General features: G+C 60.2%; 52 protein-coding genes (2 of these 52 running past the window's edge). 27 read left to right on the top strand and 25 right to left on the bottom strand.

Annotation, left to right across the window (positions count from 1 at the left end; translation table 11 throughout):
- Window positions 1-1,873, top strand: the 3' portion of a protein-coding gene (locus HX875_RS22115) for an ATP-binding cassette domain-containing protein (RefSeq protein ID WP_177045661.1). Its footprint begins 47 nt before the window's first position; only the last 1,873 of its 1,920 coding nucleotides appear in the window; its start codon lies beyond the left edge, outside the window; its stop codon occupies window positions 1,871-1,873.
- Between the two features lie 197 nt (window positions 1,874-2,070).
- Here the strand turns inward: HX875_RS22115 and HX875_RS22110 are convergent, their stop codons facing one another.
- Window positions 2,071-2,508, bottom strand: coding sequence for a universal stress protein (locus HX875_RS22110; protein WP_003218985.1), 438 nt, complete (start codon window positions 2,506-2,508; stop codon window positions 2,071-2,073).
- Window positions 2,509-2,613: 105 nt separating this feature from the next.
- On the opposite strand from HX875_RS22110, the gene HX875_RS22105 reads away from it, so the two are divergent.
- The 7 genes from HX875_RS22105 to HX875_RS22075 all read left to right on the top strand — a co-directional run bounded on the left by HX875_RS22105 (window position 2,614) and on the right by HX875_RS22075 (window position 11,026).
- A complete protein-coding gene (locus HX875_RS22105; RefSeq protein ID WP_177045657.1) occupies window positions 2,614-3,051 on the top strand; it encodes a hypothetical protein in 438 nt (145 codons plus the stop codon).
- A gap of 452 nt (window positions 3,052-3,503) precedes the next feature.
- The gene (gene fadB / locus HX875_RS22100; RefSeq protein WP_063032264.1) at window positions 3,504-5,651 is read left to right on the top strand and encodes a fatty acid oxidation complex subunit alpha FadB; all 2,148 of its coding nucleotides are present in this window, start codon (window positions 3,504-3,506) and stop codon (window positions 5,649-5,651) included.
- A gap of 29 nt (window positions 5,652-5,680) precedes the next feature.
- On the top strand, window positions 5,681-6,856 hold the full coding sequence (gene fadA / locus HX875_RS22095; RefSeq protein WP_076017236.1) for an acetyl-CoA C-acyltransferase FadA: 1,176 nt from the start codon (window positions 5,681-5,683) through the stop codon (window positions 6,854-6,856).
- A 97-nt stretch (window positions 6,857-6,953) separates the two neighbouring features.
- Window positions 6,954-7,190: a DUF1653 domain-containing protein gene (locus HX875_RS22090; RefSeq protein WP_088424511.1), complete on the top strand. Its 237-nt coding sequence runs from the start codon at window positions 6,954-6,956 to the stop codon at window positions 7,188-7,190.
- A 114-nt stretch (window positions 7,191-7,304) separates the two neighbouring features.
- Window positions 7,305-9,926 (top strand): type I DNA topoisomerase, encoded by a 2,622-nt coding sequence (gene topA / locus HX875_RS22085; RefSeq protein WP_177045655.1) that lies wholly within the window; start codon window positions 7,305-7,307, stop codon window positions 9,924-9,926.
- A 147-nt stretch (window positions 9,927-10,073) separates the two neighbouring features.
- A complete protein-coding gene (locus tag HX875_RS22080; RefSeq protein ID WP_088424509.1) occupies window positions 10,074-10,595 on the top strand; it encodes a DUF6586 family protein in 522 nt (173 codons plus the stop codon).
- A 197-nt stretch (window positions 10,596-10,792) separates the two neighbouring features.
- Window positions 10,793-11,026, top strand: coding sequence for a hypothetical protein (locus tag HX875_RS22075; protein WP_003218969.1), 234 nt, complete (start codon window positions 10,793-10,795; stop codon window positions 11,024-11,026).
- Window positions 11,027-11,138: 112 nt separating this feature from the next.
- Here the strand turns inward: HX875_RS22075 and sulA are convergent, their stop codons facing one another.
- Together sulA and lexA are read right to left on the bottom strand one after the other, a co-directional pair.
- Window positions 11,139-11,612: an SOS-induced cell division inhibitor SulA gene (gene sulA, locus HX875_RS22070; RefSeq protein ID WP_177045653.1), complete on the bottom strand. Its 474-nt coding sequence runs from the start codon at window positions 11,610-11,612 to the stop codon at window positions 11,139-11,141.
- Window positions 11,613-11,622: 10 nt separating this feature from the next.
- On the bottom strand, window positions 11,623-12,231 hold the full coding sequence (gene lexA, locus HX875_RS22065; protein WP_003172575.1) for a transcriptional repressor LexA: 609 nt from the start codon (window positions 12,229-12,231) through the stop codon (window positions 11,623-11,625).
- Window positions 12,232-12,493: 262 nt separating this feature from the next.
- Here lexA and HX875_RS22060 point away from each other — a divergent pair, with 262 nt between their 5' ends.
- Window positions 12,494-13,201, top strand: coding sequence for a TetR/AcrR family transcriptional regulator (locus HX875_RS22060; RefSeq protein ID WP_177045651.1), 708 nt, complete (start codon window positions 12,494-12,496; stop codon window positions 13,199-13,201).
- A 169-nt stretch (window positions 13,202-13,370) separates the two neighbouring features.
- Window positions 13,371-14,381, top strand: coding sequence for a beta-N-acetylhexosaminidase (gene nagZ / locus HX875_RS22055; protein ID WP_177045649.1), 1,011 nt, complete (start codon window positions 13,371-13,373; stop codon window positions 14,379-14,381).
- A gap of 93 nt (window positions 14,382-14,474) precedes the next feature.
- Here nagZ and HX875_RS22050 read toward each other — a convergent pair whose 3' ends face one another.
- The 3 genes from HX875_RS22050 to mfd are packed head-to-tail and all read right to left on the bottom strand — an operon-like array spanning window position 14,475 to window position 21,205.
- Window positions 14,475-17,165 (bottom strand): DEAD/DEAH box helicase, encoded by a 2,691-nt coding sequence (locus HX875_RS22050; RefSeq protein WP_177045648.1) that lies wholly within the window; start codon window positions 17,163-17,165, stop codon window positions 14,475-14,477.
- Between the two features lie 9 nt (window positions 17,166-17,174).
- On the bottom strand, window positions 17,175-17,744 hold the full coding sequence (locus tag HX875_RS22045; protein WP_177045647.1) for a CsiV family protein: 570 nt from the start codon (window positions 17,742-17,744) through the stop codon (window positions 17,175-17,177).
- A gap of 11 nt (window positions 17,745-17,755) precedes the next feature.
- The gene (gene mfd, locus HX875_RS22040; protein WP_177045646.1) at window positions 17,756-21,205 is read right to left on the bottom strand and encodes a transcription-repair coupling factor; all 3,450 of its coding nucleotides are present in this window, start codon (window positions 21,203-21,205) and stop codon (window positions 17,756-17,758) included.
- Between the two features lie 339 nt (window positions 21,206-21,544).
- Here mfd and HX875_RS22035 point away from each other — a divergent pair, with 339 nt between their 5' ends.
- Window positions 21,545-23,008, top strand: a complete 1,464-nt coding sequence (locus HX875_RS22035) for a glyceraldehyde-3-phosphate dehydrogenase (protein WP_177045645.1) — start codon at window positions 21,545-21,547, stop codon at window positions 23,006-23,008.
- A 162-nt stretch (window positions 23,009-23,170) separates the two neighbouring features.
- On the opposite strand, the gene HX875_RS22030 is transcribed toward HX875_RS22035, so the two are convergent.
- Entirely contained in the window at window positions 23,171-24,469 is a 1,299-nt protein-coding gene (locus HX875_RS22030; RefSeq protein ID WP_177045644.1) for an MFS transporter, read from the bottom strand.
- Window positions 24,470-24,641: 172 nt separating this feature from the next.
- On the bottom strand, window positions 24,642-25,184 hold the full coding sequence (locus tag HX875_RS22025; protein ID WP_177045643.1) for a chalcone isomerase family protein: 543 nt from the start codon (window positions 25,182-25,184) through the stop codon (window positions 24,642-24,644).
- A gap of 157 nt (window positions 25,185-25,341) precedes the next feature.
- Between HX875_RS22025 and HX875_RS22020 the strand changes: the two genes are divergently transcribed.
- Both HX875_RS22020 and sthA read left to right on the top strand, forming a co-directional pair.
- Window positions 25,342-26,259 carry an FAD:protein FMN transferase gene (locus HX875_RS22020; RefSeq protein ID WP_371321494.1) on the top strand — a complete coding sequence of 306 codons (918 nt, stop codon included), beginning with the start codon at window positions 25,342-25,344 and terminating at the stop codon, window positions 26,257-26,259.
- 189 nt (window positions 26,260-26,448) lie between these two features.
- The gene (sthA, locus tag HX875_RS22015) at window positions 26,449-27,843 is read left to right on the top strand and encodes a Si-specific NAD(P)(+) transhydrogenase (RefSeq protein ID WP_177045641.1); all 1,395 of its coding nucleotides are present in this window, start codon (window positions 26,449-26,451) and stop codon (window positions 27,841-27,843) included.
- A gap of 42 nt (window positions 27,844-27,885) precedes the next feature.
- Here the strand turns inward: sthA and HX875_RS22010 are convergent, their stop codons facing one another.
- Window positions 27,886-28,608, bottom strand: coding sequence for a glycerophosphodiester phosphodiesterase (locus HX875_RS22010; RefSeq protein WP_177045639.1), 723 nt, complete (start codon window positions 28,606-28,608; stop codon window positions 27,886-27,888).
- 66 nt (window positions 28,609-28,674) lie between these two features.
- Entirely contained in the window at window positions 28,675-29,259 is a 585-nt protein-coding gene (locus HX875_RS22005; RefSeq protein WP_177045637.1) for a PilZ domain-containing protein, read from the bottom strand.
- 94 nt (window positions 29,260-29,353) lie between these two features.
- Between HX875_RS22005 and HX875_RS22000 the strand changes: the two genes are divergently transcribed.
- From HX875_RS22000 to HX875_RS21990, 3 genes are read left to right on the top strand one after another with little or no spacing between them, the layout of a single operon-like run.
- Window positions 29,354-30,604 carry a lipoprotein-releasing ABC transporter permease subunit gene (locus tag HX875_RS22000; RefSeq protein ID WP_177045636.1) on the top strand — a complete coding sequence of 417 codons (1,251 nt, stop codon included), beginning with the start codon at window positions 29,354-29,356 and terminating at the stop codon, window positions 30,602-30,604.
- Window positions 30,605-30,611: 7 nt separating this feature from the next.
- Window positions 30,612-31,295 carry a lipoprotein-releasing ABC transporter ATP-binding protein LolD gene (lolD, locus tag HX875_RS21995; RefSeq protein WP_017477213.1) on the top strand — a complete coding sequence of 228 codons (684 nt, stop codon included), beginning with the start codon at window positions 30,612-30,614 and terminating at the stop codon, window positions 31,293-31,295.
- Between the two features lie 58 nt (window positions 31,296-31,353).
- Window positions 31,354-32,598, top strand: coding sequence for a lipoprotein-releasing ABC transporter permease subunit (locus HX875_RS21990; RefSeq protein WP_010176339.1), 1,245 nt, complete (start codon window positions 31,354-31,356; stop codon window positions 32,596-32,598).
- A 115-nt stretch (window positions 32,599-32,713) separates the two neighbouring features.
- Here the strand turns inward: HX875_RS21990 and HX875_RS21985 are convergent, their stop codons facing one another.
- Both HX875_RS21985 and HX875_RS21980 read right to left on the bottom strand, forming a co-directional pair.
- The gene (locus HX875_RS21985; RefSeq protein ID WP_177045635.1) at window positions 32,714-34,066 is read right to left on the bottom strand and encodes a heavy metal sensor histidine kinase; all 1,353 of its coding nucleotides are present in this window, start codon (window positions 34,064-34,066) and stop codon (window positions 32,714-32,716) included.
- Entirely contained in the window at window positions 34,066-34,746 is a 681-nt protein-coding gene (locus HX875_RS21980; protein ID WP_177045634.1) for a heavy metal response regulator transcription factor, read from the bottom strand. The genes HX875_RS21985 and HX875_RS21980 overlap by 1 nt, the downstream gene beginning before the upstream one ends.
- Before the next feature lie 156 nt (window positions 34,747-34,902).
- On the opposite strand from HX875_RS21980, the gene copI reads away from it, so the two are divergent.
- Complete coding sequence (copI, locus tag HX875_RS21975) at window positions 34,903-35,427, top strand: copper-resistant cuproprotein CopI (protein ID WP_177045633.1); 525 nt, start codon at window positions 34,903-34,905, stop codon at window positions 35,425-35,427.
- A gap of 57 nt (window positions 35,428-35,484) precedes the next feature.
- Window positions 35,485-36,315, top strand: a complete 831-nt coding sequence (gene queF, locus HX875_RS21970) for an NADPH-dependent 7-cyano-7-deazaguanine reductase QueF (RefSeq protein ID WP_177045632.1) — start codon at window positions 35,485-35,487, stop codon at window positions 36,313-36,315.
- 52 nt (window positions 36,316-36,367) lie between these two features.
- Here queF and HX875_RS21965 read toward each other — a convergent pair whose 3' ends face one another.
- Window positions 36,368-36,634 (bottom strand): DUF4404 family protein, encoded by a 267-nt coding sequence (locus tag HX875_RS21965; protein WP_003218929.1) that lies wholly within the window; start codon window positions 36,632-36,634, stop codon window positions 36,368-36,370.
- Window positions 36,635-36,744: 110 nt separating this feature from the next.
- On the bottom strand, window positions 36,745-37,356 hold the full coding sequence (locus HX875_RS21960; RefSeq protein ID WP_177045631.1) for an HAD family phosphatase: 612 nt from the start codon (window positions 37,354-37,356) through the stop codon (window positions 36,745-36,747).
- A gap of 196 nt (window positions 37,357-37,552) precedes the next feature.
- Here HX875_RS21960 and HX875_RS21955 point away from each other — a divergent pair, with 196 nt between their 5' ends.
- The 3 genes from HX875_RS21955 (at window position 37,553) to rssC (ending at window position 40,252) form a co-directional block, all read left to right on the top strand.
- Window positions 37,553-38,242, top strand: coding sequence for an MlaA family lipoprotein (locus tag HX875_RS21955; protein ID WP_029616133.1), 690 nt, complete (start codon window positions 37,553-37,555; stop codon window positions 38,240-38,242).
- Window positions 38,243-38,588: 346 nt separating this feature from the next.
- Entirely contained in the window at window positions 38,589-39,770 is a 1,182-nt protein-coding gene (gene rssB / locus HX875_RS21950; RefSeq protein ID WP_177045630.1) for a two-component system response regulator RssB, read from the top strand.
- Window positions 39,770-40,252, top strand: a complete 483-nt coding sequence (gene rssC / locus HX875_RS21945; RefSeq protein ID WP_003218919.1) for an anti-sigma factor antagonist RssC — start codon at window positions 39,770-39,772, stop codon at window positions 40,250-40,252. Before rssB ends, rssC begins: the two co-directional genes overlap by 1 nt.
- An 87-nt stretch (window positions 40,253-40,339) precedes the next feature.
- Here the strand turns inward: rssC and tal are convergent, their stop codons facing one another.
- The 3 genes from tal to HX875_RS21930 all read right to left on the bottom strand — a co-directional run bounded on the left by tal (window position 40,340) and on the right by HX875_RS21930 (window position 42,831).
- Window positions 40,340-41,266, bottom strand: coding sequence for a transaldolase (gene tal, locus HX875_RS21940; protein WP_177045629.1), 927 nt, complete (start codon window positions 41,264-41,266; stop codon window positions 40,340-40,342).
- 328 nt (window positions 41,267-41,594) lie between these two features.
- Window positions 41,595-42,590, bottom strand: a complete 996-nt coding sequence (gene dusA / locus HX875_RS21935) for a tRNA dihydrouridine(20/20a) synthase DusA (RefSeq protein ID WP_177045628.1) — start codon at window positions 42,588-42,590, stop codon at window positions 41,595-41,597.
- A gap of 103 nt (window positions 42,591-42,693) precedes the next feature.
- Window positions 42,694-42,831: a hypothetical protein gene (locus HX875_RS21930; protein WP_176438721.1), complete on the bottom strand. Its 138-nt coding sequence runs from the start codon at window positions 42,829-42,831 to the stop codon at window positions 42,694-42,696.
- A gap of 244 nt (window positions 42,832-43,075) precedes the next feature.
- On the opposite strand from HX875_RS21930, the gene HX875_RS21925 reads away from it, so the two are divergent.
- A complete protein-coding gene (locus tag HX875_RS21925) occupies window positions 43,076-43,297 on the top strand; it encodes a hypothetical protein (protein WP_177045627.1) in 222 nt (73 codons plus the stop codon).
- 101 nt (window positions 43,298-43,398) lie between these two features.
- Here HX875_RS21925 and HX875_RS21920 read toward each other — a convergent pair whose 3' ends face one another.
- The gene (locus tag HX875_RS21920; RefSeq protein WP_177045626.1) at window positions 43,399-44,586 is read right to left on the bottom strand and encodes an MFS transporter; all 1,188 of its coding nucleotides are present in this window, start codon (window positions 44,584-44,586) and stop codon (window positions 43,399-43,401) included.
- A gap of 493 nt (window positions 44,587-45,079) precedes the next feature.
- Here HX875_RS21920 and mqo point away from each other — a divergent pair, with 493 nt between their 5' ends.
- Window positions 45,080-46,726, top strand: coding sequence for a malate dehydrogenase (quinone) (gene mqo, locus HX875_RS21915; protein ID WP_177045625.1), 1,647 nt, complete (start codon window positions 45,080-45,082; stop codon window positions 46,724-46,726).
- Between the two features lie 89 nt (window positions 46,727-46,815).
- Here mqo and HX875_RS21910 read toward each other — a convergent pair whose 3' ends face one another.
- On the bottom strand, window positions 46,816-49,743 hold the full coding sequence (locus tag HX875_RS21910) for an HD domain-containing phosphohydrolase (RefSeq protein ID WP_177045624.1): 2,928 nt from the start codon (window positions 49,741-49,743) through the stop codon (window positions 46,816-46,818).
- Window positions 49,744-49,856: 113 nt separating this feature from the next.
- Window positions 49,857-50,528, bottom strand: coding sequence for an NADPH-dependent F420 reductase (locus HX875_RS21905; protein ID WP_177045622.1), 672 nt, complete (start codon window positions 50,526-50,528; stop codon window positions 49,857-49,859).
- Window positions 50,529-50,625: 97 nt separating this feature from the next.
- On the opposite strand from HX875_RS21905, the gene HX875_RS21900 reads away from it, so the two are divergent.
- Window positions 50,626-51,522 carry a LysR family transcriptional regulator gene (locus HX875_RS21900; protein ID WP_177045620.1) on the top strand — a complete coding sequence of 299 codons (897 nt, stop codon included), beginning with the start codon at window positions 50,626-50,628 and terminating at the stop codon, window positions 51,520-51,522.
- Here HX875_RS21900 and HX875_RS21895 read toward each other — a convergent pair.
- Complete coding sequence (locus HX875_RS21895; protein WP_177045618.1) at window positions 51,519-52,367, bottom strand: LysR family transcriptional regulator; 849 nt, start codon at window positions 52,365-52,367, stop codon at window positions 51,519-51,521. The two genes, HX875_RS21900 and HX875_RS21895, sit on opposite strands and share 4 nt — an antisense overlap.
- Window positions 52,368-52,464: 97 nt before the next feature.
- Between HX875_RS21895 and HX875_RS21890 the strand changes: the two genes are divergently transcribed.
- Complete coding sequence (locus HX875_RS21890) at window positions 52,465-53,364, top strand: DMT family transporter (protein WP_177045616.1); 900 nt, start codon at window positions 52,465-52,467, stop codon at window positions 53,362-53,364.
- Between the two features lie 158 nt (window positions 53,365-53,522).
- Window positions 53,523-53,852 carry a YXWGXW repeat-containing protein gene (locus HX875_RS21885; protein WP_063032202.1) on the top strand — a complete coding sequence of 110 codons (330 nt, stop codon included), beginning with the start codon at window positions 53,523-53,525 and terminating at the stop codon, window positions 53,850-53,852.
- Between the two features lie 15 nt (window positions 53,853-53,867).
- On the opposite strand, the gene HX875_RS21880 is transcribed toward HX875_RS21885, so the two are convergent.
- The 3 genes from HX875_RS21880 to HX875_RS21870 form a co-directional block, all read right to left on the bottom strand.
- Entirely contained in the window at window positions 53,868-54,242 is a 375-nt protein-coding gene (locus HX875_RS21880) for a hypothetical protein (RefSeq protein ID WP_177045614.1), read from the bottom strand.
- Window positions 54,243-54,316: 74 nt separating this feature from the next.
- A complete protein-coding gene (locus tag HX875_RS21875; RefSeq protein ID WP_177045612.1) occupies window positions 54,317-54,712 on the bottom strand; it encodes a PIN domain-containing protein in 396 nt (131 codons plus the stop codon).
- A complete protein-coding gene (locus tag HX875_RS21870; RefSeq protein WP_177045611.1) occupies window positions 54,709-55,023 on the bottom strand; it encodes an AbrB/MazE/SpoVT family DNA-binding domain-containing protein in 315 nt (104 codons plus the stop codon). Before HX875_RS21870 ends, HX875_RS21875 begins: the two co-directional genes overlap by 4 nt.
- Before the next feature lie 98 nt (window positions 55,024-55,121).
- Between HX875_RS21870 and HX875_RS21865 the strand changes: the two genes are divergently transcribed.
- Complete coding sequence (locus HX875_RS21865; protein WP_177045608.1) at window positions 55,122-55,514, top strand: RidA family protein; 393 nt, start codon at window positions 55,122-55,124, stop codon at window positions 55,512-55,514.
- Between the two features lies 1 nt (window position 55,515).
- On the opposite strand, the gene ppnN is transcribed toward HX875_RS21865, so the two are convergent.
- On the bottom strand, window positions 55,516-56,414 hold the 3' portion of the coding sequence (ppnN, locus tag HX875_RS21860) for a nucleotide 5'-monophosphate nucleosidase PpnN (RefSeq protein ID WP_017477293.1). 475 nt of this gene lie beyond the right edge of the window; the window shows 899 of its 1,374 coding nt (coding positions 476-1,374); its start codon lies off the right edge, out of view; it ends in the stop codon at window positions 55,516-55,518.

Raw genomic sequence — 56,414 nt, 5'->3', positions numbered from 1 at the left:
GCCGTTGTTGGACAAGGTGTCCTGGCAGATCGCCCGTGGTGAGCGGGTGTGCATCATCGGCCGCAACGGCACCGGCAAGTCCAGCATGATGAAGCTGGTTAAAGGCGACCAGAAGTCCGATGAAGGCTCTGTGTGGCGCGCCCCGGGCCTCAAGATCGGCGAATTGCCGCAAGAATTGCCGGTGGCCGACGGACGGACAGTGTTCGACGTGGTTGCCGAAGGCCTCGACGGCGTAGGCGCACTGCTTGCCGAATACCATCACCTGGCGCAGAACTGCGTCACCGAAGCCGACCTGGACAAGCTGATGCACGTCCAGCAAGACCTCGAAGCCCGTGACGGCTGGCGCTTGCAGCAACTGGTCGACAGCACCCTGAGCCGCCTGCAGTTGCCGGCCGACAAGACCCTCGCCGAATTGTCCGGCGGCTGGCGTCGCCGCGTCCTGCTGGCCCAGGCCCTGGTGTCCGAGCCGGACCTGCTGCTGCTCGACGAACCGACCAACCACCTGGACATCGGTGCAATCGCCTGGCTGGAAGAAGCCCTCAAGGATTTCCAGGGCGCCGTGCTGTTCATCACGCACGACCGTTCCTTCTTGCAGAACCTGGCAACCCGCATCCTCGAACTGGACCGCGGTGGCCTGATCGACTGGAACGGCGACTACGCGAGCTTCCTGGTGCACAAGGAAGCCGCGCTGTCCGCCGAGGAAACCGCCAACGCCCTGTTCGATAAAAAGCTGGCCCAGGAAGAAGTCTGGATCCGCCAGGGCATCAAGGCCCGCCGCACCCGTAACGAAGGCCGCGTACGCGCCCTGAAAGCCCTGCGCGTTGAGCGCGGCGAGCGTCGCGAACGCACCGGCAAGGCCAATATCCAGCTGGATACCGCCGACAAGTCGGGCAAGCAAGTGATGGTGCTGGAAAACGTCAGCTTCCATCACCCGGACGGCCCGTTCCTGATCAAGGACTTCTCCATGGTCCTGCAGCGCGGCGACCGTATCGGCCTGCTCGGTGCCAACGGTACCGGCAAGACCACCTTGCTCAAGCTGATGCTCAACGGCCTGCAACCCACCAGCGGTAAAGTGGAAGAGGGCACGCGCATCGACGTGGCCTACTTCGACCAGTTGCGCCACCAGTTGGACCTGGAAAAAACCGTGATCGACAACGTCGCCGAAGGTCGCGACTTTATCGACATCGACGGCCAGAGCCGCCACGTGCTGAGCTACCTGGGCGACTTCCTGTTCAGCCCGCAGCGTGCACGTACGCCGGTTAAAGCCTTGTCTGGTGGTGAGCGTGCGCGCCTGCTGCTGGCCAAGCTGTTCAGCAAACCGGCCAACCTGCTGGTGCTCGACGAACCGACCAACGACCTCGACGTTGAAACGCTGGAGCTGCTGGAAGAGGTCTTGCTGACCTTCAACGGCACTGTACTGATGGTCAGCCACGACCGGGCATTCCTCGACAACGTGGTCACCAGCACCCTGGTCTTCGAAGGTGAAGGCAAGGTTCGCGAATACGTCGGTGGTTACCAGGACTGGCTGCGCCAGGGCGGCTCGCCGCGCCTGCTGGGCGTGACCGAGAGCAAATCCGGCAAGGCTGACCTGACCTCGGCCGTGGTTGCCCCGGTGGCTGCCGAGCCAGCTCCAGCCCAGGAAGCGCCTGTTGCGAAGAAGAAGCTCAGCTACAAGCTTCAGCGTGAGCTGGAAGCACTGCCGGGTGATATCGACGCCAAGGAACAGCAGATCGCTGCCGTGGAAGCTGAAATGGCTGACGCGGGTTTCTATATGCGTCCTGCTGCAGAAACCGCCAAGGTGATTGCCTCCCTTGAACAGTTGAACAGCGAGCTGGAAGCACTGGTTGAACGCTGGGCCGAGCTGGATGCCTGAGTGATTCAAGCGCAATAAAAAACCGGCGCTCATTTATATGAGCACCGGTTTTTTTATATGAAATACAGTTCAAATGTGGGAGCGGGCTTGCTCGCGAATGCGGTGGATCAGTCAATATTTACGTTAACTGACCCACCGCATTCGCGAGCAAGCCCGCTCCCACACAAGCCCGCTCCCACATTAGATCGCCTTTGGTCTTACGAGCTCTTTACCAGTTTCACTGCCAGCACATCGCAAGGTGCGCCGTGCAGCACGTCATTGGCTGTAGATCCCAGCAGCAAGGCCAGGCCGTGGCGGCCATGGCTGCCGACCACGATCAGGTCGCAACCTTGCTCCTTGGCCAGGTGGTGGATTTCCTGGCGCGGCTGGCCGTAGGTCAGGTGGCTCTGGTCTTTTTTCAGGGCGGGATACTTGTTGATCAGGCGATCAAGGCGTTCCTTGGCCTGGTCGAACTGCTGCTGTTGCAGCTGGGACAGGTCCATCGGCACGTCGCCGCCAAAGGCCATGGCCATCGGCTCGACGATATGCACCAGGGACAGTTTCACCGAGTCACCTGCAAGGCCTACGGCCCGCTTGATCACGGGGTCGCATTCTTCGGTCAGGTCCACGGCGACCAGAATATGTTCGTAGGGCATGAGGAGTTCCTCCAAAGGAAAGCGATAAGTTCAGTATGGCTGGTTTCAAGCGGATGGGGTTGCGTCAGGTCAAATCCGCTCATCAAGAAATTCGGGAGTACACATATGACGGTCTGGATAGTGGTGTCAATCCTTGCGCTGGTTTTAAGCCCCCTGGCGTGGTTGCGTCCGTCGCGCCATTCGAGCGGGCGCATGGCCCTGCGCATGGAGGCGCGACGCATCGGTTTGGCCATGCAACTGACGCCCCAGGACTGGCCGCACTGGCTTAAGCACGAGCCGCCGAGCCCGTGTGCGCAATATCACCGGCCACGGCGCGGCACCAAACTGGTCACCTGGAGTTATTGGCAGTTGGAACCGGGGGTTTGGGTCAATCAGTGGCAGGAAAGCTGCGTTGATGAAAAGTTGTTGCCACATTTTGCGACGCTGCCGGCAAACGTCTACAAAGTCGAAGCCGACAAGCAAATGATCACCCTGTACTGGGGCGAAAAGGGCGAGTTGAGCGTGTTGCAGGACATTGATGCGGTGCTCAAGGCGCTGGCCTGAGTTTTCTGCGGGCATTAAAAAGCCCGAAAGCATCATCGGGCTGGAGTTGGCCAGGCAGGCCGGTAATTCGTTAAACGTGCCGCTAGCCTAGCCGCATATTCGGTTCTGTACAGCCCTTTAAATCAAATTTCTTATTATTGATTTCGTGAATGATTAAACATTGGCGAGGCGATGCCGGCTGCCCCGGGTTCTGAAATGACTGAAAAGTCGCGTTTTTGCGGCCCTTTCGAGCGATTGACAATTCTTCGGATTTGGCTGAAGGTGACGTACCCAAATCAAACGGGCGTATGAATTGAGCGTTTGTCTTTCAGACCGTTCGTACAGAATCCCGACTATCGCGTTGGCGGGTGTGCCTGGCAAATTGGCGTTAGCATCGACGGTAACGTCAGTGCCTACGCTGAATCCTGCGTCCGACGTGTACTGTTCAGCTTCCATATCGTGGAGATCAGTTGATGATTTACGAAGGTAAAGCCATCACGGTTAAGGCTCTTGAAAGTGGCATCGTCGAATTGAAATTCGACCTCAAGGGTGAGTCCGTCAACAAGTTCAACCGTCTAACCCTGAATGAATTGCGTCAGGCCGTAGACACCATCAAAGCAGATGCATCGGTCAAGGGCGTGATCGTCTCCAGCGGCAAGGACGTGTTCATCGTCGGCGCTGACATCACCGAATTCGTCGACAACTTCAAGCTGCCCGATGCCGAGCTTGTGGCTGGCAACCTCGAAGCCAACAAGATTTTCAGCGATTTCGAAGACCTCAACGTGCCGACCGTTGCCGCGATCAATGGCATCGCCCTGGGCGGCGGTCTGGAAATGTGCCTGGCCGCCGACTTCCGCGTGATGTCGGCCACCGCGAAAATCGGCCTGCCGGAAGTCAAGCTGGGCATCTACCCAGGCTTCGGCGGTACCGTGCGCCTGCCGCGCATCATCGGTGCCGACAACGCCATCGAGTGGATTGCCGCCGGCAAGGAAAATCGTGCTGAAGACGCGCTGAAAGTCGGCGCCGTGGATGCCGTGGTTGCTCCCGACAAGCTGGCAGAAGCCGCACTGAACCTGATCAAGGGCGCCATCAGCGGTGAATTTGACTACAAGGCCAAGCGTCAGCCAAAACTCGAAAAACTCAAGCTCAACGCCATCGAACAAATGATGTCGTTCGAAACCGCCAAAGGTTTCGTGGCAGGCCAGGCCGGCCCGAACTACCCGGCGCCGGTTGAAGCGATCAAGACCATCCAGAAAGCCGCGAACTTCGGCCGCGACAAGGCCCTGGAAATCGAAGCTGCCGGCTTCGTCAAACTGGCCAAGACCTCTGCCGCGCAGAGCTTGATCGGTCTGTTCCTGAACGATCAGGAACTGAAGAAAAAGGCCAAGGCCTACGACGAAATCGCCCGCGACGTGAAACAGGCTGCCGTACTCGGCGCCGGTATCATGGGCGGCGGTATTGCCTATCAGTCGGCGTCCAAAGGCACGCCGATCCTGATGAAGGACATCAACGAGCACGGCATCGAGCAGGGTCTGGCAGAAGCCGCGAAACTGCTGGTGGGCCGCGTTGATAAAGGCCGCATGACTGCAGCGAAAATGGCTGAAGTGCTTAACGGCATTCGTCCTACGCTGTCCTACGGCGATTTCGGCCACGTCGACCTGGTGGTCGAAGCGGTTGTCGAGAACCCGAAGGTCAAGCAGGCGGTACTGGCTGAAGTTGAAGCCCAGGTTAAGGAAGACACTATCCTGGCTTCCAACACCTCGACCATTTCCATCACCTTGCTGGCCAAGGCCCTCAAGCGTCCGGAAAACTTCGTCGGCATGCACTTCTTCAACCCGGTGCACATGATGCCGCTGGTGGAAGTGATCCGTGGCGAGAAGTCCAGCGAGCTGGCTGTTGCCACCACCGTTGCCTACGCCAAGAAAATGGGCAAGAACCCGATCGTGGTCAACGACTGCCCGGGCTTCCTGGTCAACCGCGTACTGTTCCCGTACTTCGGCGGTTTCGCCAAGCTGGTCAGTGCTGGTGTGGACTTCGTGCGCATCGACAAGGTCATGGAAAAATTCGGCTGGCCAATGGGCCCGGCGTACCTGATGGACGTGGTCGGCATCGACACCGGTCACCACGGTCGCGACGTAATGGCTGAAGGCTTCCCGGATCGCATGAAAGACGACCGCCGCTCGGCGATCGACGCACTGTACGAGGCCAAGCGCCTAGGCCAGAAGAACGGCAAGGGCTTCTACGCCTACGAGACCGACAAGAAAGGCAAGCAGAAGAAAGTGGCCGATCCTTCGGTTCACGAAGTACTCGCGCCGGTCATCTACGAACAGCGTGAAGTGTCCGACGAGGACATCGTCAACTGGATGATGATCGCCCTGTGCCTGGAAACCGTGCGCTGCCTGGAAGACGGCATCGTTGAAACCGCAGCCGAGGCCGACATGGGCCTGGTCTACGGTATCGGTTTCCCTCCATTCCGTGGTGGTGCGCTGCGTTACATCGATTCCATCGGTGTGGCCGAGTTCGTTGCCCTGGCTGATCAATACGCTGATCTGGGCCCGCTGTACCACCCGACTGCGAAGCTGCGTGAGATGGCCAAGAACGGCCAGAGCTTCTTCGGTTAAGCGCCCCAGACACTTGAGCGAGAATATTTATGAGCTTGAATCCAAGAGACGTCGTGATTGTCGATTTCGGTCGTACTCCGATGGGCCGCTCCAAGGGCGGCATGCACCGCAACACCCGCGCTGAAGACATGTCGGCGCACCTGATCAGCAAATTGCTGGAGCGCAACGTCAAGGTCGACCCTAACGAAGTCGAAGACGTGATCTGGGGCTGCGTCAACCAGACCCTGGAGCAGGGCTGGAACATCGCCCGCATGGCTTCCTTGATGACGCAGATCCCGCACACCGCTGCCGGCCAGACCGTCAGCCGCCTGTGTGGCTCGTCCATGAGCGCACTGCACACTGCCGCACAAGCGATCATGACCGGCAACGGTGATGTGTTCGTGGTCGGCGGCGTGGAGCACATGGGCCACGTCAGCATGATGCACGGTGTGGATCCGAACCCGCACATGTCCCTGTACGCGGCGAAAGCCTCGGGCATGATGGGCCTGACCGCAGAAATGCTCGGCAAAATGCACGGCATCACCCGCGAAGCCCAGGACGCATTCGGCCTGCGCTCCCACCAGCTCGCCCACAAGGCGACGCTGGAAGGCAAGTTCAAGGATGAAATCATCCCGATGAACGGCTACGACGAGAACGGTTTCCTGAAACTGTTCGACTACGACGAAACCATTCGTCCGGACACCACCCTGGAAAGCCTGGCGGCCCTCAAGCCTGCCTTCAATCCAAAGGGCGGCACCGTGACAGCGGGTACTTCGTCGCAGATCACCGACGGTGCTTCGTGCATGATCGTGATGTCGGCCCAGCGTGCCCAGGACCTGGGCATCCAGCCGATGGCGGTGATTCGTTCGATGGCGGTCGCAGGTGTGGACCCGGCGATCATGGGCTATGGTCCAGTACCGGCCACACAAAAAGCATTGAAGCGCGCAGGCCTGAGCATCTCCGACATCGACTTCTTCGAGCTCAACGAAGCTTTCGCCGCACAGGCCCTGCCAGTGCTGAAAGATTTGAAAGTGCTCGACAAGATGAACGAGAAGGTTAACCTGCACGGCGGCGCGATTGCCTTGGGTCACCCGTTCGGGTGTTCCGGTGCACGTATCTCCGGCACGTTGCTTAACGTGATGAAGCAAAATGGCGGCAACCTGGGTGTTGCAACCATGTGCATTGGTCTCGGCCAAGGCATCTCCACCGTCTTCGAACGTATCTAAACGTTTCGTTGACGGAAGCCGGGGCCCAGTGCCCCGGTTTTTGTTTTTTGGAATTTTTTATATTTTTTTTTAACAAATTTTGTAAGAGGGCCAGAGCATGAAAGTCGAACCAGGGCTCTACCAGCATTATAAAGGTCCGAAGTACCGCGTTTTTAATGTGGCGCGGCATTCCGAGACCGAAGAGGAAGTGGTGTTTTACCAAGCACTGTATGGCGATTACGGCTTTTGGGTACGTCCCTTGAGCATGTTCCTGGAGACCGTCGAAGTTGACGGCGAACAGGTCCCGCGCTTTGCTTTGATCCAGGTCGAACCCAGCCTTTTTTCCGCGCAATAAAGGCAGGCCGCGCAGAATGCTGCGCTTGACCTCACCTTGTTGCCACTATATATAGCGTTGCCGCGTCAGGCGCCAACCGCCTTTCACTTCTCGAATTCAGGAATTTTCCGATCCATGGGCAAATCGCTGGTCATTGTGGAATCCCCGGCTAAGGCCAAGACCATCAACAAGTACTTGGGTAACGAGTACGTGGTGAAGTCGAGTATCGGCCATATCCGAGACCTGCCCACCAGCGGTTCGGCTAGCGCCAGCAAGGAGCCTGCCGCCAAGCGCGGCAAGGCGGCTGCGGGCGAAGGTCCGGTGCTCACGCCTAAAGAGAAAGCGCGCAAGCAGCTGGTCTCGCGCATGGGTGTCGATCCCGATCATGGCTGGAAAGCCAAGTACGAGATCCTCCCGGGCAAGGAAAAGGTCATCGAAGAGCTGCGCCGGCTCGCCAAAGATGCTGACACCATCTATCTCGCAACCGACTTGGACCGCGAAGGGGAGGCTATTGCCTGGCACCTGCGGGAAGCCATCGGTGGTGACGACAGCCGCTACAAGCGCGTGGTGTTCAACGAAATTACCAAGAAGGCGATTCAGGAAGCCTTCTCCAAGCCGGGCGAACTGGACATTGACCGCGTCAATGCCCAGCAGGCCCGTCGCTTCCTCGACCGCGTCGTGGGCTACATGGTCTCGCCGCTGCTGTGGGCGAAGATCGCCCGTGGCCTGTCCGCCGGCCGTGTGCAGTCGGTTGCGGTAAAGCTGGTCGTGGAACGTGAGCGCGAGATTCGTGCGTTCAACCCCGAAGAATACTGGGAAGTGCACGCTGACCTGGGCACTGCCAAGGGCAACAACGTGCGCTTTGAAGTGGCCCGCGAGAAAGGCGAGGCCTTCAAGCCGCTCAACGAAGCCCAGGCCATGGCTGCGCTGGAGAAGCTCAAGGCTTCCAGCTACAGCATCGTCAAGCGTGAAGACAAGCCCACCAGCAGCAAGCCGTCGGCGCCGTTCATCACTTCCACCCTGCAACAGGCCGCGAGCAACCGCCTGGGCTTCGGGGTGAAGAAGACCATGATGATGGCCCAGCGTCTGTATGAAGCGGGCTACATCACGTATATGCGTACCGACTCCACCAACCTGTCGCAAGACGCGGTGGCGATGGCGCGCACTTATATTGAAAGCGAGTTCGGCAAGAAGTACCTGCCGGAGAAGCCGAACGTCTATAGCAGCAAGGAAGGCGCACAAGAGGCTCACGAAGCGATTCGTCCCTCCGACGCCAACACCGAGCCAAGCAAGCTGAGCGGCATGGAGCGCGACGCTGAGCGCCTCTACGAGCTGATCTGGCGCCAGTTCCTGGCTTGCCAGATGCTGCCGGCGCAATACCTGTCTACCACCGTCAGCGTGGGTGCCGGTGACTTTGAGCTGCGCGCCAAGGGCCGTATCCTCAAGTTCGACGGTTACACCCGCGTGATGCCGCAAATCGCCAAGCCGGGCGACGACGACGTGCTGCCGGACATGGCCCAGGGCGATGTGTTGAAGCTGATCAAGCTCGACCCGTCCCAGCACTTCACCAAGCCGCCGGCGCGTTATTCGGAAGCCAGCCTGGTAAAAGAGATGGAAAAACGTGGCATCGGTCGTCCTTCGACCTATGCGGCGATCATTTCCACCATCCAGGACCGCGGCTACGTGGCGCTGCACAACCGTCGCTTCTACTCGGAGAAGATGGGCGACATCGTCACCGAGCGCCTGTCCGAGAGCTTCTCCAACCTGATGGACTACGGCTTCACCGCCGGCATGGAAGAGAACCTCGATGACGTGGCCCAGGGCGAACGCGACTGGAAAAACGTGCTCGACGAGTTCTACGGCGACTTCAAGAAGAAACTTGAAGTAGCTGAAAGCGCCGAGAACGGCATGCGCGCCAACCAGCCGGTGATGACGGACATTCCGTGCCTCACTTGCGGCCGCCCGATGCAGATTCGTACAGCATCCACCGGCGTATTCCTCGGTTGCTCGGGTTACAGCCTGCCGCCGAAAGAGCGCTGCAAGGCCACCGTCAACCTGGTGCCGGGCGATGAAATCGCTGCCGATGACGAGGGTGAATCCGAGTCGCTGGTACTGCGTGGCAAGCACCGTTGCCCGATCTGCAGCACGGCGATGGATGCCTACCTGCTCGACGAGAAGCACAAGCTGCACATCTGCGGTAACAACCCGGATTGCAACGGCTACGAGATCGAAGAGGGCACTTACCGCATCAAGGGCTACGAAGGTCCGAGCCTGGAATGCGACAAGTGCGGCAGCGAGATGCAGCTCAAGACCGGCCGTTTCGGCAAGTTCTTCGGTTGCACCAACCCGACCTGCAAGAACACCCGCAAACTGCTGAAAAGCGGTGATGCGGCGCCGCCGAAGATGGACCCGGTGAAGATGCCGGAGCTCAAGTGCGAGAAGGTCAACGACACCTACATCCTGCGTGACGGCGCGTCGGGGCTGTTCCTGGCTGCCAGCCAGTTCCCGAAAAACCGCGAGACTCGTGCCCCGCTGGTGATGGAGATCGTGCCCCATAAAGACGAGATCGATCCGAAATACCACTTCCTCTGCGAAGCGCCGAAGAAGGACCCGGACGGTCGCCCGGCCGTGATCCGCTACAGCCGCAAGACCAAGGAGCAGTACGTGCAAACCGAGGTTGAAGGCAAGCCTACCGGCTGGAAAGCGTTCTACGACGGTGGCAAGTGGAAGGTCGAGGACAAGCGCCAGGGCGCATGACCCAGGCTGTAGGAGCGAGCTTGCTCGCGAAGGTCGTTAACGATAACGCGGGCATTCTGGCTAAACGCGTTATCCTTTAGGTCTTCGCGAGCAAGCTCGCTCCTACACAGCCAGCATCACGCCTTATTCGTTGTGGAGACTGCCTTCATGGCCAACGAACTCTATACCCGCACCAACCAGAAAATTTACTTCGCGGGTTTGTCCCTGGAAGCCCTTGGCCGTGCCGAGGAAGGAAAGGAGATGAACGCTATCGCGCTGGTACAGGCCGGGCGTGAAGCCGCGCTGTTCCACCTGTATGGCGCCTTGCTTGGCTTGTGCCATGAGATCGCCGGGTTCTATCGTTTGCCTCAGGCCGGTTCGCCGCGTGCCGAGATGATCATCAACCGGGATGTGCTGGAATCCATGGCCATCCCGGAGTTGGCCGAGTTGGTCGAGATGGCGCAGAGCCCGGACAGTTGGCTGGCGCGGTTGCTGGTAGCCCACGCCGAAATGTTTCAGCCGCCACGGGTGAAACACACGCCCAAGGGTGATGTGACGCAGCCGCTGATCGTGGCCGTGAGCCTGGATGAAGAAGGCCCTGAGCCGTTGAGCCGGGAAGAGCTGGAAAGCTGGCGGCAGGAGCTGAAGAAGCTGGCCATTCGGTTTCGGGATGGGTTGAACGAGTGCTGAGGGCTATTTAAGTCTCTCACTGGCAGCTAGCGCTTTTGTGGCGAGGGAGCTTGCTCCCGCTGGGCTGCGAAGCGGCCCCAAGGCTTTTCCGGTCTGGCAATGTCAGCTGTCGGAGGGCTGCTGCACCGCCCAACGTGGGCAAGCCCGCTCGTCACAACACTGATATAATGCCGGCCTTTCGTGGAGAACAGACTTTTATGCCAACGTCCTTTCTGGAAATTGTTGAACTGCCCGACGGCCGAATCGAGCTGCGCCGGGCTGAGGACGAGGGTTCTCTGGTTATTTTGGATTTTTCCGAGGACGCAAAAGCGTTCCTGCAAGGCCAGCACGTGGAAGTGGCAAAAGCCATGTTGAGCGTAGGTGTGCAGATGGCGGGGCGCCTGGCTGAAGGCGAGCCGGAGAAGGAAGACGGCCCACGGATTCTTCACTGAGTCCGTCTGTCGGCTTTTTTGTAAGCTTCAATTATGCAGATCGGCTTCTCAATCCTGAAGAAGCCTCGTGTCATGGCGGACCCTGGCAACAGCCAGTCGCCCGCACATCGTTTTATCCCAACCGAATGTTCAAACTCTGTGCATCGCCTGTGCGTGCGGCGCTGATCAGTTGCTGCCTGGCCGCTGTACTCAGCGGGTTCAGCCAGCTGACCACCGTATGGCTACGGCCCAGGCGCAAGGCTTCACAGGTCAACTGCTGGGCGCTCTGAGTGCCGCGGGGTTGCAGCAACAGGATGCGTTCGCGATTAAGGCCGGCGTCCCGCAGCCAGGCCTGGGTCAGGCTGGATGGTGGGGCGATCAGCGTCAGCCAGCGTGCGTCCTGCTCCTCGCTCAACTCGCGCAGAATCGGCGCCAGCAGGCTCAGGCAGCTCCCGGCAGCCCCGCGCAACGACAGTTCACTGAACGCTTCGGGTTCGGCGCTCCAGGGCGCTTCGACCGTTTCCTTGAGGATGGGCGCAAGGGGCTGGGCCATGAAGGCCTCAAACAGCGAAAGCTGGGTGTGTTGTGGGGTCTGTAGGAACTGCATGATGCCTCCGTTAGCGGCGAATAACGCCGACGCTCAAGCCTTCAATCACCAGGTCCTGATCCTTCAGGTTCACTTCAATCGGCGCGAACTCAGGGTTCTCAGCCAGTAGCCAGACCTTGCTGCCTTCGCGCTTGAAGCGTTTGACCGTCACTTCATCACCTATACGGGCGACGACGATCTGGCCGTTGCGGGCTTCACGTGTGGTGTGGACGGCCAGCAGGTCGCCGTCGAAAATGCCTACGTCCTTCATACTCATGCCATGGACCCGTAGCAGATAGTCGGCACGAGGATGGAAGAAGGTCGGGTTGATATTGCAGGATTCCTCGACGTGCTGTTGCGCCAGGATCGGCGCACCGGCTGCGACCCGGCCGATGATCGGCAGTGTCGACTCGTCGGCCTTGGCTTCGAAGCCAGGGATACGAATGCCGCGCGAAGCACCCGGGGTCATCTCGATCGCGCCTTTGCGGGCGAGGGCCTTGAGGTGTTCTTCAGCGGCGTTGGGCGACTTGAATCCCAGTTCCAGCGCAATTTCCGCCCGGGTCGGCGGGTAGCCGTTGTCATCGAGGCAGCGCTTGATAAAAGCCAGAATCTCAGCTTGGCGTGGCGTCAGTTTTAGCATGTTGATCGCTCTGTCTTTTTATACAGTGACTGGGATTATATACAGTGGACTGCGCTTGGCAATCACCGTTTTCAGTCACTCCGCTGGACGGTCATTTATCACCTGTCCTACAGGCTGGAGATAGCGCTGCCTACAGACCTCAGCGAATGTGATTAAATGGCCATGAATTAACTGACCGACCGGCCGCAAACCGACCTGCAGGCTTGACAAGACATAGCTTGAAACGTATGTTTCAAACAAGTGTTTGTCAGGCGGAGTAGCCATGGCCCAGTCGGAAACCGTTGAACGCATTCTCGATGCTGCCGAGCAGTTGTTCGCGGAAAAAGGATTTGCTGAAACTTCATTGCGGCTGATTACCAGCAAGGCCGGGGTCAACCTGGCGGCAGTGAATTATCATTTCGGCTCCAAGAAAGCGCTGATCCAGGCCGTGTTCTCACGGTTCCTGGGGCCTTTCTGCATCAGCCTCGACCGTGAGCTGGAGCGCCGCCAGGCCAAGCCTGAAAACAAGCCGAGCCTGGAAGACCTGCTGGAAATCCTCGTCGAGCAAGCGCTGGTAGTCCAGCCTCGCAGTGGCAATGACCTGTCGATCTTCATGCGCCTGTTGGGCCTGGCGTTCAGCCAAAGCCAGGGTCACCTGCGGCGCTACCTGGAAGACATGTACGGCAAGGTGTTCCGCCGCTATATGTTGCTGGTCAACGAAGCCGCACCGCGTATTCCGCCGATCGAACTGTTCTGGCGCGTGCACTTCATGCTCGGCGCCGCGGCGTTCAGCATGTCCGGGATCAAGGCCCTGCGTGCGATTGCCGAGACCGACTTTGGCGTCAATACATCCATCGAGCAGGTCATGCGCCTGATGGTGCCGTTTCTTGCCGCCGGCATGCGTGCCGAAAGCGGCGTCACCGACCAGGCCATGGCGGCCGCCCAGTTGCGCCCCCGCAGCAAGTCGGTGCCGGCCCCGGCCAAGGTTTGACCCTCCCGGGTGTGCGCGGCCGCTTGCATCCGCTAAGCTAGCCGCCCATGCCGATTTCAGCTATTTACCCACAGCCCGTTGCGCTCGCTGAGCGTCCATCTCCAGGTTCAATCCTGGCGATGCGATCTCGCGAGGGCGCCGGGCTGCGTGCGTTATTTAAGGAAGCTTTATGACCCAAGCCCTGCAAGGCTCTTTGATGGTGGACGTCGCCGGTACCTGGCTGACGGCTGAAGATCGTCACTTGTTGCGCCAGCCCGAGGTAGGTGGCCTGATCATTTTTGCGCGCAATATCGAGCATCCGCGCCAGGTGCGTGAGTTGAGCGCCGCGATTCGTGCGGTGCGCCCGGACCTGCTGCTGGCGGTCGACCAGGAAGGCGGCCGGGTGCAGCGCTTGCGCCAGGGGTTTGTGCGGCTGCCGGCGATGCGTGCCTTGGCCGACAACCCCAATGCGGAACAACTGGCCGAGCAGTGTGGCTGGATCATGGCCACCGAAGTGCTGGCGGTCGGGCTGGACCTGAGCTTCGCCCCGGTACTGGACCTTGATTACCAGCGCAGCGCCGTCGTGGGCACTCGCGCGTTCGAAGGCGATCCCGAACGTGCCGCTTTGCTCGCTGGTGCCTTTATCCGTGGCATGAACAGCGCGGGCATGGCGGCCACCGGCAAGCACTTCCCTGGTCACGGCTGGGCTGAGGCCGATTCCCACGTCGCGATTCCCAATGATGAACGCAGCCTGGAACAGATTCGTGCCAATGACCTGGTGCCTTTCGCACGATTGAGCAAGCAGTTGGCGGCCGTTATGCCCGCCCACGTGATTTATCCACAGGTCGATGCGCAACCCGCCGGCTTCTCTCGGCGCTGGCTGCAGGACATCCTGCGCGGTGAGTTGCAGTTCGACGGGGTGATTTTCAGTGATGACCTGTCGATGGCCGGCGCCCATGTGGTCGGTGATGCCGCCAGCCGTATCGAAGCCGCGCTGACGGCTGGCTGCGACATGGGCCTGGTGTGCAACGACCGCGCCGCCGCCGAGTTGGCCCTGAGTGCCGCCCAGCGCATGAAAGTCACGCCGTCGGCGCGTATCGCGCGGATGCGTGGCCAGGCGGTGGCGTCGACCGAGTACAAGCAGGATCCGCGTTGGCTGGCTGCGTTGGGTGCCCTGCGGGATGCTCAATTGATTGATTAAGACCGTGTCGCGTTCATCGCAGGCAAGCCAGCTCCCACAGGGAAATGCATTCCAAATGTGGGAGCGGGCTTGCCCGCGATAGCGGTCTTAAAGTCAGCGCTTCTCTTGCTTGTGAGGCAACGGCGCAAACAACGCTTCGATATCCTCATTCCCCAGCTTCCAATCCCCTGTCGTACGCCCATCCAGAACGCCCGCCGCCAGATCAGACTTTTCCTTCTGCAAATGCTGGATTTTCTCTTCCACCGTGCCCCGGGCAATCATCTTGTAGACGAATACCGGCTTCTCCTGGCCAATGCGATACGCACGGTCTGTGGCCTGGTTTTCCGTCGCCGGGTTCCACCACGGGTCATAGTGAATCACCGTGTCCGCTTCCGTCAGGTTGAGCCCGACGCCGCCGGCCTTCAGGCTGATCAGAAAAATCTGCAGCTTGCCGCTCTGGAAGTCCTTCACTGGTGTACGCCGATCCCGGGTTTGCCCGGTCAGCAGCGCGTAGGCCACGCCACGCTTCTTCAGCTCGGCCTCTATCAGGCTCAGCATCGAGGTGAACTGGGAAAACAGCAGAATCCTGCGTCCTTCGGCAAACAGCTCTTCGAGCATCTCCATCAAGCTGTCGAGCTTGCCCGAGCTGCTGCCTTTGGCCGGCAGGGTCGCGTCATTGACCAGGCGCAAATCGCAGCACACCTGCCGCAATTTGAGCAGCGCTTCGAGGATGATGATCTGGCTGCGGGCCACGCCCTTGCGGGTGATCTCGTCGCGGACTTTCTTGTCCATCGCCAGGCGCATGGTTTCGTACACGTCGCGCTGGGCTTCGTTGAGGTCGACCCAGTGGATGATCTCGGTCTTGGGCGGCAATTCCGTCGCCACCTGCTCCTTGGTACGGCGCAGCAGGAACGGTTTGATCCGACCATTGAGGTGCTGCAATCGCACGTCGCTGCCGCGCTTTTCAATCGGCACGCGGTAATCGCGGTTGAAGCTTTTCACATCACCCAGCCAACCCGGCAACAGGAAGTGGAACAGCGACCACAACTCGCCCAAGTGGTTTTCCAGCGGTGTACCACTGAGGCACAGGCGCTGGCGGGCGTTCAGCTCGCGGGCAGCCTGGGCGGCCTTGCTGTTGGGGTTCTTGATGTACTGCGCTTCGTCGAGGATCAGCACGTGCAAGGGCAGGGCGGCCAGTTGCTCGATGTCCTTGGGCAGCAGGGCGTAGGTGGTCAGTAGCAGGTCGTAGTCCTGCAACTGCGGGAAATGTTTCTTACGCCCTGCGCCATACAGCGCCAATACTTTGAGCTGCGGCGTGAAGTGTGCGGCTTCGTCGAGCCAGTTCGGGATCAGGCTGGTAGGCATCACTACCATGCACGGCCGGTCCAGGCGCCCGGCGATTTTCTCGCTCAGAATATGCGCCAGGGTTTGCAGGGTTTTGCCCAGGCCCATGTCATCCGCGAGAATCCCGCCGACATCGAGCTGGCGCAGCGACTGCATCCAGCTCAAACCTTCCAACTGATAAGGGCGCAACGTCGCGTTCAACCCTTCGGGCGCTTCGCAGCTGAAATCCTTGATATCCCGCAGGCGCTGGGCGAAGTTGCGGATCTTTTCGCCGCCTTCCCATTGCAGTGGCAGGTCTTCCAGCGGGTTCAGGCGAATGGCGTCTGCCTTGGCCAGGCGCAGCGCGGTGGTGCCGGGCTCTTGCAGGTAGAACTCGCCAAGGGTCGCCAGCACCGGTTTCAGCCGGCCGTAAGGCAGCGCCACTTGCAGCGGGCCGTGGCCATTGGGCAGGCCGGGGATGTTCACCAGAATCAATTCGTCGTCGCGCCGCCGGGCGAGTTTTTCCGGGTTGAGGATCTCGGTGTGGGAGCGCATCAGGTTCAACAGGATCGGCAGCAAACTCAGGCGTTCGCCGTTGACGATGATCCCCAGCTCCAGGTCGAACCAGTCGCGTTCCGGCACTTCGTCGACGCTGGCGTACCAGTCGTCGACGGCGCTCAAGTCGAAACCGAAATCCTCATCGATCTGCAATTCCCAGCCTTGGGCGCGCAGGGTCGGTGACGCATTCAACGTGAAGGTCAGCCAGGCGCTGTCATTGACCATTTCGAACAGCTCACCCGCACTTTCCGGCAAGGCCTTGCTCTGGCGCGTGGCAATCTTGAAGCCCAGCAGGCGCAGTTGTTCGCGAAACTGTTGCTCAACCTCGGGGTGGCGCTTGATCCGCAGGCTCTGCTGTTCCTGGCGCACGATGATGTCGGCGTTCTTCTGGCCGCTGACGTAGTTGCCCAGATAGTTGAAGGACAGCGCCGCGCGATGCTGGATGTAACGCTGCATCTTGCCGTTGCGCGGTTCGAAGGCGCTGAACTCGATACTCGCCAGCCACAGGCGCGGCACCGGCTGCACGTCTTCCATCACCACTTGCGGCAGCACCACGCGGTTGTCCAGCACTGCCTGGAGTTTCTCCAGCAGCTCGGCATCCTGGGCTGCCGCCGGGTAGGCCAGGGTTTCCTGGACCTTGAGCAGCACGGCGGCGATGTGTTTGCAGTTGGTGTGCACGGGGCAGGTGCAGCGGCTGTCCACCAGGATCAGCGTGCCCTTGGCGGATTCGCGCAGGGAGATGGTCTGGCGGTAGACATTGCCGCCCGAGCCTTCGCAGCTGGCAATGATGGTGCTGTCGCCGGACTCGACGATACGCACGCGGTTTTCCAGGGCGTAGCGCCGGCCGCGCTCAAGGCTTTGCTCTTTAAAGCGATTGGCCCACGAAGGGGCCAGGGGTTTGGTCAACGACGACGTCAGGGGCATGGTGCTGGATCAGTCCTGGACGTCGGGCGGTGGCGCGCTGGGCGGCTTGGCGGTCAGCGAGGTGATTTTGATCAGCAGGGCGAGGTGGCCGCCGTCCAGGTAGTTGAGCTGGTTGTTCTTGGTGCGCACGTCTTGCTGGCTGAGGTGCTCGCTGGCGATGACGCTGCCGTTGGCGTCGAACTGGTTGACCCAGAAGTCTGCATCGATATCGGTAAAGCGTCCGAGTTGCAGGCTCAGGGTGCCTTCGATAGGAAACTGGCCGAACTGCTCCGTGCCGTCACTGATCGCCAGCTTGATCGGCTGCTCACCGAGGTTCTGTTCCCAGGTGCGATGCAGCAACACCGTGTAGCTATTGTCGGCATTGAGTTTTTCGACGATGTTGCCCAGCCGCGGCGGGCTCATTTTGTCGGCCGGCAGGCGTGGCGCGCCGGCGTCCCAGTTTTCCGGCGCCGCACGGCTAGTGATCACCGGCTCGGCGTTCTGGCGCACCAGGATCATCTCCACCAGGTACGGGCTGTCGGCAAACGCCGAAGGGGCAACGACCACCAACAACAAGCTCAAAATGCGGAACAGGCGCATTGGGGCGTCCTTCAAGCAGTTTTCGGGATGAGGCGCTCAAACAGCGCCTCCAGTGTATTAAAGCGTTCTTCGGCGCGTTCCATCGGCACCATGAATTTGAACAGCGTAGCCCCTTCGAACTTGTAGCGATTGGGTTGGCCCTGAATCAGCTTGATCAGCACCAGAGGGTCCACCGGCGTCTGCGCCTCGAACTCGATACGCCCGCCTTGCGGCCCGGCATCAACCTTCTTGATACCCAGTTGCTCGGCCTGCAATTTCAGCAGGGTCAGGCGCACCAGGTTCTTGGTCGGTTCCGGCAGCAGGCCGAAGCGGTCGATCATCTCCACCTGCAGGTCCTTGAGGCCTTCTTCGTCGGTGGCCGAGGCGATGCGTTTGTACAGGATCAGCCGCGCGTGCACGTCCGGCAGGTAGTCTTCGGGGATCAACGCCGGCAAGCGCAGGTTGATTTCCGGGCCGCCACCCAGCGGTTGGTCGAGGTTCGGTTGTTCGCCCTTGCGGATGGCTTTCACCGCGCGCTCGAGCATCTCCATATACAGGGTGAAACCCACGGCCTGGATCTGCCCGCTCTGGCCGTCGCCCAGCAGTTCGCCGGCGCCACGGATTTCCAGGTCGTTGGTGGCCAGCACAAAGCCTGCGCCAAGGTCCTGGGTATTGGCGATCGCTTCCAGGCGCTTCTCGGCGTCGGAGGTGATCTGCTGGCGCGGCGGCGTCAGCAAATAGGCATACGCCTGGTGGTGACTGCGCCCGACCCGGCCGCGCAACTGGTGCAGCTGCGCCAGGCCGAACTTGTCGGCCCGCTCGATGATGATGGTGTTGGCGCTTGGCACGTCGATGCCGGTCTCGATGATGGTCGAGGCGATCAGCACGTTGAAGCGCTTGTGGTAGAAGTCGCTCATCACCTGTTCGAGTTCGCGTTCACGCATCTGCCCGTGGCCGATGGCGATCCGCGCTTCCGGCACCAGTTCGGCGAGGTCGGCGGCGCATTTCTCGATGGTTTTTACATCGTTGTGCAGGTAGTAAACCTGGCCGCCGCGCAGCAACTCACGCAACAGGGCTTCCTTGACCGTGCTTTTGTTCTGCTCCATGACGAAGGTGCGCACCGACAACCGGCGCGCCGGCGGCGTGGCGATGATCGACAGGTCGCGCATGCCCGACACCGCCATGTTCAGCGTGCGCGGAATTGGCGTGGCGGTGAGGGTCAGGATGTCGACTTCACTGCGCAGGGCTTTGAGTTGTTCCTTCTGGCGGACACCGAAGCGGTGCTCTTCGTCGATGATCACCAGGCCCAGGTTCTTGATCTTCACATCATCCGACAGCAGCTTGTGAGTGCCGATCACGATGTCGATCTTGCCTTCTGCCAGGTCGGCAATCGCCGCGTTCACTTCCTTGGCCGACTTGAAGCGGCTCATCACTTCCACGGTCACCGGCCAGTCGGCAAAGCGGTCGCGGAAGCTGTTGTAGTGCTGTTGGGCGAGCAGGGTGGTCGGTACGAGGATCGCCACCTGGCGGCCGCCGTGCACCGCAATAAAGGCGGCGCGCATCGCCACTTCGGTCTTGCCGAAGCCCACGTCGCCGCACACCAGGCGGTCCATTGGCTTGGGCGCCAGCATGTCGGCGCGCACGGCGTCGATGGTGGTTTGCTGGTCCGGGGTTTCTTCGAAGGCGAAGCCGGCGCTGAAGGTGGCGTAGTCGGCCTTTGGGTCGGCAAATGCATAACCTTCGCGGGCGGCGCGGCGGGCATAGATGTCGAGCAGTTCGGCAGCCACGTCGCGCACCTGTTCGGCGGCCTTGCGCTTGGCTTTCTGCCAGGTCTCGGAGCCCAGGCGGTGCAACGGCGCGAGGGCGTCGTCGCTGCCGGTGTAGCGGGCGATCAGGTGCAGGTTGGCCACCGGCACGTAGAGCTTGGCGCCCTCGGCGTATTCCATGGTGAGGAATTCGGCCACCTGGTTGTCGATCTCCAGGGTTTGCAGGCCCAGGTAGCGGCCCACGCCGTGGTCGATATGCACCACCGGCGCGCCTTCGCGCAGTTCGGTGAGGTTCTTGATCACCGCATCGTTGTTGGCGTCGGCGCGTTTCTCGCGACGGCGACGCTGCATCACCCGCTGACCAAACAGCGGGCTTTCGGCAATCAATGCCAGGGCCGGGTCGTCCAGCAGCAGGCCTTCGTCCAGCGGCGCGATGGTGATCGCCAGGCGATCCTTGCTCGCGACAAAGTCCGGCCAGCTGTCGACGGTTTTCGGCCGCAGCTTCAGGCGCTCCAGCAACTCCAGCAGCACCTCGCGGCGCCCGGCGGACTCGGCGGTAAACAGCACACGGCCGGGGAAGTCACCGAGAAAGTTCGACAGCGCCTCCAGCGGCTGGTTGGCCTTGGCTTCAATCGCCAGGTTCGGCAGTGCTTGCGCCGGGAAGCGCTCGCGGCCGGCGCCTGCGTCCACGTCCTGTTGGCTGGCGACCACACGCGGCCAGTTTTTCAGGCGGGCGAAGCAGTCTTCCACCGGCAGGAACAGTTCGGCCGGTGGCAATAAAGGACGGGACGGGTCGACGCGGCGCTCTTCATAACGGTTGCGCACGTCATTCCAGAAGTTCTCTGCCGCCTGTTCGATGCCCGGCAGCGAGAACACCTGGGTGTCCTGGGGCAGGTAATCGAAGAGGGAGGAGGTTTCGTCGAAGAACAACGGCAGGTAGTACTCGATACCGGCGGGGGTAATTCCGCTGCTCAAGTCCTGGAAGATCGGGCAGCGGCGGAAGTCCACGTCAAAGCGCTCGCGGAAACGTGCCTTGAAGCGCGTGACCGCGTCTTTTTGCAGCGGGAATTCCCGGGCCGGCAGCAGCTTGACCGACTCCACCTTGTCGATGGACCGCTGGTTTTCCGGGTCGAAGGTACGCAGGGTTTCGATTTCGTCGTCGAACAGGTCGATCCGGTACGGCAGTTTGCTGCCCATCGGGAACAAGTCGATCAACGCGCCACGTACCGCGAACTCGCCGTGCTCGTACACCGTGTCGACGCAGCGATAGCCGCTGGCTTCAAGCCGGGTGCGCATTTGCTCCACGTCGAGCTTCTGGCCGATATCCAGCACCAGGCTGCTGCCCAGCAGGAACTTGGTCGGCGCCAGGCGATGCAGGGCCGTGGTGATCGGCACCACCAGCACGCCGTGGGCCAGTTCCGGCAAGCGGTACAGGCTGGCGATGCGCTGGGAAATGATGTCCTGGTGCGGCGAGAACAGATCGTAGGGCAGGGTTTCCCAGTCCGGGAAATGCAGCACCGGCAAATCGGGGGCGAAGAAACTCAGCTCCTGTTCCAGCCGCTCGGCACTTTGGCTGTCGGCGGTGAGCAGCAGGGTAAAGCGCTTGGCAGCGCTGGCAGCCTCGGCGATGGCCAGGCTGAGGGCGGCACCGGGCAGGTTGCCCCAGTGCTGTTTACCTGCCGCGGCAGGGAGAAGCGGTAGACGCAGAACGGGCACGGAAGGTTGAGCTCCAAGCGTTGCGACAAAGTCGGTAATTGTAACGGCCCGGAGTGCCGCCTGTCAGTTGCTGACTGAGCCTATTACGGTTTGCAGGAAATGTAGTGGCTAAGACAAACAAAGGCGTCTTTTGACTCATTATGTAGTGCCGAAATCGGCGTATGTTTCGGAGGGTTACGGACACTTTGTCACAATGGCCCGGAAGGGGGTGCCCTGAAAGCCACGTATTTACTGGGCTCCAGCGCGGCGTTATTTTTTTGCAAGGGGTTTTGTTGCTGGCCGCGCATTGCTCCGAGGGCGGTCGGGCGGCATAATGTAGCCCCTTTTTTCTGCCCCTACATGTGGAAGGTTCCCGTGACTCAGAAGCCCGACCAGTGTCTTGGTGAATGGATCGACCGTGAAGCACTCGCTGAAGCGATGATTCCGCTTATCGGTCAGCTCTACCGCAATAACAACGTGGTGAGCTCGATCTATGGCCGCAGCCTGATCAACCAATCAGTCATCGCGATTCTCAAGGCTCATCGCTTTGCTCGCCATCGCTCCGCCGACGACAGCGAACTCTCCGTCCACGAAACATTCCCTCTGCTTAAAGCCATGAGCGAGCTCAAGCTCGGCGCGGCCTCGGTAGACCTGGGCAAGCTGGCCTACAAATTCCGCAAGGAAGGCGCTGGCCGTACCGCCGAGCAGTTCGTGCGTGAAGAAATGGCCGACGTGGTTGGCCAGCAAAACGCCGCCGCCCGCAAAGGCACCGACGTTGTGCTGTACGGCTTCGGTCGTATCGGCCGCCTGCTGGCGCGCATCCTGATCGAAAAAACCGGTGGCGGCGACGGCCTGCGCCTGCGTGCCATCGTGGTGCGTAAAGGTGCAGAAAACGACCTGACCAAACGCGCCAGCCTCTTGCGTCGCGACTCGGTACACGGTCCGTTCAACGGCACCATCGTCATCGACGAAGAAAACAACACCATCACCGCCAACGGTAACCTGATCCAGGTGATCTACGCGAAGAACCCGGCTGAAGTGGACTACACCCAGTACGGCATCAAGGACGCACTGCTGGTGGACAACACCGGCGTGTGGCGCGACGCCGAGGGCCTGGGCCAACACCTGGCTTGCCCGGGTATCGACCGCGTTGTCCTGACCGCGCCTGGCAAGGGCAAGCTGAAGAACATCGTGCACGGCATCAACCACGGTGAAATCACCGCGCAAGACAAGATCGTCTCGGCTGCTTCCTGCACCACCAACGCCATCGTGCCGGTGCTGAAAGCGGTGAACGACAAGTTCGGCATCGTTAACGGTCACGTTGAAACGGTTCACTCGTACACCAACGACCAGAACCTGATCGACAACTTCCACAAGGGCGATCGCCGTGGCCGCAGCGCCGCGCTGAACATGGTGATCACCGAGACCGGTGCTGCCACCGCTGCTGCCAAGGCCCTGCCTGAGCTGGCCGGCAAGCTGACCGGTAACGCGATCCGTGTTCCGACGCCGAACGTGTCGATGGCCATTCTCAACCTCAACCTTGAGAAAGCCGCCACCCGTGAAGAGATGAACGAGTACCTGCGCTACATGGCGCTGCACTCCGATCTGCATAAGCAAATCGACTTCGTGAACTCGCAGGAAGTGGTTTCCACCGACTTCGTAGGCTCGCGCCACGCCGGTGTGGTGGACGCGGAAGCGACCATTACCCAGGATAACCGCGTTGTTCTGTACGTTTGGTACGACAACGAATTCGGTTACAGCTGCCAGGTGGTTCGCGTGATGGAAGACATGGCCGGGGTCAACCCGCCAGCGTTCCCGCGCTAAGCATCAGCAGTAAATGAAAAAGCCCCGACTGGTTCGGGGCTTTTTTATGTCTGTGGGTTTTGTGTTGTTTGTACCGGCCTCATCGCAGGCAAGCCAGCTCCCACATGTTGATGTGCGATTCCACTCAAATGTGGGAGCTGGCTTGCCTGCGATAGCGATCCATCAAGCGCCGCCGACTATCGAAGCCTGCGCAGTCCGCAGCTCATGACGGTTGCCCTTGAACAGGATCAACGTGGCGACCAACCCGAGCACCGCCGCACCGCTGAGCCAGATCCCCGGCGCGGCCTTGTTGTCCAGCACGTGGATCAGGTAGGTACAAGCCGCCGGAGTAAAGCCACCAAAGGTCGCCGTCGCCAGGCTGTAGGCCAGGGAGAACCCGGTGGTACGTACTTCTACCGGCATGATTTCGGTCAGCGCCACCACCATCGCACCGTTGTACGAGCCGTACAGGAACGACAGCCAGAGCAGCACGATCAGCAGATGGCTGAAGCTCGGGTTGGCCACCAGCCAGGACAGCGCCGGATAAGCAGTGAGGATCGCCAGAATTGTCGCGCCGAGCAGCAGGGGTTTACGGCCGATCTTGTCGGACACCGCGCCCATCACCGGCAGCCAGATGAAGTTGGAGATGCCCACGCACACCGTTACCAGCAATGCGTCGAAGTCCGACAGGTGCAGTTCTGCCTTGCCGAAGGTCGGGGTGTAGGCGGTGATCAGGTAGAACGACACGGTGGTCATCACCACCAGCGCCATGCCGGCGATCACGATGCCGAAGTTCTGGCCGATGGAGCGCACGATTTCCTGCAGGGTAGGGCGGTGTTTGCGTGCCTGGAATTCCGGGGTTTCTTCCAGGGAACGACGAATCACGAAGATCACCGGCACGATCAGGCAACCAATCAGGAACGGCACGCGCCAGCCCCAGTCACCCATTTGTTCGGGGCTGAGCCAGTGGTTCAGGCCCACACCCAGCAGGCCGGCGAATACCACCGCGGCTTGCTGGCTGGCGGACTGCCAGCTGACGAAGAAGCCTTTGCGGCCCGGAGTGGCGATTTCCGCCAGGTACACCGATACACCGCCCAGCTCTACACCGGCCGAGAAGCCTTGCAGCAGGCGACCGAACAGCACGATCAGGGGCGCCGCAACGCCCAGGGTGGCGTATCCGGGGACACAGGCAATCAGCACCGTGCCGGCAGCCATCAGCGCCAGGGTGATCACCAGGCCCTTTTTACGGCCGTGACGGTCGATGTAGGCACCGAGGAAAATCGCGCCCAGCGGACGCATCAGGAACCCGGCACCAAAGGTTGCCAGGGACAGCATCAGGGAGGCGAAGGCGCTGTCGGTGGGGAAAAAGGTCTTGGCAATGGCCGTGGCGTAGAAGCCGTAGACCATGAAGTCGAACATTTCGAGGAAATTACCGCTGACAACGCGAAAGATCGCCTTGCCCTTGCCCGTTGTAGTGGACATGTCATGCACTCATTTTGGCTATCTTATTAGTAATCCCTGGTCGCAACCGTCCTTGCTGTTAAAGCCTCGGCACGAAGCTGGCGCTGAACAGTTTTGTAACGATATGTGTATAAGCCACCACAGGCAACAAAAAACCGATAGCAAGCTGGCAAATTGCCGCAGGGTGCGGGGATTAATTCAGGAGGGTGTTGCGCAGGCTGTCGGACAAGCCTTTCGGTGCCAGCCAGATGCCGAGATACGCTTTGGCCAGCTCGTCATTGCGACTGCTGAACACTACCGTGCCGTTGATTTCCAGGTTCAGGCCACGCTGAGGCCGAAAATCCAGCGCATAACGGTCACCACTGCGGATATCGCGAAAGCTTTGGTGCAGTTGATCCAGTTCCGGCTTGAGGCGCGCGAGGGCGGCGGGCGCTTGCTGGCGTTCGAGGGTGGCGGTGGCGGCCTTGATCACATCGTTGCGGTCGATGTCGCGAAAGTAATACAGCTCCAGGCGCAGGTCCTTTTGCTGGTCCAGGGCCTGCTTGGCGCTCAGGTCAGCCTGGGCGAACAGCGCCGCCGCATACACATCTGCCCACAGGTAGGTCAGGACGGCCTGGTTTTTCAGCACCAATTGATGTGATTGCCCAGGAAAGTCGGCTTGTTTGAGCCGATCAGCCTCATTCGCCAACACCGGGACCGAAAACATCAGCAATAAACAGAAAACGACATGCCGCATAATGGCCAGTCCTGAAAAGGTGCTTGCCTACAGGTTAATTCAATTTCCGACAGTGAAAGGTTTTATGGGTGGCGTGCGGCACATTTTGGTTTTAGCCGGGCTTGCGGCGCTGGCCGGCTGCGGCGGCGACTCGCTGGAGCGCTTCGGTGGCCCGACCATGGGCAGCACTTATTCCATCCAGTATGTGCGCACGCCAGGGGTTCCTGGCCCGGTCGAAGTCCAGCGCCAAGTAGAAGGCGTTCTCGCAGAGGTCGACCGCCAGATGTCGACCTACCGCAGCGACTCCGATATCGAACGTTTCAACGACCTGCCGGCCCACAGCTGCCAGCCGATGCCGGAGCCCGTCCTGCACCTGGTGCGCACCGGCGAGCAGTTGTCCCAGGCCAGCGATGGTGCGTTTGACCTGACGGTCGAACCACTGATGAACCTGTGGGGCTTCGGCCCTCAGGCCCGTGAGATAAAAGTCCCGGACGCCACCACCCTCGAGCAGGTCCGCCAGCGTGTCGGCCATCAGTATTTGCACATCGACGGCAACCAGTTGTGCAAGGACGCGGCCGTCGAAGTCGACTTCAACAGCATCGCCGCCGGTTACGCCGTCGACCGCATTGCCGCGCAACTCACCCAGCTTGGCATTCATAGCTACCTCGCCGAAGCCACCGGCGAACTCAAGGCCGCTGGCGTCAAACCCGACGGCTCGCCCTGGCGCATAGCCCTGGAAGAGCCCCGCGACGATCAGCAAGTGGCCGAAAAAATCATCGCCGTGGATGGCTTTGGTGTGTCGACATCGGGTGACTATCGCAATTATTTCCAGCAGGATGGTCGGCGTTATTCCCACACCCTGGATGCCCGGACCGGCGCGCCGATCACCCATCAGCTGGCGTCGGTGACGGTATTGCAGCCTTCGGCACTGATGGCCGACGGATTGTCGACGCTGCTGCTGATCCTCGGGCCCGAACAGGGTTGGGAATACGCCGAAAAACACCAGGTCGCCGCGTTTTTTGTGATGCGCGAGGGCGCTGGTTTCGTCACACGGAGCAACAAGGCGTTCGAGCAACTGACGGCAGTGAAGCCGTAACGAATGCCGTGTAGTAAAGGCAAAACTGGCCTACGACGCGACCAAGGGTTAATGTGCGCGGCGTTAAGCCTTCTATAGACTGTGCCCCGGCTCACACACTGAGCCTATTTGATCCTTCATGACCGCTGGCCGCGGCATGATTTAGCCAGGCGCCCAACCGTGCGCCTTGGCCTGTTCTGAGGAGTACGCATGGCTGTCTACAACTACGACGTGGTAGTACTGGGTTCCGGCCCTGCTGGAGAAGGTGCGGCGATGAACGCCGCCAAAGCAGGGCGCAAGGTGGCGATGGTCGATAGCCGTCGCCAGGTCGGCGGTAACTGCACCCACCTGGGTACCATCCCGTCCAAGGCCTTGCGTCACTCGGTGCGCCAGATCATGCAGTTCAACACCAACCCGATGTTCCGGGCCATTGGTGAGCCGCGCTGGTTCTCGTTCCCGGACGTGCTCAAGAGCGCTGAAAAAGTCATTTCCAAACAGGTTGCCTCGCGTACCGGCTTCTATGCCCGTAACCGCGTCGACCTGTTCTTCGGCACCGGCAGCTTCGCCGACGAGCAAACCGTCGAAGTGGTCTGCGCCAACGGCGTGGTCGAGAAACTGGTGGCCAAGCACATCATCATTGCCACCGGCTCGCGCCCGTATCGCCCGGCCGATATCGATTTCCACCACCCGCGTATCTACGATAGCGACACCATCCTCAGCCTGGGCCACACCCCGCGCAAACTGATCATCTATGGCGCCGGCGTGATTGGCTGTGAATACGCCTCGATCTTCAGCGGCCTGGGCGTATTGGTCGAGCTGGTGGATAACCGTGACCAGTTGCTGAGCTTCCTCGACTCGGAAATTTCCCAGGCGTTGAGTTACCACTTCAGCAACAACAACATCACTGTGCGCCACAACGAAGAGTACGAGCGGGTCGAAGGCCTGGACAACGGTGTGATCCTGCACCTCAAATCCGGCAAGAAGATCAAGGCCGACGCCTTGCTGTGGTGTAACGGCCGTACCGGCAACACCGACAAGCTGGGCATGGAAAACATCGGGGTCAAGGTCAACAGCCGTGGCCAGATCGAAGTCGACGAGAACTACCGCACCTGCGTGCCGAACATCTACGGTGCCGGTGACGTGATCGGCTGGCCAAGCCTGGCCAGTGCCGCCCACGACCAGGGCCGTTCGGCCGCTGGCAGCATTGTCGACAACGGCAGCTGGCGCTACGTCAACGACGTGCCGACCGGGATCTACACCATTCCCGAGATCAGCTCGATCGGCAAGAACGAGCACGAACTGACCAAGGCCAAGGTGCCTTACGAAGTCGGCAAGGCGTTCTTCAAGAGTATGGCGCGTGCGCAGATCGCCGGCGAGCCGCAGGGCATGCTGAAGATCCTGTTCCACCGCGAGACCCTGGAAGTCCTCGGCGTGCATTGCTTCGGCTACCAGGCGTCGGAGATCGTGCACATCGGCCAGGCGATCATGAACCAGCCGGGTGAGCTGAATACCCTCAAGTATTTCGTCAACACCACGTTCAACTATCCGACCATGGCTGAAGCCTATCGGGTAGCGGCCTACGACGGCATCAACCGGCTTTTTTGAGCGGCTCCGGCCGGTGGCCTGAGCCGGCCGGGGAGACCGATTTCAGTAATTCCCGAGAGTGGCAGTGGCCAAACCGGGAAAGTCTGTAATCAGGCTATCTACGCCGAAGTCGGCGAGCCTGCGCATCAGCGCGGGTTCGTTGACGGTCCACACGGACACGTGCAAACCCTGGCGCTGGGCTTTTTCCAGACGCTCAGGGGTGCACAGCGTCCAGTTCAACGCCAGAATCCCACAGCCATAGTTGGCCGCTACCTTCAACGGGTCGAGCCAGGCGTATTCGGCTACCAGTCCGCGGGACAGGTCCGGGGTGAGGTCCAGCGCAGCTTTCAATACTTCCCGCGAGCTTGAGGTGACCGTGACCTTGTCCATCAGCCCGAAACGCTGGGCCATTTCCCGGATCGCCAGCACGGTGGTTGCCGCGCGGGTGCGTGACGCGCTTTTGACTTCCAGTTGCCAGTGATCGAAGTCGCATTTTTCGAACAGTTCTTCCAGGCGTGGGATCGGGCAGGGATTGACCCAGCCCGGGCCGCCTTTGCGTGCGTCCATCTTCACCAGGTCGGCGGCTGAGTATTCGACGACCTTGCCGCGCCGGTCGGTGGTGCGCTTGAGGGTCGGGTCATGGATGACCATCAGCTCGCCGTCCATGGACAGGTGCAAATCCAGTTCGCAACGGCGCACGCCGTGCTTGAGGCATTCCTGGAAGCTGGTCAGGGTGTTTTCCGGTGCTTCGCCTTTGGCACCGCGGTGGCCATAAATCAGGGTCACAGTTGCTCCTTTACGCCAGGGTTGCTGGCTGGATGGATGACGCGACGCGCCATTCATTGTTCGTCTTCAGGTGTCGGATTCTTCGCTTTTTTCCCGCGCCAGGCGCCGTTCCTGCGCCTGCTTTTGCAGGATATAGCGCGCCAGCAGTTGGCGTTGGGCATCGGTCATGGCTTCGAATTCAGTGCCGACTTCAAAGCCGCCGGTCTTGGCATCGCAATGGGTGACCTTGGCCCGCAGTAACAGGCCGAGGGCTTGTGGCATCAGCACCAGCTTGACCGCCAGGTGGCTGTCGGGCTGGATTGCCGTAGGGTTCAGGAACTCGATGCCGCCTTCGGAGATGACCACGGGCTGCGGCGTACCGATCTCGCCCAGCAGGCTTTGCGCCATGATCTGGCTGAGCAAATCCATGCGTTTGTTCTGCACTTTGAGGAAGGCGGCGAGGGTGCGATCCCGCTCGCCGATCTGGCGCAGCAGGTGCTGGGATTCGAATTCGCTCAGGTGCAACTCGCTGAGCAGATTGAACAGCGGAGAATCATCCAGCAATACTTCCTTGCTCAGCGCTTCCGGGCCCGACAGCGGGGTAATTTCCAGTGCGATCATGTCCTCGATACGGTAGTATTCGCGGCGATCTTCTTCATCTAATGTCGACATGGCGAACCCAAGGCAGCGGTGATGGTCTGAGTGTAAAGCTGCTTACCAGACCCCGCCACCGGGACGTCTTCTTTTCCTCCGAACAAGCCCCGACATGTTCAGACCTCTCTTCGTATTTATTGGCACGCGTTATACCCGTGCAAAGCGTCGCAATCATTTTGTGTCGTTCATTTCCTTGACCTCGATGATCGGGCTCGCCCTTGGCGTTGTCGTGATGATCGTGGTGCTTTCGGTGATGAACGGTTTCGATCATGAGATGCGCACCCGCGTGCTGGGCATGGTGCCCCACGCGACCATCGAGTCGGGTGAGCCCATCAGCGACTGGCAAAGCCTGGCCGCCAAGGTCAAGCAGAACCCCAAAGTGCTGGCGGTTGCGCCCTTCACCCAGATGCAGGGCCTGTTGACCAACGACGGCAAAGTGCAGAAAGTCCTGCTCAATGCCATCGATCCGGCACAGGAACGCAACGTCTCGATCATCGATAACTTCATGCAACAGGGCAAACTGGACGACTTGTCGCCCGGCAGCTTTGGCATTGTTATCGGCGACAAGGCCGCGGCCAAGCTCGGCGTAGCCATCGGTGACAAGCTGACCTTCGTTGCGCCGGAAGTCACCGTGACCCCGGCCGGCATGTTCCCGCGCATGAAGCGTTTCACCGTGGTCGGCATCTTTCATGTTGGCGCCGGCGAGATCGACGGCTACCTGGGCTTGACCAACCTGACCGACCTGGCCCGCCTGCATCGCTGGAAGCCGGACCAGGTTCAGGGCCTGCGCCTCAAATTCAACGATCTGTTCGACGCGCCGCGTACCTCGTGGGAAATCGCCCAGCACCTGGGTGAAAACCAGTACTACGCCCGCGACTGGACCCGTACCCACGGCAACCTGTACCAGGCCATCCGCATGGAAAAAGCCATGATCGGCCTGCTGTTGCTGCTGATCGTCGCCGTGGCGGCCTTCAACATCATCTCCACGCTGGTGATGGTGGTGAACGACAAGAAGGGCGATATCGCTATCCTGCGCACCCTCGGCGCCACGCCGGGGCAGATCATGGCGATCTTCATGGTCCAGGGCACGGTGATCGGCGTCGTCGGCACCCTGATCGGCACCGTGGTGGGGATTCTCGCTGCGCTGAACGTCAGCGCCGCCATCGCCGGGCTGGAAGTGTTGATCGGCCACAAATTCTTGAACTCCGACGTCTACTTCATCGACTACTTGCCGTCCCAGGTGCAGAGCCAGGACGTGTTGATGGTCGGCGCCGCTGCGTTGGTCCTGAGTTTCCTTGCCACCCTGTATCCAGCCTGGCGCGCGGCACGTACCCAGCCGGCGCAGGCTTTACGTTATGAGTGAATCGGGCATGAGTGAAAAAGCAATCCTGAGCTGCCGCAACCTGGGCAAATCCTACGAGGAAGGCCCGGAATCCGTGGTGGTGTTGTCCAACCTGCAGCTGGAACTGCACCCGGGCGAGCGCGTGGCGATCGTCGGCAGTTCCGGTTCCGGCAAAAGTACCTTGCTCAACCTGTTGGGCGGCCTTGATACGCCGTCCCAGGGCAGCGTCTGGCTGGCCGGCGAAGAACTGTCGGCCCTGGGCGAGAAGGCCCGCGGCCAGTTGCGTAACCGTTCGTTGGGCTTTGTGTATCAGTTCCACCACTTGCTGCCTGAGTTCACCGCCCTGGAAAACGTCTGCATGCCGCTGTTGATCGGCAAGACCGCGATCCCGGAAGCACGCCAGCGTGCCAAGGCGTTGCTGGAGCGGGTCGGCCTGGGCCATCGCCTGGAGCACAAACCGGCTGAACTGTCCGGCGGCGAGCGCCAGCGTGTGGCGATTGCCCGCGCCCTGGTCAACAACCCGGGCCTGGTGATGCTCGACGAGCCTACCGGCAACCTCGACTCCCACACCGCCCAGGGCATCAAGGACTTGATGCTGGAACTGAGCACCCAGATGCGCACCGCGTTCCTGGTGGTGACCCATGACATGAGCATGGCCCGTCAGATGGACCGTGTGCTGCACCTGCAGGAAGGTCATCTGGTCGCCATCTGACCTGTTTCAAGCCCGGCGCCTGACGCCGGGTTTTCTATTTTTTCAACGGTGCCCGCGAATGTTCAGACCGTTATCGATTTTCATCGGCACGCGCTATACCCGCGCCAAGCGCCGCAACCGTTTTGTTTCGTTTATCTCGATGACCTCGATGATCGGCCTCGCCCTGGGCGTGCTGGCGATGATCGTGGTGTTGTCGGTGATGAACGGCTTCCAGCGGGAAATGAGCTCACGCATCCTCGGCATGGTGCCCCATGCGACCATCGTTGGGGTGAAGCCCATCAGCGACTGGCAGCCGGTGGCGGATGCGGCGATGAAGAATCCTGAAGTCACCGCTGCGGTACCGTTCACACAGATGGACGGCATGCTTTCCTACAAGGGCGCGATGCAGCCGATCGAGATCAGCGGCGTTGATCCGGCCCAGGAAGGCAAGGTGTCGATCGTGGCCCAGCATATCGTCCAGGGCCATCTGGAAGACCTGAAGCCGGGCGAGTTCGGTGTGGTGATTGGCGAAATTACCGCTCGGCGTTTCCGCCTGAACGTGGGCGACAAGCTCACCCTGATCGTGCCGGAAATCAGCAGCGCGCCCGGTGGCATTACCCCGCGCATGCAGCGTCTGAACGTAGTCGGTGTGTTCAAGGTGGGCGCCGAACTGGATGGCTCCATGGCCCTGATCCACATGGCCGACGCGGCAGAGATCCAGCATTGGGAACCGAACCAGGTGCAAAGCGTGCGCCTGGCGGTGAAAGACCTGTATGCGGCGCCCAAGGTCTCGGCGGACATCGCCGCCAGCCTCGGCGCTGACTACAAGGCGGACGACTGGACCCACACCCAGGGCAGCCTGTTCAGCGCGATGAAGATGGAAAAGACCATGATCGGCCTGCTGTTGCTGATGATCGTTGCCGTGGCGGCGTTCAACATCATCGCGACCTTGATCATGGTGGTGAACGACAAGGGCGCCGACATTGCGATCCTGCGCACCATTGGTGCCACGCCGCGGCAGATCATGGCGATCTTCATGGTGCAGGGCACGGTGATCGGCATCGTCGGTACGTTGATCGGCGGCATCCTCGGCGTGATTGCGGCGCTGAACGTCAGTGAACTGGTGGGTTGGCTGGAGCGGGTGACCGGGCAGCATATCTTCAGTTCGGACGTGTATTTCGTCAGCAACCTGCCTTCGGAATTGCAGGGTGGGGATGTGCTGCTGATTTGCTCGGCGGGGTTTGTGTTGAGCTTTCTGGCGACGATCTATCCGGCGTATCGGGCTGCGAAGATCGAGCCGGCGCATGCCCTCAGGTATTCGTAGTTCTTAAGACCGCTATCGCAGGCAAGCCAGCTCCCACATTTGACCGCGTTCGCCAGAACAACTCAGTCTAATGTGGGAGCCGGGCTTGCCCGCGATGAGGCCGGAACAGCTTGCATCAATGCCCTAGCGGCAACTCGATCACAAACCGCGTCCATCCCGGCCCAGACTCACAGAAGATCCGCCCGCCATGGGCCCGCACAATCGACTGGGTAATCGCCAGCCCCAGCCCCGCGTGCTCGCTACTCCCTTCATGCCGCGCCGGATCTGCCCGGTAAAACCGATCAAACAACCTTGGCAACAACGCCCCTGGAATGCCTTCCCCGGCATTTTCCACGCTCAACCTCACGCCTTGCGTGCCCTCGGTAATCCGCACACTGACTTCGCCCCCCGCCGGCGTGAACCGCAATGCGTTATCCAGCAGATTGGAAATCGCCCGGCGCAACATGCTGCGGTCACCTGAGGTATTGGCGCCGCCTTCTTGAACCAGGCGCACCTGGACGTCCTCTGCCAATGGCGCAAAAAACTCCAGCAAGGCATCCACTTCGTCCGCCAGCATCAAGGTTTCGCGCTTGGGCACCAGCAGCCCATGGTCGGCCTTGGCCAGGTACAACATGTCATTGACCAACTGCGCCATCCATTGCAGTTCTTCCAGATTGCTGTGCAGGGCCTCGCGGTAGTCCTCCAGCGGCCGTGGCTGCGTGAGGATGACCTGGGTCTGTGTCAGCAGATTCGACAGTGGGGTGCGCAACTCATGGGCGATGTCGGCAGAAAACGCCGAGAGCCGCTGGAACGCATCATCCAGGCGCCCAAGCATGGCGTTGAAGGACTGGGCCAGCTCCGCCAGTTCGGCGGGCATTTGCTCCTGGGGCAGGCGCTGGGTCAGGGAGTGGGCGGACACGCTGCTGGCCACTTCGCTCATGCGCCTCAAAGGGCGCAAGCCGCTGCGGGCGGCCCATGCACCGAGCAGGGCGGTGGCCAGGGCGGAAAGGCCGACCGTCAACCAGATCAGATGCTGCATGCGTTGCAGGAAGTGTTGGTGGTGGGTGATGTCGAGCATCAGCGTCAGTCGTGGAGAGTCAGGGTCACCCGGAACAAGTGGCGCGTTGTACACGCGGTAGTCGGTCCCGGCGTTCTGCAGGCTGTGCAGGCCCGGCGCCCGGGGCAGGGTGATGCCGGGTGCACCGTCGAACCAGCGTTGATCGCCTGAGGTGATGCGCAGGGCTAGGTCAGGCTGGCGATTGAGTTCGTCCCGTAGCTTCACTTCTCGTAAGGCAAACAGCTCAGGCGTGTAGGCACCCTGCAATGTGCTGCGCAGCGCTACCAGCTTGCCGTCGAGCAACTGCTGGTCCAGCTCGATAAAGTGCGCCTCGCTGGCGTGGTTGAACAGCACGCCGGCCAACAATGAGACCACGGCGGTGCAGCCGGCAAACAGTAGCGCCAGGCGGCTGGCGAGGGAAATCCGTTTCATCAACTGAACCGCTCCTCGAGCACATAGCCCATGCCGCGCACCGTATGGATCAACTTGTTGGGGAAGTTATCGTCGACTTTCAGGCGCAGGCGGCGGATCGCGACTTCGATGATGTTGGTGTCGCTGTCGAAATTCATGTCCCACACCTGGGAGGCAATCAGCGATTTGGGCAACACTTCGCCCTGGCGGCGCAGCAGCAGTTCCAGCAGGGAAAACTCCTTGGCCGTGAGGTCGATGCGTTGGCCGTCGCGCTCCACCCGGCGGCGGATCAGGTCCAGGCGCAGGTCGGCCAGTTGCAGGCTGGTTTCCTGGGGCGGGCTGCTGCCACGGCGCAACAAGCTGCGCACTCGGGCCAGCAGCTCGGAAAAGGCGAAGGGCTTGACCAGGTAGTCGTCGGCGCCCAGTTCCAGGCCGTGCACCCGGTCTTCCACGGCGTCCCGCGCGGTGAGGAACAGCACCGGCATATCGAGCCCGGCACCGCGCACGGCCTGGAGGATTTGCCAGCCATCACGGCCCGGCAGCATCACGTCGAGGATCAACAGGTCGTAGTCGCCGGTCAGCGCAAGGTGCTGACCGCTGGTGCCATCGGCCACCAGTTCGGTGTTGAACCCGGCCTCGGCCAGGCCCTGGCGCAGGTAGTGGCCGGTTTTCGGTTGGTCTTCGACGATCAGCAGTTTCATGGGCGGCTCATGGCTTTACGTAAACACAGACTTTATACAGCGCACACCCGGCGGTAGGCTCAAGCTGACAAAGTTGTAATCTGGCCGTCAGTTGGCTGGCAGCGGCGCGTTCGTAAAGTGTCCCACAGACTGATTCCGAACCTTTGGAGTGTGAGCATGTTTTTGCGTAAATCCTGGCTGTTGGCCGGCTGCCTGATGGCGCTGAGTCTTCCGGTGCTGGCGTCCCCGGCTGAAACTTTCGCCTTCGGTGAAGCTGCACCGGCCGCCAAGGCCACCCGTACAGTGGAAGTGGTGCTGCAGGATATTTCCTTTTCGCCCAAGGCCATCGATGTAAAAGCCGGTGAGACCGTGCGCTTTGTGCTGGTCAACAAAGGCCAGTTGCTCCACGAGTTCAACCTTGGAGACGCCGCCATGCACGCGGCGCATCAGAAAGAAATGCTGCAAATGCAGGCCAGCGGCATGCTGACGGCAACAGGCATGGGCAAAATGGACCACAGTGCGATGGGTCATGGCGACATGGGCGGCATGAAACACGACGACCCTAACAGCGTGCTGGTAGAGCCGGGCAAGACCGCCGAACTGACCTGGACCTTCACCAAGGCCACTGGCCTTGAGTTCGCCTGCAACATCCCCGGCCACTACCAGGCGGGCATGGTGGGCAAGCTGACGGTCAGCCAGTAAGCCACGGGGGTGCAAAGGCGGGTAGAATGGCCGCGTTTATTTAGCCAGGTTTCCGCCATGCATCCCGCAGCCGAACATTCGCCGCTGGGCAAGTCCAGTGAATACATCTCCACCTACACCCCTTCGTTGCTGTTCCCGATCCCTCGCGCCGCCAAGTGGGCCGAGCTGGGCCTGAGCGCCGAGACCCTGCCGTATAAAGGCGTGGACTTCTGGAACTGCTTCGAACTGTCCTGGCTGCTGCCATCCGGCAAGCCGGTGGTGGCCATCGGTGAATTCAGCATCCCGGCCGACTCGCCGAATATCATCGAGTCGAAATCCTTCAAGCTGTACCTCAACTCGTTGAACCAGACCGCGTTTGCCGATGTGCAGAGCCTTGAAGCGACCTTGCGCACCGACCTGAGTGCAGCCGCCGGCAAACCGGTAGGCGTGCGCATCCGCAGCCTGGGCGAGGTTGAAGCCGAAGGTGTGGTCGCTTTGCCGGGTGTGTGCATTGATGACCTGGACATTACCGTCAGCAACTACGAGCACCCGCGCCCGGAACTGTTGCGTTGCGATGACTCGCGCGTGGTGGAGGAGAGCGTCCACAGCCATCTGCTCAAGTCCAACTGCCCGGTGACCAGCCAGCCCGACTGGGGCAGCGTGGCGGTGGAGTACCGTGGCGCGGCGCTGGATCATGCCAGCCTGCTGGAGTATCTGGTGAGCTTCCGCCAGCACTCGGACTTCCATGAACAGTGCGTGGAGCGGATCTTTCTCGACCTGCAACGCCTGCTCAAGCCGGAAAAATTGACGGTGTATGCGCGGTACGTGCGTCGCGGCGGGTTGGATATCAACCCGTATCGCAGTACGGAAGCTGTGCAGTTCCAGAACGTGCGTCTGGCGCGCCAATAAAAACAAAAAGCCCCGCTTTCATGGCGGGGCTTTTGTTTGGTATCCGGGTGTGTCAGATCCCGATATTGCCCAGGGTCACGACGATATTGCGCAAGGTCCCGGCAATTCCCGGGTGGTCCAGCTCAAAGCGTTCCACCGCCAGGTTCACACCGTCGGCGATACTTGGATCCTGAATGGCGCCTTCCAGCGGCTCCTGAACTTCCAGTTCAGCAATCAATGTTTGCAGCTCTTCGCGCTTTTCGAGTGGCATCTCTGGATTCTGATCCAATTGCTCGCGCAAAATTTTGACCTGTTCTTGCAGTTGTTCGCGGGCAGGCATGGCGTTCTTCCTTTTATCGATAGGCACTGGCATAGACCGCGGCACGCCGTGAAAGGTCTACGGGCTGACCTGTAGATTAATCCACTGGCGCCGACTGTGCATGATCTCGATCAGGGCTTCTCGCCTTTGAGCTGGCGCAGGCTGATGTCTGCCAGGCAGGTGTGCAGTTCGCCGAGGTGGTCAATCACCGAATGCACGCCCAGGCCATACAGCGCGACAGTAGCCTTGGCACGCTTGTGCTCGCGTTCCTTTTCGTTGAGTGCCTGCCATTGCTCCGGGGAAAGCCCGCACAGTGAGCCGCAGGAAGCCAGGCCGATGGTCCACAGGCCGGCGTTGAGCCCGGATTGCAGCAGGCGCGGCTCGCCGCTGACCAGCACGCAGCCTTCCAGGCGCTCGATGTTCAGTTCCATCAAAGCCTGCCAGCAAGCGTGGGGCGCGGGCCAGCGGGTGGAGGAGGGCTGGGTGGCCTTGATCCAGCGGGGTAGCCCGGCGGCCAAGGGTGTGGAAACCGACAGAGGGAGCTCGTCCAGCCATGCACAAGGCACACGCTGTTCTTCGAGGCTGCGCAGGATCTTCAGGGCGCCGACGGTGGCGTGGGGGTCGATTGAGGGCGCTGAGTCCGCGCGGGCCTGGGAACCAAAATCCACCAGGCAACCACTCAGCCCGAACAATACGGCCGTCAAGGACGGGGCGCTGGCAGCAACAACTTCGGCGTGGGGCATTTCGACGTCCCTGAAATAGCAGTCACGCTAGCGGACGCCGATGACAAGCAGGTTACATCGGTTCTATTTGTAGGAATTTTGTGCATTTACCGGAATGACATTTCTGCAAGGCTGCCTAATCTGACACTTCCGTCATATACTGACGGCCACATTCAGGGCATAGCGCCCATGACAGACCATTCAAGGAGTTCAAGCTATGCGCTGGAGCCAATGTCTAGCTCAGCTATCCGTATGTGCCAGCGTATTGCTGGTTCCTTTCGCGGCCCAGGCGGCCTCGGAAGATGATCCATGGGAAAGCGTCAACCGCCCGATCTTCACCTTCAACGACACCGTTGACACCTACGCCCTCAAGCCATTGGCCCAAGGCTATCAGTTCGTGACCCCGCAGTTCGTGCAGGACGGCGTTCACAACTTCTTCCGCAACATCGGCGATGTCGGCAACTTTGCCAACGACGTGTTGCAACTCAAGCCGCACGCTGCCGGCGTCGACACTGCCCGCTTGCTGGTGAACACCACGTTCGGCGTGCTGGGCTTCATTGATGTCGGCACCAAAATGGGGCTGCAACGCAATGACGAAGATTTTGGCCAGACCCTCGGTCACTGGGGCGTTGGCAGTGGTCCTTACGTAATGCTGCCACTGCTGGGCCCAAGCACCCTGCGTGATGCACCGTCCAAGTACGTGGACAGCTACACCCAGCCCTACCGCTACATGAACGACATCGGCTGGCGCAACAGCACCTTCGGCCTGAATATCGTCGACACACGTGCCAGCCTGCTGTCCTCCGAGAAGCTGATCAGCGGCGACAAATACACCTTTATCCGTAACGCCTACTTGCAGAATCGCGAGTTCAAGGTCAAGGATGGCAAGGTTGTAGACGACTTTTAAGCCTGAGGCTTAAATGAAGAAGGCGGCCCTCGGGTCGCCTTTTTCGTGGGCGGGATTCGAGGTTTATCCGTGAGTTACGTCCTTACTTTAAGTCTCGGTTTTATACGTTCTTATAACCACCGGTGATTTGCGATGTAAAGACGCCCGGCGACCATCGCCATGAGCTTGAAACCCCTGGCGGATGGGAGTACCGTCTGCGCCTTAGAAGGGCACCTCTGCTTTACCTTTGTGCACGGGAAATATCCCAGCGTTTTGTAGGACAGAGAGGCTAGAAAGCGAATCCAGTAGTAAGCCCGGCCATTGTCGAGCTGCCTACGCCAACCTAATTCTGGCGCCGTTTGCCCACATGCAGAAAACCAGTGCCACGCTGCTGATAATCGATGACGACGAAGTAGTGCGCGCGAGTCTCGCGGCCTATTTGGAAGACAGTGGCTTCAGTGTCCTGCAGGCCAGCAACGGCCTCCAGGGTCTCCAGGTGTTCGAGCGCGACAAGCCCGACCTGGTTATCTGCGACCTGCGCATGCCTCAGGTGGGCGGCCTCGAGCTGATCCGCCAGGTGACCGACATTGCCCCGCAGACGCCGGTGATCGTCGTGTCCGGTGCCGGCGTGATGAACGATGCTGTCGAGGCCTTGCGCCTGGGCGCCGCCGACTACCTGATCAAGCCCCTGGAAGACCTGGCCGTACTGGAGCACTCGGTGCGTCGTGCACTGGATCGTGCACGGTTGCTGCTGGAAAACCAGCGTTACCGTGAAAAGCTCGAAACCGCCAACCGCGAACTCGAAGCCAGCCTGAACCTGCTCCAGGAAGACCAGAACGCCGGTCGCCAGGTGCAGATGAATATGCTGCCGGTGAGCCCGTGGAGCATCGACGAGTTCAAGTTTGCCCACCAGATCATCCCGTCGCTGTACCTGTCGGGTGATTTTGTCGATTACTTCCGCGTTGATGAGCGGCGTGTCGCGTTCTACCTGGCCGACGTTTCCGGCCACGGCGCCTCATCGGCATTCGTGACCGTGTTGTTGAAATTCATGACCACACGGCTGTTGTTCGAATCCAAGCGCAATGGCACCTTGCCGGAGTTCACCCCGTCGCAAGTGCTGGGCCACATCAACCGGGGCCTGATCAGCTGCAAGCTGGGCAAGCACGTGACGATGGTCGGCGGCGTGATAGATGAAGAAACAGGTCTTTTGACCTACAGCATTGGCGGTCACCTGCCATTGCCGGTTTTATACACTCCAGACAGTGTGCGCTACCTGGAAGGGCGTGGTTTGCCGGTTGGCTTGTTCAATGAAGCCACCTACGAAGACCACATCCTGGAACTGCCGCCGACATTCAGCCTCACGCTGATGTCTGATGGCATCCTGGACCTTTTGTCAGAGCCTACACTCAAAGAGAAAGAAGCCGCCTTACCCCAACGGGTCAGGTCGGCGGGCGGCAGCCTGGATGGCCTGCGGCAGGTTTTTGGATTGGCCACGCTAGGGGAGATGCCGGATGATATCGCCCTATTGGTGTTGAGCAGGAATCTTTGATGAGTACCGGAAGAATCCAATTCGCCGAGCAAGACGGGACTTTTGTCCTGAAGTTTGTCGGTGAAGTGCGCCTGACCTTGTGTTCAGCGCTGGATGCGACGATTGAGCGGATTTTCACAGCCTTGAATTTCTCGGCGATCGTGATCGATCTGACCGAAACCCGCAGCATCGATAGCACCACCCTTGGGCTGTTGGCCAAGTTGTCCATTCTGTCTCGGCAGAAGGTCGGACTGCTGCCGACCGTCGTCACCACCCACGAAGACATCACCCGTCTGTTGCAGTCCATGGGCTTCGATCAAGTGTTCAACATCGTTGACCGCCCGATCCCGTGCCCGGAATGCCTGACCGACCTGCCGTCCCAGGACCAGTCCGAGGAAGTGGTACGGGTCAAGGTGCTGGAAGCCCACAAGATCCTGATGGGCTTGAACGACTCCAACCGCGAGGCGTTCCACGACCTGGTGAATGCACTGGAGCGCCATTGAGTTTATAGCTGCCTCTTTTAAAAAAGAGCCAGGCACGAAAAAGGGCGGTACCCGCGAGGGTACCGCCCTTTTTGCCGTCGCCCGTTTTTAGAGCTTGGCGGTCAACAGCGCTTCGAGTTTTTCCTGGTCACGGGCGAACTGACGAATGCCCTCGGCCAGTTTCTCGGTGGCCATCGCATCTTCGTTGGATTCCCAACGGAACTGCGCTTCGGTCAGGTGCACACGTGCCTCACCTGCGTGGCCTGGTGCCAACTTGCGCTCCAGCTTGCCGTTGTCGGCTGCCAGTTTTTCCAGCAGGTCCGGGCTGATGGTCAGGCGGTCGCAACCGGCCAGCTCTTCGATCTGGCTCAGGTTACGGAAGCTCGCACCCATCACCACGGTCTTGTAGCCATTGGCCTTGTAGTAGTTGTAGATGCGCGTCACCGACTGCACGCCCGGATCATCGGAACCGGTGTAGTCGTTGCCGTTTGCCTTCTTGTACCAGTCGTAGATACGGCCCACGAACGGCGAAATAAGGAACACGCCGGCTTCAGCGCAAGCCACGGCTTGGGCGAAGGAGAACAAAAGGGTCAGGTTGGTCTGGATGCCTTCCTTTTCCAGCTGCTCGGCGGCGCGGATGCCTTCCCAGGTGGAGGCGATCTTGATCAGCACGCGGTCACGGCTGATGCCGGCCTTGTCGTACAGGTCGATCAGACGGTGCGCGCGCTTGAGTACGGCGTCGGTGTCGAACGACAGGCGGGCATCCACCTCAGTGGAAATGCGGCCGGGCACCACTTTGAGGATTTCCTGGCCGACGGCGACCGCGAAACGGTCGCTCGCCAGGCCTACATCGCCGTTGCAGTCGGCAACAGCCTCGTCCAGCAGCTTGGCGTAGCCTGGGATCGACGCGGCCTTGAGCAGCAGGGAAGGGTTGGTAGTGGCGTCTTGTGGCTTGAGCTTGGCGAGGGTAGAAAAATCGCCGGTATCGGCTACTACGGTGGTGAATTGCTTGAGTTGTTCCAGCTTGGAAGTCATGGGCGTGCTCTGTCCTGTGGGTCTGATGACATTACCCGAGCGCTGACAGCCGCTCAAGGGCGCAAATGCATTCGATCGTTTGCGAGGGCAACAACCTGAAAACAGCCGTTTGAAACACCGGCCACTGCTAACTAGGAGGCCAAAACCGCCGGCAGGTTCAACCCGACTGCCCGATGACCACCCCGCTCAAACTGTGGGAGCTGGCTTGCCTGCGATGAGGCCCTCAAAACCACACCAATCTCCCTGATGCGCCCCCATCCAAATGTGGGAGCGGGCTTGCTCGCGAAAGCATCGTATCAGCCACCCAATAAACCCACTGACACCCCAATCACCGCCCCTCCAACAACTCCCCGGCCTTATCCAGCAACGCCAGCGGATCACTGGCCTTATGAATATCCACCGACAGCAACTGCCGAAACTTGCGCGCCCCTGGGAAACCGGTCCCCAGCCCCAGTGCGTGGCGCGTAATGTGGTGCATCGAGCCACCTGTTGCCAGGTGTTCGGCTATATAAGGCCGCAACTGCGCCAGCGCCTCCGCGCGGGTGATCACCGGCGCAGTGCTGCCAAACAGCTGTTGATCCACCTCGGCCAGCAAATACGGATTGTGATAAGCCTCACGGCCCAGCATCACTCCGTCGAAGGTCTGCAGATGCTCCTGGCACTGCTCAAGGGTCTTGATCCCACCGTTGAGAATGATCTCAAGCTCCGGGAAATCCTGCTTCAACTGGGCGGCGACGTCGTAGCGCAATGGCGGAATGTCCCGATTTTCCTTCGGAGACAGACCTTCCAGGATGGCGATTCGCGCATGCACGGTGAAACTGGTGCAGCCCGCGTCTTTCACCTGGCCGACGAAATCGCATAGCTCGGCGTAACTGTCCCGGCCGTTGATGCCGATCCGGTGCTTAACCGTGACAGGGATCGATACCGCGTCCTGCATTGCCTTCACGCAATCCGCCACCAAGGCCGGGTGGGCCATCAGGATCGCGCCGATCATGTTGTTCTGCACCCGGTCGCTGGGGCAGCCGACGTTGAGGTTCACCTCGTCATAGCCGGCGTCCTGGGCCATGCGGGCGCAGGCGGCCAGGTCGGCAGGGACGCTCCCGCCCAGCTGCAACGCAAGCGGATGCTCGGCCTCGTTGTGGCGCAGGAAGCGTTCGTGGTCGCCGTGGAGGATTGCGCCGGTGGTCACCATCTCGGTGTAGAGGAGGGCGTTTTTGGACAGCAGGCGCAGGAAGAAGCGGCAGTGTCTGTCCGTCCAATCCATCATCGGAGCAACAGAAAAGCGACGGGAGAACGATGGCGTTGGTGCTATAGGTGAGGACATTAGGATCTGAGGTGGATAAGGCGAAGGGCCGACAGTTTAACAGGAATGTGCCTGCTCCCGTGGCGGTCAGTGCCAGAGCTTCCGCCGCCCTGGCGCCGTTCCCCTATTTCTTCTTTTTGTCCGGCGCTTGAGTCAGCGCCGACGCTGCGACAGATTTCACATCCGGGGGAGTGCTTGGATCCGCCAGCAGCTTGGCTGCCTTTGAAGCGACGCTTTCACTGGTTTTTTCGTCTTTAGCCATTACTTGAGCTTCCCTGTACGTAGGTCGCAGGTTCATCTGAATTGATGCCCGGTCGGCTTTAATATGTAGGGGCTAACTGTTGATATCGCCAATCAGAATATGTGCCGGGATAATTCGTCGCAAAACGACATCAAGCTGAACCAATCCTGTCGCACGGCAAAGTTTCATAATTCCCACAGACTTTGAGGTCTACGCTCGCTCCATCAGCGTATATGCCTACGCCTCCAGCCAAGGGAACTGAAAAATGATCTCCAACCTCGTCAAAGTCGTGATGATTGCCGGCGCGTTGCTGTTGAGCGCTTGTTCGACGGGTTCGTCGGAAGTGAGCAGCGACCCTTGTTTCACCGGCGGATGCCAGGCCTTTGGCGACCACAGCCCCAGCAAAGCCGCCAAGATGAATTTCGGGGGCAGTGCGCTTGGGAGTAGTTATGGCGAGTATGGTTCGGGGTTGATGCATGATGACTGACTGAGCGGGTGGGTCTGTCATTTACTCAGTGACTGACCCACCGCTTTCGCGAGCAAGCCCGCTCCCACACTGGATCGTGGGCAGGCTTTGGAAGTGTGGCGTTAGTGGCCGCCTTTCATGCGGCGGGCGATCAGGTAGATGCCCAAACCTACCAACGCTGTTGCAGCACCGATGTATCCAGTGCTGGTCCACCCATACCCCGCCGTAATCGCCATCCCACCCAGCCACGGGCCCAGCGCGTTCGCCAGGTTGAACGCCGCGTGGTTGGACGCCGCCGCCAGGCTCGGCGCTTCATGGGCAATGTCCATCAAGCGGATTTGCAACGGCGCGGCCATGGCGATCATGGTGCCGACCAGGCCGATGCCCAGTAGTACGCTCCACAGTGAACTCGCGGCGAAGGTGAAGAAAATCAGCACGGCCATCGACCACACCATGATCCAGCCCACGGCGCGAAATTGCAGGCGATCAAACAGTTTGCCGCCGGCGATGTTGCCGATGATGCCGCCTACGCCAAACGCGGCCAAGCCGAATGGAATCCACTGCGGCGATACTTTGGTCACTTCGAGCATGGTCGGCGCCAGGTAGCTGAATACGCAGAACATCCCGGCAAAACCAATAGCGCCAATGGACAGCGCCATCCACACCTGGGGTTTGGTGAAGGCGCGCAGTTCTTTGCGCGGGTCGCTGCGGGGTTCGTCGTGGCGATCCGGTACGAACTGCCAGACCAACGCGATGGTGCACAGGGCAATCACGCTGACCAGTGCAAACGCCGAGCGCCAGCCCAGGTGTTGGCCGAGGAAGGTGGCGATGGGGTTGCCGAGCAGCATGGCCAGGGTCAGGCCCATCATTACGCGGGCCACGGCGCCGGCGCGTTTGTCGTTGGGCACCATGCTGGAGGCGACCACGGCGGCGATGCCGAAGTAGGCGCCGTGGGGCAGGCCGCTGATGAAGCGGAAGGCCACCAGCGAGCCGAAGGTCGGGGTGAAGGCGGTGGCGAGGTTGCCCAGGGCGTACAGGCCCATCAGCAACAGCAGCATGTGTTTGCGCAGCAGCTTGGCGCCGAGGATGGCCAGCAGCGGGGCGCCGACCATTACGCCCAACGCGTAGGCGCTGATGGCGTGGCCGACCTGAGGTTCACTCAAATTCAAATTGTGGGCGATGTCGGGCATCAAGCCCATGATGGCGAATTCGCCGGTGCCGATCGCGAAGGCGCCCACGGCCATGGCAGCTTCCATTTTGGCGGCGCTGCGCGCGGGCAGCACGTGCCCGGGTGTTTGCTGGATAGTCATGGGTAACTCTGTTTGGAAGAAGTGCACGAAGGACAGCCGCCGATGCTACGCAAGCAGCGACGAAGCTGTCTAGAACAGCCTTATGCCGCAGAGTTCAGTTTCATCAAGCGGCCTGTGACCCCACGTCGCGCCTGTCGCGCTTGACACTTGGGCGTTAAAACCCGCGATTTAGAGCTGTCAATTGGCCAAACAGCGCATACCGGCTGTTTGCCGTGATATTCTGCGCGCCGTCTTGGTCTAGTCTTTCTCCGGTGCGTACACCCGTATACGTCCCGGCGGTTGGCTGTCGTCCAGGTAGCTGAAGCCAATAATGATAAGAAGTCAGCGCAGAAGGGACATAAAAGTGAGGTCGATACGTCGGCCTTGTGTGCCCACCCTGCGGTCCTCATGTGAATGTGCAAACCCCGCGGTGCGTTGCCTGGCGCAGCGTGATTGAGGGTTGCCCATGATCAGGGGCGGTGGGGCGGATGGCGTTTTATCATAGGTGCTACTGATGTTTAAAAAAGTAAACACTGCCCTGCTGGGGCTGGCTTTGTCGATGGGGATCACGTCCGTTCACGCGGAAGAGGCAAAGAAAGTCGATGTGCTGCTGATCGGCGGCGGCATCATGAGTGCGACCCTGGGTGTGTGGCTCAACGAGCTGCAACCGGACTGGTCGATGGAGATGGTCGAGCGCCTCGATGGCGTGGCCGAAGAAAGCTCCAACGGCTGGAACAACGCCGGTACCGGTCACTCGGCTTTGGCTGAGCTGAACTACACCCCGGAAGACAAGAACGGCAACGTTGAAATCCCGAAAGCGGTCGAGATCAACGAAGCGTTCCAGATCTCCCGTCAGTTCTGGTCCTGGCAGGTTCAGCAGGGCGTCCTGAAGAACCCGCGTTCGTTCATCAACTCCACTCCGCACATGAGCTTTGTGTGGGGCGATGACAACATCAAGTTCCTGAAGAAGCGTTACGAAGCGCTGCAAGCGAGCCCGCTGTTCGCCGGCATGCAGTACTCCGAAGACCCGGTGCAGATCAAGAAGTGGGTCCCGCTGATGATGGAAGGGCGTGACCCGAACCAGAAAATCGCGGCCACATGGACCCCGATCGGTACGGACGTGAACTTCGGCGAGATCACCCGCCAGTTCGTCGCTCACCTGCAAACTACGCCGAAGTTCGACCTGAAATTGTCGAGCGAAGTGCAGGACATCACCAAGAACGCCGATGGTTCGTGGCGTGTCAGCTACAAAAACCTGAAAGACGGCACCAAGACGTCGACTGACGCCAAGTTCGTGTTCATCGGCGCGGGCGGCGGTGCACTGCACCTGCTGCAGAAGTCGGGCATTCCTGAAGCCAAGGAATACGCAGGCTTCCCTGTTGGCGGTTCGTTCCTGGTGACCGATAACCCAACGATTGCCGAGCAGCACCTGGCCAAGGCCTACGGTAAAGCGTCGGTTGGCGCACCGCCGATGTCGGTTCCGCACCTGGACACCCGCGTGCTGGATGGCAAGCGCGTGATTCTGTTTGGCCCATTCGCCACCTTCTCGACCAAGTTCCTGAAAGAAGGCTCGTACCTGGACCTGCTGACCAGCACCACCACCCACAACATCTGGCCAATGACCAAAGTCGGTATCCGCGAATACCCACTGGTCGAGTACCTCGCTGGCCAACTGATGCTGTCGGATGACGACCGCTTCAAGGCGCTGCAAGAGTACTTCCCGAACGCCAAGCAATCCGACTGGCGCCTGTGGCAAGCCGGTCAGCGCGTGCAGATCATCAAGCGTGACGAAGAGCAGGGCGGCGTCCTGAAACTCGGTACCGAAGTGGTCAGCTCCGCCGACAACACCATTGCAGGCCTGTTGGGTGCATCGCCAGGCGCGTCCACCGCGGCTCCGATCATGCTGACCGTGCTGCAGAAAGTGTTCAAGGAACAGGTTGCGTCCCCGGCCTGGCAGGAAAAGCTGCACCAGATCGTGCCTAGCTACGGCACCAAGCTGAACGACAGCCCTGAAGCTGTTGCTAAAGAATGGGCCTACACCGCCAACATTCTGCAGCTGACGCCTCCGCCAGCGATTCCGCAGCTGACTGCTCCAAAAGCCACCGAGGCTGCCAAGCCTGCGGCTGAGCCGAGCAAGCCAGCTTCTGACCTCGCACTGTAAGACGTCGGTGAGGTCCTGATTCAGGACCAAACCGATGTAAAAAGCCCGCTGAACCGGTAACGGTCAGCGGGCTTTTTGTTGGCTGCGAATCAAGCGTCTTCAGTGCAGTTCATGTCCAGGTAGGGCTGGATATCCACCGCATCAATCAATTCCTCGGGCAGGTAACGCCGGGCGTATTCAAGGTAGATCCCCGAGCGCAGGAACAGGTCGAAAATCTCCGGGTCGATGTGCCGATCCTTTTTCATAAAGCCCATGATCTTGATCGCCTCCGACAACTTCTTGCCCTTTTTATAGGGCCTGTCGACGGCCGTCAGTGCCTCGAAAATATCCGCGATCCCCATCATGCGTGCCGGCCAACTCATCTGTTCGCGGGTGAGACGCTTCGGGTAGCCGTTGCCGTCCATTTTCTCATGGTGGCCGCCAGCTATTTCCGGGACTTGCTGGAGGTGGCGCGGGAACGGCAGTTTTTCCAGCATGCTGATGGTCTGGATGATGTGCTCGTTGATCTTGTAGCGCTCTTCTTCGGTCAGGGTGCCGCGGCTGATACACAGGTTATAAAGCTCCCCGCGGTTGTAGAGGTGTTCCGGAACCTTGACCTTGAAGCCGTACGGATTGTCATCACTCAGGGTTTCGCGGCTGCTGCGCGGGAACAGGTGATCGGCACGATCTGCCAATAAGGGTTCCATGGTTGGAAGTTCTGCTTCGGCCGAACGTTGTTTACGGGCACTTTCTTCGTTGGAAACGCCGATACGGTCTGAGAGGGTGCGACGCCACGTGTAGTTGGCCAGCTTCTGCACGCGTTCAACACGGTCCGGCGCCATAAACTCTCCGCCAATATTGCACTGGGCCACAAAGGCAAAATCGTCATCCAGTTGCGCGAGCTTTTCAGCCAGCTCTATCTGCAATGTTTCGGCCGCACCTCCAGCGGCGATACTTTTCCAGTAGTCGAGTTCGGCGTCGCGCTTGAGCACTTCGAAACGCATCCGCACTTCATGGATACGGTCGTACAGCGTTTCAAGCTTGGTGGCTTTATCCACCACATATTCAGGCGTGGTGACTTTGCCGCAGTCGTGCAGCCATGCCGCGATATGCAGCGCCTCCCACTGCTCCTCATTGAGCGCGAAATCCTTGAATGGCCCGTCTCTTTCAGCACAGGCCGCGTGGGCGAGCATCTTCGTCAGCTCAGGTACGCGCTGGCAGTGGCCGCCGGTGTAGGGGCTCTTGGCATCGATTGCACCGGCGATCAGCTGGATAAACGACTCCAGCAAGGTCTTCTGCTCATCGATCAGGCGCTGGGTGTTAAGGGCGATGGCGGCGGTGCTCGACAAGGCTTCCACGAAGGCCATGAGCGAGGGTGTCAGTCGCCGTTCGTTCTCATCCACCAGCAACACGTGGACGCCCAGCAACAGGCCGCTGCGGTCCTTCAGCGGTAAAGCCCAAAGCGTCAGTGAGGTTTGGATATCCTTCAGAAAACCAAAATGAGTCTGCAATTGTTCCCGGCTTAATCGCGCAGGCTTTGCCTGGGGCGTATTGAGTGCCTGCACCAGTGGGTGGTTCGGGTTGTCGGCCAGTTCAATCGGCTTGCCCTCGGTGGTTTCCTGTAACTCATTGCCCCAACGCACTCGCGCCACTTTCAAGTGGCCGGCATGGGCATCGGCCAGATAGATCAAGCCGCCTTTGGCACCGGTGGTCTCCTGCATTTCCATCAGCAAACGCGCCAGCAGGTTCTGGAAGTTGGTCTCGCTGGACAGCACCGTCGATAGTTCCAGAAAGTGCTGAATGGTGGACTTCATGCTGCCCATGGCATGTGCCAGGTCGATGACCTCGGCGATGTTCGATTTAACCTGCGTTGATGCCTCAAAGTTGAATTGTTCTATTTGCGTAGCCTGATGGGTTAATGCCGCCAACGGCCGGGATGCCGCACGGGACATGGCCAGGGCCACCAGGATACTCACGACAAGAAACGCCAGGGAGATGAACAAGCCGTGATTGCGGGTGGCAATCGCATTGGCCATCAGCTCTCGATACGGCGTTGTCATCCATAGGGAAAGATTTTCCGTGCCCGCCAACGGCAGTTCAACGCGCATGCCTTGCCATTCACCGTCGCGGGTACCGAGGCTTAATCGGTCGTTGTGTTGGGTGGCCGCTGCCGCCACAAATTGTTGAGTCACCGGCAGGCTTAGCTCATCCAGGCGCGCCAGGCGATTTTCGCCATTGCTGTTCGATATCAGCCGCGAACCCTTTTCAGAGCTGATCACCTCGTTTTTATGATTGAGGATGGTCAGGTGTGAGCCCGGGGTGATTTTGGCCGACTGCAGAAGTTGGTCGATAGAGCGCAAGCTGATATCGATGCCAGCGACCCCGGCACCATTTTGCGTAGGCTGAGCAAAACTGACCCCTACGTCCTCGGTGCCGAAAAACGGGTATGGCTGGGTTGCAAACAGCTTTCCTGCGGATTTCGCGCCTGTGTACCAGCTGCGGGTGCGGGGATCGAACTGGTTGGCTGGATCAGCCCGGCGCTCCATAACGGACAGGTCGGCGTTCAAATAGAGATACTCGCCGACAGGTTTGCCATCGTGTGCCTGGATGTTCTGCAGGGTCCAGGCGGTGCCTGTTGGCGGTGCCAGCCTTGGATCTCGTGCAGGGTTTTCATCCCCGCGAAACAGCATGAAAAAATCGCCATTGCCGTATCCCATGTAAACCCCTCGCACCGCCGGCTGCGCCTTCAGCATCGTCACCAGGAAGGGCAGGCTGTCGAGGCGTTCATCCAGGGTGGTGGCGTTCATCAGGCGCTGCTGTGACAGCAGGCCAACGGTGAGCTGGGCGGGTCCGTACAGGTTCTGCAACTCTTTGAGGGTGAGCTGGCCGGCGATCTCGAAGCGCGAACGGGCCTCATCGGCCATGAACCGCTTGGTCTGCAGGAATTGATAGCTGAGGTTGATCAGCGCAAAAAGCAGCAGCAACCCGACGAACAGGTAGGAAAGGTGCACATAGAGAGGGACGCGACGAGATGGCATTTTGCAGCACCCCTGCGAAATTGATCGTCGTGTGACTATAGGTCGTATTTGCGGGGCTGGCAGTGCCTGGGGATCCGCCGAACACGACAGTGGCCGGCGGGGTTTTACAGGGTTTACGGTCTGGACGTGTACCAGTCACCGGCGGGCAGCTCTACTTGGCGCTCCGCCGCCGCCAGGGCCGCCTTCAGCCCCTCTTTGTCCAGTGGAATGCAGTACGCAGGTTTGGCGCGTTCAAACCGCCAGCTCTCATCCAGCCCGCCGGCATCCACTGCGTCAAAGCCTATGTCGTCCAGCAAGGCAATCACTTGCGCCTTGGCGGCCGGATCATCTGCAGCGACCGGCAGCGCACGCCGATCGGGTGCGCCGCTGCTGCGCGCGTCCTGGGTCAAGTCTGGCGCCAGGATGGCGTTGAACACTTTCACCACCGTCGACTGCGACAGGTGCTCGGCCACCAACCGGCTGGTGGTGGTTTCAAAACGGTCGAGCACTGGAATATGGCCATCGCGATCCGGGTAGTAGTTGTTGGCATCCATCACGATTTTGCCTTCCAGCCACTGCGCCGGCACGCTGCGGTAATGCTCGAACGGAATGGCCAGCAGTGCCAGGTCGCCAAATTGCGCTGCATCTTGCGCAGTGCCCACTTGAACCCCGCGAATGCCGCTGCGCACGCTGGTCATTGACTGAGGGCCACGGGAGTTGCTCAACATCACTTCATGGCCGGCGGCCAATGCCAACTGCGCAACGGCGCGTCCGATAAAGCCTGCTCCGATGATGCCAATTTTCATGTCGGTGCTCCTGGGTTGAGAGAGCCGTTATGATGATTAGCGACTGGATGGCGATAAATGGCCATTCTGATCTTGGTGTTGTTACTGGGAGTGGTGAATGATGGACCGCCTTTCAAGCATGAATGCCTTTGTGACGGCTGCCGAGATGGGGTCCTACGCCCGTGCGGCGGAGCGTTTGAGCCTGTCGCCGCAGATGGTGGCCAAGCATGTGGCGGCCCTGGAGCATCGGCTGGGCGCCCGCTTGCTTAACCGCACCACGCGTCGGCAAAGCCTGACGGAACTCGGGAGTGCTTACTACGAGCGCTGCAAACATATCCTGACGGAGGCTGAGGCGGCGGACTCCCTTGCACAGATCATGAATGACACGCCGCGGGGCAAGCTCAAGATCAGCGCTCCCGTGACGTTTGGCTCCTACAGCCTGATGCCGCTGGTGACCGAGTTTCTACGGGACAACCCCGAGGTGGAAATCGACCTGCACCTGACCGACCGGTTTGTCGACCTGGTGGAGGAGGGCTACGAAGTGGCGTTCCGTATCGGCCCTCTGGCAAGCAGCAGCCTCACCGCCCGGCCGTTGCAGCCCTACCGTCTGGTGGTCTGTGCCGCACCCAAATACCTGGCCGAGCGCGGTACGCCGCTGACGCCGGCAGACCTTGAACACCACGAGTGCCTGGGATACGCCTACTGGTCGCGCCCGGTCGATCGCGAATGGTCGTTCTACCAAGGCGCCGTCTTGCACAAGGCGCAAGTCACCAGCCGCCTGCACGTGAATGAAAGCCGGGCGTTGATGACTGCGGCGCTGGATGGCTTTGGCATTGTCCTGGGGCCAGAAGATTTTTTGCGTTCGGCCCTGGCGCGCGGCGAACTGGTGCGCGTGCTGCCGGAGTTTGAAGCGCCAAGCCGGCAGATGCATTTGCTCTACACCGCGAACCGCCAGCGCACCGCCAAGCTGCGGCGATTTGTCGACGCGGTGCTGTTGCGTTTCGGCCCGCCCTAGACGCTGAAGCCGACTTTGACCTGCTCATACACATGCAGCGCCAGCAGGTTGCTGCTATCGCAAAGCAGATACAGGTGATGCACCGGCAATGGGGGCAATTGGGCCCCGGCAATCACTCGGGTCAATCCCTTGCCCATGCGGCTTTCTTCCACCAGGCCCACCGCCATGCCACTGCGAATGCACGCTTCAACGGCAGGCGAACTGGCACTTTCCAGCAGCACCCGATAGTAAGTGCCGTGCTCCTTCAGCGCCCGAATCGCGGCGGCGCGATAAGGGCAGCCTGACAGTTGCACCGCAATCGGTAACGGCGCCTGCTGTGGATAGCTGAAGTGTTCGGCGGCGACCCACAGTGGCTGGATTTCCCCCAGGCGTTCGCCCTGTTCCAAGGGCAGGGCGCTGACAATCAGGGCCAGGTCCAGCTGTTTGCTGCCGAACAACGTGAGCAGTTCGCCACTGGAACGCGCTTCCACCTCCAATTCCAGCAGCGGGTTGTCGGCCACCAGGCGCGGCAGAAAATCCTGCATGAAGTCGGGTGCGTAAGAGTCAGGCAGGCCGAGGCGGATCTTGCCCTGCATGCGTTGCGGCGTGAGGGAGGCCAGCAAGCGGTCGTGGCTCTTGAGGAACTCGGTGGTTTCACCCAGGAGTTTCTTGCCGTACATGGTCAGCTCAACCCCCTGGTTGCTGCGGCTGAACAGGCGCTGGCCGACTTGCTCTTCGAGCTTTTTAATCTGTGTGGTCACCGTGGAGGCACTACGGTGCACGTGGTTGGCCGCTTCGTTGAATCGCTGATAGCGGGCTACCGCGTGAAAGGTGCGCAACAGGTCGATGTTCAGTTGTTTACTCATGATTCCACTTTTATGGATTAGTGGTGCAGATTATTCAAATATACAGAATCATGCGCGGCCCTTAGCCTTTCGGTCAATCAAGCGAACCGGAGGCTCAATGAAACGATCGACCTTAGGGCTGCTGCTGTTACAGATAGTCTTCGTGCTGTCGTGGAGTTCGGGCTTTATCGGCGCGAAATTGGCGGCCCGCAGTGATGGGGTGTTCAACGTGCTGTTCTGGCGTTTCCTGCTGGTGTCGCTGTGCCTGGCGCTGTTCTTGAACGTGCGGCTGCTGAAGGTTTCCTGGGGGCGGATCCGCCATCACGCCGTAATCGGGTTCCTCTCGCAATTTCTCTATTTGAGCTGTGTCTACGTCGCGATCCAGAACGGCCTGCCGCCGGGGATAGCGGCGATCATCGCGGCCTTGCAGCCGTTGATGACGGCGGCCCTGTCATCGGGCAGCGTGGCCGAGCGCAGTGGTGGCTGGCAGTGGTTGGGGCTGATGATCGGTTTTGCCGGCGTGGCGATTGTGATCTCGGGGCAATACCGCAACAGCGGAGCCGATGTCGGGCTGGTCATGTATGCATTGCCCCTGGTGTCGGCGCTGGGGCTGACCGTCGCCACGCTGTATGAACGACGTTCGGCCCAGGCTCAGTCCGGCGACCTTGCCCTGGCGTTGTTTATCCAGTCGTCGTTGACCTTGATCGGTTTTGCCGCAGCGGTGCTCTACACCGATACGTTGAGCATTCCCCGGGCCCCCGATGTGTTGATCTCCATCCTTTGGCTGACGGTGTTTTCTACCTTCCTCGCTTACCTGAGCCTGTGGATGTTGTTGCGGGTGATGACGGCCACCCATGTGGCGGCGCTGGTGTACCTGGAGCCCCCGGTGACATTGGTCTGGGCCGCACTGATGTTCGGCGACGTGATTTATGCATCGACGTATATAGGGATCGCCGTGGTGGTGGCAGGCCTGATTCTGGTGCGCCTGAAACAACCGGTCGCAGTGTGTACCTCTTGAAAAGGTCAGTTTTTCTTTACCTGCCGTCTGCCCGCAGGTTCAGCAACCTGACAGTTGGCACCTGTTAAAAAGTCTTATAGCCAAGCAGGAGCGCGGCTGGAACAAGGGGGCATTTTTTACTGGTGTAAACGCTGGGCGGTGACGCCCGAGGATTCTGTATGTTGTTACGTTATGCGGCATTGGCGGCGCTGGTCGTCGCGGCTTCCGGGTGTGTAGAGGAGCGGGTCGTGCATGATCGACGACCGGTGCAGCGTGAATATGTAGAAGTCGTCGCGCCGCAACCGCCGCCGGTGCAGGTCATCGAGGTCGAGCCCGAAGGGCGGCCAGGCTACCTGTGGTCGCGGGGTTACTGGCGCTGGGAAGGCGGGCGTTATGTGGCGGTGCACGGCCACTGGGAGCCGGAGCGTCCAGGTTATCGCTACGTGCATCCGCATTGGGTACAACGCAATGACGGCTATCACTGGCAGGGCGGCGGCTGGGTTCGCTGACCGTATTGCAGTCGCTTAAATCGGCTTCTGTGTACCCAGAAGCCGAACTTCCCTGAGCAGCGCCGCGCCCAACTGGCCGGTGCCCAGCTCCTTGTAGCCCACGGCTTTTACGTCGCCATTCTCTTCCGCCTGGATGAGGATCACTGGTGTTTGCTTGCCTGTGGCTTCGTCGACATGCATCGCGTACTGCGGGATATCCAGCTTGATCGGCGTGCCTGCCGCCTGGCCTTTCACATTGATCAGAAAGGCCGCGCAACCGGTATCCACATCCTGGCTGGTGGCGGAGCGGCCACTGACGAAGCAGGTGGAGGGCAGGTCGGGCCAGGTGATGGTTTCGGCGAAGGCCAGTGGGGACGTTAACGTCAAGCCGGCGAGAAGAAGCGTGCGCACGTTGGTCGTATCTCTGGATAAAGTCGGTAACGGCATTTTCTACCAAAGCCTGAACGCTGCTGCAACGCGGCGTCTCATGTCAGCCGCCGCATGCCTGTAGCCTTGGCTGCGTTGGTGTCAAATGTCGCCGTATATTCACATCCAGCTGCGTGGGCACAGCGTTCAATCAGGCAGTCGGCGAAGTCGGCCTTGGTGCTTGTGAATCGCCGCAGTGCCTGCCAGATGACTTCGGCGTGTTCTACAGTCAGTTCCCGGGTGCGTAGCAGCGTTTCCAGGACGGCAACCACTTCACTCTTGGCGCACTGGTAGCTGGATTGGAGGACCCATACCAACTCCACCACTGAAACCAGGCTGACGAAACCCGGCGAGGAAGTGGTGAGAGATTCGATCAGTCTGGATGCTTTTGGCGATTGAACGGGGTCATCTTGGGTGACATAGCGCACCAGCACATTGGTATCCAGTCCGATCATCGTGCTTTTGCCCCCTGCGCAGCGATGGCCAGGTTCATTGCTTCGATGCTGACAGGTTTGGCGGGTTTGCGGATCAGCCCTTTGAGGTCCAGTACGGTTTTGCTGGCCGCGATGATGGCGAATTTGCCTTCTTCCATTTCCACAAATTCGACCCGGTCGCCAGTGTCCAGCCCAAGCGCGGCGCGGACTTGAACAGGGATGGTGATTTGTCCTTTTGAAGTAAGTGTGGCGGTAGCCATGTTGAAAGCCTCTCTCGTGATACTCCTTACCTTAGGGTAAGGAATTGTGGAGGGCAAGATCCATTGGTCCATAGATTACTCATCTGGCGTGGGTGGGTCGGAACAGGTAAAACGATAGTCCGAACTGTCCCTGTCGACACGCCTGATACCGGCCTCAAGAGATACAACATATGACCGACCGCCACCTCATCATCCCCACCTCCATGCAACCCATCGTCGAGCGCGCCGGCTACGTGCCGGCCGTAAAAGTCGGCAAGACGTTGTACTGCGCAGGCCAGGTCGGCCGCACGGAAACTCTGGAAGTCATCACCGACCCCGAGGCGCAATTCGTCGCAGCCTGGGAGAGCCTGCGGCTGGTGTTGGAGGAGGGGGGTTGTACGTTTGAAGACGTGGTCGACATGACCACTTACCACGTGAACATGAGCGAACACATGGCGGTTTTCCGTGAAGTGAAAAACCGCCTGTTCCCGCGAGGGTTGTGCGCCTGGACGGTCATTGGCGTATCGGAACTGGCCAATCCAGGCTTGCTGCTGGAGATCAAGTGCGTCGCGGTTCAGCGCTGACTTACTGCACCACGCGATAGCACGGCACGTACGCAGCGCCGCCCGGCAGTTTCATCCGGTGCTGCTCCACAAATGCCTTCAGCAACTCATCCAGCGGCTTCATGATCGCCGGGTCGCCATGAATCTCATACGGCCCGTTCTGCTCGATCAGGCGAATGCCCTTGTCCTTGACGTTGCCCGCCACGATCCCGGAGAACGCCCGGCGCAGGTTGGCCGCCAGTTCGTGGGGCGGCAGGGCGTGGCTCAGTTGCAGGCTGGCCATGTTGGCGTGGGTCGGGTCGAACGGGCGCTGGAAGCCTTCGTCGATCTTCAGCAGCCAGTTGAAGTGGAACGCGTCGTTGCGCTCGCGGCGGAACTGTTTGACCGCTTTCAGGCCGGCCGTCATCTGCCGCGCCACTTCTGCCGGATCATCAATGATGATCTGGTAGTGAGCCTGGGCCGCTTCCCCCAGGGTTGCGCCCACAAACGCGTGCAGCTGTTGCAGGTACGGCGCGGCGTGTTTCGGCCCGGTGAGGATCACCGGGAACGGCACGTCGTGGTTGTCCGGGTGCATCAGGATGCCCAGCAGGTACAGGAACTCTTCAGCCGTGCCGGCGCCGCCCGGGAAGATGATGATGCCGTGGCCGACGCGCACGAAGGCTTCCAGGCGCTTTTCGATGTCCGGCAAAATCACCAGCTCGTTGACGATCGGGTTCGGCGCCTCGGCGGCGATGATCCCCGGCTCGGTCAGGCCCAGGTAGCGCCCGCCGGTAATGCGTTGCTTGGCGTGGGAAATGGTCGCGCCCTTCATCGGCCCTTTCATCACGCCGGGGCCGCAGCCGGTGCACACGTCGAGACTGCGCAAGCCCAGTTCATGCCCGACTTTCTTGGTGTATTTGTATTCTTCGGTATTGATCGAGT

Source organism: Pseudomonas yamanorum (genome assembly GCF_013386765.1).
GTDB classification, from domain to species: domain Bacteria; phylum Pseudomonadota; class Gammaproteobacteria; order Pseudomonadales; family Pseudomonadaceae; genus Aquipseudomonas; species Aquipseudomonas yamanorum_A.
Note: the sequence above shows the minus strand (reverse complement) of the source record. Positions and strands in the feature narration are given on the sequence as shown.

Excerpts from the sequence above, each read along its gene's own strand:
- HX875_RS22110 (WP_003218985.1), bottom strand. The coding sequence starts at position 2,508 with ATGCCCTACGAACATATTCTGGTCGCCGTGGACCTGACCGAAGAATGC.
- HX875_RS22105 (WP_177045657.1), top strand. The coding sequence starts at position 2,614 with ATGACGGTCTGGATAGTGGTGTCAATCCTTGCGCTGGTTTTAAGCCCC.
- fadB (WP_063032264.1), top strand. The coding sequence starts at position 3,504 with ATGATTTACGAAGGTAAAGCCATCACGGTTAAGGCTCTTGAAAGTGGC.
- fadA (WP_076017236.1), top strand. The coding sequence starts at position 5,681 with ATGAGCTTGAATCCAAGAGACGTCGTGATTGTCGATTTCGGTCGTACT.
- HX875_RS22090 (WP_088424511.1), top strand. The coding sequence starts at position 6,954 with ATGAAAGTCGAACCAGGGCTCTACCAGCATTATAAAGGTCCGAAGTAC.
- topA (WP_177045655.1), top strand. The coding sequence starts at position 7,305 with ATGGGCAAATCGCTGGTCATTGTGGAATCCCCGGCTAAGGCCAAGACC.
- HX875_RS22080 (WP_088424509.1), top strand. The coding sequence starts at position 10,074 with ATGGCCAACGAACTCTATACCCGCACCAACCAGAAAATTTACTTCGCG.
- HX875_RS22075 (WP_003218969.1), top strand. The coding sequence starts at position 10,793 with ATGCCAACGTCCTTTCTGGAAATTGTTGAACTGCCCGACGGCCGAATC.
- sulA (WP_177045653.1), bottom strand. The coding sequence starts at position 11,612 with ATGCAGTTCCTACAGACCCCACAACACACCCAGCTTTCGCTGTTTGAG.
- lexA (WP_003172575.1), bottom strand. The coding sequence starts at position 12,231 with ATGCTAAAACTGACGCCACGCCAAGCTGAGATTCTGGCTTTTATCAAG.
- HX875_RS22060 (WP_177045651.1), top strand. The coding sequence starts at position 12,494 with ATGGCCCAGTCGGAAACCGTTGAACGCATTCTCGATGCTGCCGAGCAG.
- nagZ (WP_177045649.1), top strand. The coding sequence starts at position 13,371 with ATGACCCAAGCCCTGCAAGGCTCTTTGATGGTGGACGTCGCCGGTACC.
- HX875_RS22050 (WP_177045648.1), bottom strand. The coding sequence starts at position 17,165 with ATGCCCCTGACGTCGTCGTTGACCAAACCCCTGGCCCCTTCGTGGGCC.
- HX875_RS22045 (WP_177045647.1), bottom strand. The coding sequence starts at position 17,744 with ATGCGCCTGTTCCGCATTTTGAGCTTGTTGTTGGTGGTCGTTGCCCCT.
- HX875_RS22035 (WP_177045645.1), top strand. The coding sequence starts at position 21,545 with ATGTGGAAGGTTCCCGTGACTCAGAAGCCCGACCAGTGTCTTGGTGAA.
- HX875_RS22030 (WP_177045644.1), bottom strand. The coding sequence starts at position 24,469 with ATGTCCACTACAACGGGCAAGGGCAAGGCGATCTTTCGCGTTGTCAGC.
- HX875_RS22025 (WP_177045643.1), bottom strand. The coding sequence starts at position 25,184 with ATGCGGCATGTCGTTTTCTGTTTATTGCTGATGTTTTCGGTCCCGGTG.
- HX875_RS22020 (WP_371321494.1), top strand. The coding sequence starts at position 25,342 with ATGGGCAGCACTTATTCCATCCAGTATGTGCGCACGCCAGGGGTTCCT.
- sthA (WP_177045641.1), top strand. The coding sequence starts at position 26,449 with ATGGCTGTCTACAACTACGACGTGGTAGTACTGGGTTCCGGCCCTGCT.
- HX875_RS22005 (WP_177045637.1), bottom strand. The coding sequence starts at position 29,259 with ATGTCGACATTAGATGAAGAAGATCGCCGCGAATACTACCGTATCGAG.
- HX875_RS22000 (WP_177045636.1), top strand. The coding sequence starts at position 29,354 with ATGTTCAGACCTCTCTTCGTATTTATTGGCACGCGTTATACCCGTGCA.
- lolD (WP_017477213.1), top strand. The coding sequence starts at position 30,612 with ATGAGTGAAAAAGCAATCCTGAGCTGCCGCAACCTGGGCAAATCCTAC.
- HX875_RS21990 (WP_010176339.1), top strand. The coding sequence starts at position 31,354 with ATGTTCAGACCGTTATCGATTTTCATCGGCACGCGCTATACCCGCGCC.
- HX875_RS21985 (WP_177045635.1), bottom strand. The coding sequence starts at position 34,066 with ATGAAACGGATTTCCCTCGCCAGCCGCCTGGCGCTACTGTTTGCCGGC.
- HX875_RS21980 (WP_177045634.1), bottom strand. The coding sequence starts at position 34,746 with ATGAAACTGCTGATCGTCGAAGACCAACCGAAAACCGGCCACTACCTG.
- copI (WP_177045633.1), top strand. The coding sequence starts at position 34,903 with ATGTTTTTGCGTAAATCCTGGCTGTTGGCCGGCTGCCTGATGGCGCTG.
- queF (WP_177045632.1), top strand. The coding sequence starts at position 35,485 with ATGCATCCCGCAGCCGAACATTCGCCGCTGGGCAAGTCCAGTGAATAC.
- HX875_RS21965 (WP_003218929.1), bottom strand. The coding sequence starts at position 36,634 with ATGCCTGCCCGCGAACAACTGCAAGAACAGGTCAAAATTTTGCGCGAG.
- HX875_RS21960 (WP_177045631.1), bottom strand. The coding sequence starts at position 37,356 with ATGCCCCACGCCGAAGTTGTTGCTGCCAGCGCCCCGTCCTTGACGGCC.
- HX875_RS21955 (WP_029616133.1), top strand. The coding sequence starts at position 37,553 with ATGCGCTGGAGCCAATGTCTAGCTCAGCTATCCGTATGTGCCAGCGTA.
- rssB (WP_177045630.1), top strand. The coding sequence starts at position 38,589 with ATGCAGAAAACCAGTGCCACGCTGCTGATAATCGATGACGACGAAGTA.
- rssC (WP_003218919.1), top strand. The coding sequence starts at position 39,770 with ATGAGTACCGGAAGAATCCAATTCGCCGAGCAAGACGGGACTTTTGTC.
- tal (WP_177045629.1), bottom strand. The coding sequence starts at position 41,266 with ATGACTTCCAAGCTGGAACAACTCAAGCAATTCACCACCGTAGTAGCC.
- dusA (WP_177045628.1), bottom strand. The coding sequence starts at position 42,590 with ATGTCCTCACCTATAGCACCAACGCCATCGTTCTCCCGTCGCTTTTCT.
- HX875_RS21930 (WP_176438721.1), bottom strand. The coding sequence starts at position 42,831 with ATGGCTAAAGACGAAAAAACCAGTGAAAGCGTCGCTTCAAAGGCAGCC.
- HX875_RS21925 (WP_177045627.1), top strand. The coding sequence starts at position 43,076 with ATGATCTCCAACCTCGTCAAAGTCGTGATGATTGCCGGCGCGTTGCTG.
- HX875_RS21920 (WP_177045626.1), bottom strand. The coding sequence starts at position 44,586 with ATGACTATCCAGCAAACACCCGGGCACGTGCTGCCCGCGCGCAGCGCC.
- mqo (WP_177045625.1), top strand. The coding sequence starts at position 45,080 with ATGTTTAAAAAAGTAAACACTGCCCTGCTGGGGCTGGCTTTGTCGATG.
- HX875_RS21910 (WP_177045624.1), bottom strand. The coding sequence starts at position 49,743 with ATGCCATCTCGTCGCGTCCCTCTCTATGTGCACCTTTCCTACCTGTTC.
- HX875_RS21905 (WP_177045622.1), bottom strand. The coding sequence starts at position 50,528 with ATGAAAATTGGCATCATCGGAGCAGGCTTTATCGGACGCGCCGTTGCG.
- HX875_RS21900 (WP_177045620.1), top strand. The coding sequence starts at position 50,626 with ATGATGGACCGCCTTTCAAGCATGAATGCCTTTGTGACGGCTGCCGAG.
- HX875_RS21895 (WP_177045618.1), bottom strand. The coding sequence starts at position 52,367 with ATGAGTAAACAACTGAACATCGACCTGTTGCGCACCTTTCACGCGGTA.
- HX875_RS21890 (WP_177045616.1), top strand. The coding sequence starts at position 52,465 with ATGAAACGATCGACCTTAGGGCTGCTGCTGTTACAGATAGTCTTCGTG.
- HX875_RS21885 (WP_063032202.1), top strand. The coding sequence starts at position 53,523 with ATGTTGTTACGTTATGCGGCATTGGCGGCGCTGGTCGTCGCGGCTTCC.
- HX875_RS21875 (WP_177045612.1), bottom strand. The coding sequence starts at position 54,712 with ATGATCGGACTGGATACCAATGTGCTGGTGCGCTATGTCACCCAAGAT.
- HX875_RS21870 (WP_177045611.1), bottom strand. The coding sequence starts at position 55,023 with ATGGACCAATGGATCTTGCCCTCCACAATTCCTTACCCTAAGGTAAGG.
- HX875_RS21865 (WP_177045608.1), top strand. The coding sequence starts at position 55,122 with ATGACCGACCGCCACCTCATCATCCCCACCTCCATGCAACCCATCGTC.